This is a genomic window from Stenotrophomonas ginsengisoli (genome assembly GCF_001431485.1).
GTDB lineage: Bacteria > Pseudomonadota > Gammaproteobacteria > Xanthomonadales > Xanthomonadaceae > Stenotrophomonas > Stenotrophomonas ginsengisoli.
In genome coordinates this window covers 57,321-113,581 of record NZ_LDJM01000010.1, presented here as the reverse complement: position 1 = coordinate 113,581, position 56,261 = coordinate 57,321, and the positions used below count along the sequence as shown (strand labels likewise).

The following is a 56,261-nucleotide window of genomic DNA, read 5'->3' as shown; positions in this document are numbered from 1 at the left end:
CCGCGGTCTACTACTGGTGGCCCAAGTTCACCGGGCGCATGTACAACGAGTTCTGGGCCAAGTTCCACTTCTGGTGGTCGGTGGTGTTCGTCAACCTGCTGTTCTTCCCGCAGCACTTCCTCGGCCTGGCCGGCATGCCGCGGCGCATCCCGGACTACAACGTGGTGTTTGCCGACTGGAACCTGATCAGCTCGATCGGTGCATTCGGCATGTTCGCCACGCCCTTCATGATGGCCGCGATCCTGCTGCATTCCCTGCGCGCCGGCCCCAGGGCCGAAGCCCGTGCCTGGGAAGGGGCCAAGGGTCTGGAATGGACCGTGCCGTCACCGGCACCGGCGCATACCTTCACCACGCCGCCTGTGATCAAGCCCGGAGACCTGGCCCATGACGACATCAGCCACTGAGGGGCAGCGCGCGCTGCAGCGCCGGCGCGGTGTGCGCCGCACGGCGTGGACGGTGGCGCTGATCGCGCTGACGGTCTACGTGCTGTTCATCGCCTCGGGCGTGTTTGCCTGGCGGGGGCTGTGATGGACCCGGCCGGCCCGTCGCCCGCCACCGAAGCGCTGCCTGATCCGGCAGCGCCGGTGGCAGCACGTCCGGCGGCCACCGCCGGACTGGGGCGGATGGCAGCAGTGGCCATCGGCGTGTTCGTGCTGACCTTCTCGCTGGTGCCGGCCTACCGCATCGCCTGCGAGAAGATCTTCGGCATCCGCCTGGAGCGCGGCGCGGCGGCCGATACCAGCGGTGCGGCCGCCGGACAGCGCACGGTGCGCATCGAGTTCGATGGCGGGGTCAACTCGCGCCTGCCGTGGGTGTTCAGCCCCGAACAACTGACCATGGAGGTGGTGCCCGGCCAGCTGTACGAGGCCAGCTACGTGGCCATGAACACCAGCGAGCAGACCGTTGTCGGCAGTGCGGTGCCATCGGTGGCGCCGGCGCGGGCTTCGGGTTACTTCAGCAAGACCGAATGCTTCTGCTTCACCGCGCAGACCCTGGAGCCGGGACAGACCCGGCAGATGCCGGTGCGTTTCATCGTCGACCCGGACCTGCCGGCCGGCATCCACACCCTGACCCTGTCCTACACCTTCTTCCGCAATGATGCGCTGACCGACGAGCTTGCTGCCGGCACCGCTTCCAACACCGCACATGCTGCCCCTTGAGCACGCCTACAGGACTGCTGACCATGGCCCATTCCACCCCTGATGCTTCGGTGTATTACGTGCCGGCCAAGAGCCGCTGGCCGTTCTTCGGTTCCATTGCCATGTTTGTGATGATGATCGGCGTGGCCAGCTGGCTCAACGAGCTGTCCTGGGGCCAGCCGACCTTCTATGCCGGCATCGCGCTGATGATCCTGGTGCTGTTTCTGTGGTTTTCCGACGTGGTGCGTGAATCCGAAGCCGGGCACTACAACCGCCAGGTCGACGGCTCGTTCCGGATGGGCATGGTCTGGTTCATCTTCTCCGAAGTGATGTTCTTTGCCGCCTTCTTCGGCGCGCTGTTCTACACCCGCTCGTTGAGCCTGCCGTGGCTGTCGGGCAGCGGCGACGGGGTGATGACCAACGAACTGCTGTGGCAGGGCTATTCGGCCGGCTGGCCGAGCAACGGCCCGGCCGCGCTGGGCGGAGAGTTCGGCACCATCCCGGCCTGGGGCCTGCCGCTGTTCAACACGCTGCTGCTGCTCACCTCCGGCGTCACCCTGACCATCGCCCACCATGCGTTGAAGGCCGGCAAGCGCGGCAGCCTGCTGTTCTGGCTCGGCGCCACCATCGTGCTGGGCGCGGTGTTCCTGTTCTTCCAGGCCGAGGAATACGTGCATGCCTACCACGACCTCAACCTGACCCTGGGCTCGGGGATCTACGGTTCCACCTTCTTCATGCTCACCGGCTTCCACGGCGCCCATGTGCTGCTGGGCACGATCATGCTGATCGTGATGTGGCTGCGCGCGGCGCGCGGCCACTTCACCGCCGACAACCATTTCGGTTTCGAAGCGGCCGCCTGGTACTGGCACTTCGTCGATGTGGTGTGGCTGATGCTGTTCCTGTTCGTCTACGTGCTGTAAGCCGGGACGGCCGCCTCAGCGGCCCACCCCGTGCGGCTGGATCACCCCGGTGGCGATGCCCAGCACGACCAGGCCGACCAGGGCCACCGACAGACCCACACGCCAGCTCAGCGCACGCACGGTGCGCTTGGTCTGGCCTCGATCCACCAGCAGGTAATACAGGCCGGCACCAAGGTTGAAAACGATGACGGCCAGAAAGGCGATGACCAGCAGGGTCTTGAGCGAATCGTTCATGGCAGGCGCCGGCTTGGAAGGATGGCTGCCATCTGAGCGCGTTTTGCGCGCGCTGTCATGACGCGCCAGCACATGGGCGTATGGCTGGGTTGGCTGCTGGCCCTGGGCGTGGCCGCAACGATGGTCGGGTTGGGGTTGTGGCAGCTGGAGCGGCGTGCCTTCAAGCAGGACCTGCTCGATGCCCAGGCCCGGGCCATGCAGGCCCCGGCGCAATCGTTGGCCGCGGCCCTGGCTGCGGGCAATGCGGTGTCAGCAGTGGATGATTGCGGCGCCTGGTCCGGGCCGGTACTGGTGCTGGACAACCAGCAAATGGACGGGCGTGCCGGCCACCGCAGCTTCCAGCCCTGGCGCAGCACTGAAGGTGCCTGGGTGCTGGTGGAGCAGGGCTGGCGGCCCTGGGCCGGCGATCGCCAGCTGCCGGAGGCCGAGCCGGGCAGTGCCGCACAGTGCCTGCACGGCCTGCTGTTGCCGGCGCCGTCACCTGGGCTGCGCGCCGGTGAGGGCAGGCCGCAGCCACTGCCGGGCCGGGGTTGGCTGCTGACCCGGCTGGATACGCCCAGCCTGCAGCCGCTGCTGGGTGAGCCGGCAGCGCAGCTTGGCCAGCACATCCTGCGCCCGCAACAGCCGCTGTTGCCCGGCTACCGGCTGTCTGACCAGCTGCTGCCCAACACCCTGCCGCCGGACAAACACCTGGGCTATGCCGTGCAATGGTTTGCCATGGCCACCACGGTGCTGCTGCTTGCCGTGATACTGAGCGTGCGTCACCTGCGCGGCCGCAAGCGCCGCACCACCATGAGGGAGACAAGTTAGATGGCTGTTGCTGACACTTCCGCGCCCCGGTGTGGCCGGGGCCGTCTGGCCCTGATGCTGCTGTTCGGCATTTTCCTTGGTTCGGCGGCCATCGCCCTGCTGCTGCGTGCCAGTGGCTGGCAGCCGCAGGCCAACCGCCAGCACGGCCAGCTGTACAGCCCGGCCATCGATGCCCGCGCGTTGCCGCCGCAAGCCGCCGACGGCCAGCCGCTGGCCTGGCAGCCGGCACGGCGGATGTGGAGCGTGGTGGTGCCAACTGAACCGGATTGCGCCGCCACCTGCGTCGATTTGTCGCAGAATCTGAACAAGGTCTGGCAGCTGCTGGGCCATACGGCCGATAATGTGCAGTTCCTGTGGCTCGGTGACATGCCCGAGGGGCTGGCCGGTTCGGCTGCCCACGTGGCGATGGCACCGTCGCCGGAATTGCGCTCGGCCCTGCCGGGCCTGCCTGATGCGGCCGGTATCCCGGTCTATGTAATTGATCCCAATGGCTTTGTGGTCCTGCGCTATGCGCCTGGGTTCGACCCGGCCGGGTTGCGTGCCGATCTGGCCAAGCTGTTGAAACTGAAGTGAGCCTGCTGCAATGACTGCCCATGCGCGCCCGGCGCTGCACCGCAATTTCCATCGCCTGGCGTGGTTTGCGCTGATCATGACCGCCTCGACCATCCTGTTCGGGGCTTTCGTGCGGTTGTCCGATGCGGGCTTGAGCTGCCCGGACTGGCCCACCTGCTACGGCAAGGTGACCTGGCCGCAGACCCATGCCGAAGCGGCCACCCATGCCGCCATCGAGATCCGTCCGCTGGAGACCCACAAGGCCTGGCGCGAGCAGGTGCACCGCTTCCTGGCCGGTGCCCTGGGCCTGGAAGTGCTGACCCTGGCCCTGCTGGCCGCGCGCCGGCGTCGCCACGGCGCGGCGCAGATCCTGGGCGCCTGTGCCCTGGTCGGCATCGCCATCCCCATGTACATGATGGGTCATCACGGGGCGGCCAGTGTGCTGGCCTTCGGCGGCGAGGCGATCCTGCTGCTGGCGGCCTGGCGCTGGTCCAACACCGACCTGGCGCGCACCGCGGTGCTGACCCTGGCGGTGATCGTGTTCCAGGCCATCCTGGGCATGTGGACGGTGACCTGGCTGCTCAAGCCGATCGTGGTGATGGCCCACCTGCTGGGCGGCATGGCCTTGTTCAGCTGCCTGCTGTGGCTGGCCTGGAAGTCGATCCACGTGCCGATCACCCTGGTCCAGGCCGACACCGTCAAGCGCTGGCTGGGCGTGGGCGTGGCCCTGCTGATCGCGCAGATCGCCCTGGGCGGCTGGGTCAGCGCCAACTACGCCGCGCTGGCCTGTGGTGGCAGCTCGATGAGCGTGGACAACTTCCCCAAGTGCGTGGGCCAGTGGTGGCCGGCGCAGGACTACGCCGAAGGCTTCACCCTGTGGCGTGGCATCGGCGTGGACTACGAAGGCGGCATCCTGGACGGTGCCTCGCGCATCGCCATCCAGATGGCCCACCGCATCGTCGCCGTGCTGCTGGCGGTCTACCTGTGGGTGGTGTCCTGGCGCCTGATCCGGGTGCCGGGCCTGCGTGGCTGGGGCAGCGCGCTGGCGCTGCTGGTCGCCGTGCAGGTCTGCCTGGGTATTTTCAATGTGAAGCTGGCGGTGCCACTGGCGGTTGCCGTGGCCCATGTGGGTGGTGCGGTGGCACTGCTGTTCGTGCTGCTGTCGCTGCTGGCGCGTCTGCGCCGTCCGGAGTAAGTCGATGTCTGCGGGTATCAAGGATTATTGGGACCTGACCAAGCCGCGCGTGGTCGCGCTGATTGTGTTCACGGCCTTTGTCGGCATGTTCCTGGCCATCGACGGCCTGCCTTCGGGCGGGCAGTTGTTGACCGGGCTGATTGCCTTTGTCGGTATCTGGCTGTCGGCGGCGGCCGCAGCGGCGATCAACCAGCTGCTCGATGCGCGCATCGATGCACAGATGGCGCGCACCTCGTGGCGGCCGCTGGTGGTGGGCAAGGTCACCCCGCGTCAGGTGCTGGTGTTTGCCGCCATCCTCACCGCGATCTCGATGCTGATGCTGGTGCTGTGGGTCAATGTGATCACCGCCGTGCTCACCTTCGCCTCGCTGATCGGCTATGCGGTGATCTACACCGTGTACCTGAAGCGGGCCACCTCGCAGAACATCGTGATCGGTGGCCTGGCCGGGGCGACGCCGCCGCTGCTGGGCTGGGCGGCGATCACCAACATGGCCAGCAGCCAGGACTGGGTGCACGCCGGCCTGCTGGTGGCGATCATCTTCATCTGGACCCCGCCGCACTTCTGGGCCCTGGCCATCTTCCGCCGCGCCGATTACGCCAAGGCCGAGATCCCGATGCTGCCGGTCACCCACGGTGTACCGCACACGCGCAAGCAGATCCTGGTCTACACCGTGCTGCTGGCCATCGTCTCCACCCTGCCGGCGGTGGTGGGCATGAGCGGCCTGTTCTACCTGGGCAGCTCGCTGGTGCTCAACAGCGTGTTCCTCTGGTACGCATGGAAGATGCAGAACCCGCCGGACGAGCAGTTCAACATGAAGACCTTCGGCTACTCGATCCTGTACCTGATGGCCCTGTTTGCCTTCCTGCTGATCGACCACTGGCTCAAGCCACTGTTCGCCGTGGCCTGAGGCCAACCCACAACGCCGCCGCAAGGCGGCGTTGTCGTATCCGGGCCGGCGTAACCGCTGCCTTGAATCTGCCGGCCATGGCCAGCATGTTGTGCAGCACAGCCCGGAACAAGGATGCAGGCGATGGCCCGTAGCGCGATGTTGTTGCTGGTGTTGTGGATGCTGATGGTGCCGCCGCAGATGGCCGGTGCCGCCGCGCCGGGGCTGTTGCAAGGGCAGCAGGATCCGGCCATTGTCCAGGCCACGGCACAGATCATCGAACATGCCCGTGGGCATCGCCTGGTGGTGCTGGGGGAGCTGCATGGCACGGCCGAAATACCGGCCCTGGCAGCACGCCTGGCGGCCACCTACGCCGACGCCGGTCCGCTGACCCTGGCCCTGGAAGTGCCGCACACCGAGCAGGCCGCGCTGGACCGCTACCTGGCGTCCGATGGCGGCCAGGCTGCCTGGAATGCACTGGCGGGCACGCCTTTCTGGCAGGTCAGTGATGACCAGCATGATGGCCGCCGCAGCGTGCAGATGCGCCAGTTGGTCGAGGCGATGCGCGCGCTGCGCAAGCAGGGCGCCGCGGTGCAGGTGCTGGCCTATGACGTGGCCAAGGAACAAGCCGACGCGCATGACCACCACTGGCGGGATGCGCGCATGGCCGACAACCTGCGCGCCGCTGCCGCACAACAGCCCGGCGTGCTGCTGGTGCTCAGCGGCAACGTGCATGCCATGCGCGCACGTCCTTCGTGGGCACCGGCCGAGCTGCAGCTGGCGCCGATGACCAGCCTGCTGCTGGATCTGGAACCGTTTGCAGTGAACCTCACGGCAGCCAGTGGCCAGTTCTGGGGCTGCCTGCCAGACGGTTGCCAGGCACTGCCGGCACGCACGCAAATGACGCAGCCGCTGCTGCGCGTCACCGAGCCGGAGCGGGTGTATGACCTGGTCCTGCAGCTGCCACAGCTGAGCATCGCCACCCTGTACGAGATCCCCTGAGCTGCATGTCATTCGCGGCCCGTGCCGCTCTCACAAGGCTGCCCTGCTTTTGTGGGAGCGCCTCAAGGCGCGACGCGGTGGCGCGGACCTGCCGTCACGGCCGGGGCTGCTCCAACAAGGCTGCTCTGCTTTGTGGGAACGCCTCAAGGCGCGGTAAGGGGGAAGGTCAGCCGGCGCTGTTGTTCTTGCCCAGGCGCGCGGCGACCACGGCGCAGACCATCAGCTGTAGTTGGTGGTACAGCATCACCGGCAGCACGATGGCGCCCAGCGGGCCGCCGGCGAACAGGACCTTGGCGATCGGTACGCCGGTGGCCAGGCTCTTCTTGGTGCCGCAGAACAGGATGGCGATCTGGTCGGCACGGTCAAAGCCGCTGCGGCGGGCGATCAGCCAGACCAGCGGCATGGCGATGGCCAGCAGCAGTGCGCAGGCGGCCGCAGTGAGCAGCAGGGCCGGCAGCGGGGTCTGTGACCACAGGCCTTCGACCACGGCCGCACCGAAGGCGGCATAGACCACCAGCAGGATGGTGGCTTGATCGGTGTAGCGCAGCAGGGGCTTGAGGGCATCGACGCGGGCACCGATGAGCGGCCTCAGCAGGTGGCCGGCCACGAACGGGGCCAGCAGCAACAGCATGATCTTGGCCACCGCGCCCAGCGGGTCGGCCATCGCGCCGCTGCTGCCGGCCAGCACGGTCATCAGCCATGGGGTCAGGAACACCCCCAGCAGCGAGGACAGCGAGGCGCTGCACACGGCAGCGGCGACATTGCCGCCAGCCAGCGAGGTGAAGGCGATGGAGGACTGCACGGTGGAGGGCAGGGCGCACAGGAACAACAGGCCCAGGGCCAGCTCCGGGGTCAGCGCGAGCCGGGCCAGCGGGCCGGCGGCCAGCCCGAGCAGGGGATACAGCACAAAGGTACAGGCCAGAATTACCAGATGCAGGCGCCAGTGCAGCAGGCCGGCGACCACGGCCTGGCGCGGCAGGCGCGCCCCGTGCAGGAAAAACAGCACGGCGATGGCGACATCGGTGAGGCCATCCAGCGCGCCGGCCAAGGCGCCACGTGCCGGCAGCACGCTGGCCAGCAGTACCGTGGCCAGCAGGGCCAGGGTGAAGTTGTCCGGGCGCAGCCGGGCCAGTGCCCTCATGGCTGCGGCGTGCTGTCCGGGGTGATCTGCCGGCGGACCTGTTCGAGCAGGGCCGGCTGGCGCAGGCCGGCGGCCTGGCCGAGCTCCAGTGCACTGGGCGCTTCCCAACCCTGTTGCTGGGCGGCACGCAGGGCCAGTAGCGCGCCGGCGCGGTTGCTGGTGGCGCAATGCAGCAGCACCGGGCCGCTGTCGTTGCCCAGGATCTGGTGCAGGGCACGTGCGTTGTCCGCGCTCAGCCCACCACCTCCGGCCACCGGCAGGCGCACATAGCGCAGGCCCAGTGCCTCGGCTGCGGCCTGTTCGTCATAGCCACGCTCCTCGCCGGGTGTACGCAGGTCGATCACGGTGGTGATGCCGGCCGCGGCGGCCTGTTGCAGCTGCGCCGCACTGGGCTGGCCGTAGGTGTACAGGTCTGCCTGCGGCCGGTTGAAGGGCAGGGCGTCGTCGGCCTGGGCAAAGGGGCTGGCCAGCAGCACGATGGCACTGGCAACAAGGGCTCGAAGGTTCATCGCACGGCTCCTAGCGCAGGGTGGCGCGAACCTTGAGCAGCTCGCGCAGTTCGTATTTGTCGGTGTCATCCAGGCCCTGGGCGCGGGCCTTGGCCTGCAGTTCGTCCAGGCGCTGCAGCAGCAGCTGCTTTTCCAGCTGTGCCACCGCATCGTGCAGTTCCTGGCGCCAGCTGTCGCTGTCGCCGGGCAGGGATTGCATGGCCAGGGTGTTGAGCCACTGCTGTTCCTGGCGACCCTCGAAATGGGCGATCAGGGCGCCGGTGGAAATGTCCGGGCGCGCATCGATGATCTCCAGCATTTCCAGCAGCAATTCCACCCCGGGCAGGCGCAGGCCGGCAAAGTGGTGGCCTTCCAGGGCCTGTGCCAGCGAGGGTTGCTGCAGCAGTACGGCCACCGCACCACGCACCAGCGAGCGTTTCTGGGTGGCCTGGGTGCTGGGCCGGGCCGGGGTACGCGGCGGTGGCGGCACGAAGCCGCTGTTGCCGGCGGCCGCGGTGCCACCGACGCCGGTGAGCCGGCCCAGTTCGGCGCGCATCAGGTCGCCGAAGGCGCCATCGGGAATCTGCGCCAGCAGCGGCTTGGCCCGCTCGGCCAGGCGCGCGCGCCCGTCCAGGGTGGCCAGGTTGATCTCCCGGCCCAGTTCGTCAAACAGGAACTGCGACAGCGGGGTGGCCTGGGCCAGACGCGCGTTGAAGGCGTCCGCGCCTTCCTTGCGCACGATGGTGTCCGGGTCCTCGCCATCGGGCAGGAACAGGAAGAAGGCCTGGCGGCCGTCCTTCATGCGCGGGATCACCGATTCCAGCGCCTTCCAGGCGGCCTTGCGCCCGGCGTTGTCGCCGTCAAAGCAGAAGTACACGTCCGGGGCATTGCGGAACAGCAGCTCGGCATGGTCCGGGGTGGTGGCCGTACCCAGGGTGGCCACCGCCTGCGGCACGCCGTACTGGAACAGGCTGACCACGTCCATGTAGCCCTCCACCACCACCAGCCGCTCGATCTTCTGGTTGGCCTGGCGCACCTGCCACAGGCCGTACAGTTCACGGCCCTTGTGGAACAGGGTGGTTTCCGGCGAATTGAGGTACTTGGGGCCGTCGTCCTTGGCCATGACCCGGCCGCCGAAGGCGATCACCCGGCCACGGCGGTCGAAGATCGGGAACATCACCCGGTCGCGGAACTTGTCATAGACATGGCCGCGCTCGTTCCTGGAGAACAGGCCGGCGCGTTCGAGCAGCTTCATCCGCCGCTCGTCCTTGCCCAGCGCATCCTTCAGCGCGCTGTAGCCATCCGGCGCGTAGCCGATCTGGAACTGTGCACGCACGCTGGCATCCACGCCGCGCCCGTCCAGATAGGCGTTGGCCTTGTCGTTGCCTTCCAGCTGCTTGATGAAAAAGCGGTTGGCCGCTTCCACCGCCGCGTACAGGTCGCGGCTGTCGTCGGCCTGCTGGGCGCTGCGCGGGTTGGGGTCACGCGGCACTTCCATGCCGGCGCGCTTGGCCAGTTCGTCCACCGCATCGAGGAACTCGAGGCGGTCGTAATTCATCAAGAAGCTGATCGCGGTGCCGTGGGCCCCGCAACCAAAACAGTGGTAGAACTGCTTGGTCGGGGAGACATAGAAGCTGGGCGAGCGTTCATCGTGGAACGGGCAACGCGCCTCGTATTCCTTGCCTTTGCGCTTGAGCGGCACGCGCGATCCAACCACCTCGACGATGTCCGAGCGGGCGAGCAGTTCGTCGATGAAGGCGTCAGGAAGGCGGGCCATGGGCACTCGTCATCAGGCAGGCCGCCCAGTTTACTCCGGCAAGGCAGTCCCGGCCCGACGCGCACTGGCGCGTTCGTCGATCACCGCGGTGACCATGGCCCCGGCAAAGAACACCAGGCAGGCGTAGTAGATCCAGACCAGCAGCAAGACCAGGGCACCCATCGAGCCATAGGCGCTGCCGGGCGCGGCATTGGCCAGGTACAGGCCGATGGCATGGCGGCCGATGGTGAACAGGATCGCGGTGATCACCCCGCCCAGCCAGGCCTGCTTCCACGGCACCTGACGGTCGGGCACCCAGTGGTAGAGGCAGGCAAAGGCGGCCGCATACACGGCCAGGGTGGTCAGGCTGGCGATGGCCGGCAGCAGCGATGGCAGCTGGGCGAAGGCCACCTGCACCGCGGTGCTGGCCACCATCGCCACGATCAGCAAAAAGCCCAGGGCCAGCACCACCCCGGCCGAGAACATGCGCTGCTTGAACCAGCCCAGCACGCCGTCAAAGCGGGCCTGCTCGCTGTGGAAGATGCGGTTCAGTGCCCCCTGCAGCTGGGCAAACACCAAGGTGGCACCGAACAGCAGGCCGCCGGTGCTGACCACCCCGGCCAGCGAGCCGATATCCGGCTGGTTGTTGGCATTGGCCAGCACGGTGCGGGCGACTTCAGCCGCGGCGGGCCCGGCAAGCTCACCGATCTGCGCCACCAGGCTGGCCTGGGCCGGCGGGTAGAGCGAGGCGGTCACCCACAGCAACAGGACCAGCAGTGGGGCCAGCGAGAGCAGGGTGTAGAAGGACAGGGCGGCGGCCAGGTCGGGCACGCCAACCTGCAAAAAACGCTGGGTGACAGCGGCGGGCAGGCTGTCGCGCAGGCGCTGCAGCCAGGAAGCAAATGGGGGCATCACAGTCCATGGTCGGTCACAGGCGGCCTTGGCCGCTGGAGCCCCATTGCAGCAAGTCCGGCGGCCAGAAACAGTGAAGCCGGCCCGCAGGCCGGCTTGCACCCAGGCCATTGCCGGTGGCCGATCAGCCGTTCAGGGCGGCCTTGACCAGCTTGGACACCAGGCCCATGTCGGCCTGGCCGGCCAGCATCGGCTTGAGCACGCCCATCAGCTTGCCCATGTCGGCCGGGGCTGCGGCGCCGGTCTGGGCCTTGGCGGCCTCGATGGCGGCAACGATGGCCGCTTCGTCCATCTTGGCCGGCAGGTAGGTTTCGATGACGACCATCTCCGCCTTTTCCACATCGGCCAGGTCGGCGCGGTTGGCGGCCTCGTACTGGGTGATGGAGTCCTTGCGCTGCTTGACCATCTTGTCCAGCACGGCGATCACGGCGGCATCATCCAGCTCGATGCGCTCGTCCACTTCCTTCTGCTTGATGGCGGCGTTGATCAGGCGGATGACGGCCAGCTTGTCCTTCTGGCCGGACTTCATGGCGGCCTTCATGTCCTCGGTCAGCTGCTGCTTCATGCTCATGGTGCACCTCGTTGCATGCGGCCGGGGTGGGCGGGCCGCGGGTTCAGTGGGAAATTCGGGGAAACGCAAAAAGCCGGCAACGCTTGCGCGTGGCCGGCTTTTACTCCCGTCATGGCCTTGCCCGAAAGCTAAACCGTGGGGGAGCTGCGTGACTCAGTACAGACGCTGACGCTTGGTGACGTCGCGGGAAGAGCGACGCATCTGACGCTTTACAGCGGCAGCGGCCTTGCGCTTACGTTCCTGGGTCGGCTTTTCATAAAATTCGCGCTTGCGGGTCTCGGCCAGCACGCCGGCCTTTTCGCAGGTGCGCTTGAAGCGGCGAAGAGCAAACTCGAAGGGTTCGTTCTCGCGGACTTTGACGCTGGGCATGGGATCGGGATCTCCGGACTCAATTAGACCGGGCCAGACCCGGTGAGCCGCCCATTATAGGGGCCTGAGCCGAGCATGCAACCCCAACGGCGTTTGGTTTGTGCGCCAAGGCGGTTCACAATGGTGCCCATGAAAGTCCTTGGTATTGAATCGTCTTGCGACGAAACCGGTGTGGCGGTCTATGACACCGCCCTGAATGGCCCTGATGCGCTGCGTGCCCACGCGGTCTACAGCCAGATTGCGCTGCACGCCCAATACGGTGGCGTGGTGCCGGAACTGGCCAGCCGCGACCATGTGCGCAAAACCCTGCCGTTGATCCGGCAGACCCTGGCCGAGGCCGGTATCGGGGTGGATGAGATTGATGCGGTGGCCTATACCGCCGGCCCCGGCCTGGTCGGCGCGCTGATGGTGGGCGCCGGGGTGGCCCGTTCGATGGCCTGGGCGCTGGACGTGCCGGCCATTGGCGTGCACCACATGGAGGGCCACCTGCTGGCCCCGCTGATGGATGTCGACCCGCCCGAACCGCCGTTCGTGGCCCTGCTGGTCTCCGGCGGGCATACCCAGCTGGTGGCGGTGGACCGCATCGGCCAGTACCGCCTGCTCGGCGAGACCCTGGACGATGCTGCCGGCGAGGCCTTCGACAAGACCGCCAAGCTGATGGGCCTGCCGTACCCGGGTGGTCCGCAGCTGGCCAAACTGGCCGAGAACGGTACGCCGGGCGCATTCAAGTTCGCCCGTCCGATGACCGACCGTCCGGGCCTGGATTTCAGTTTCTCCGGCCTGAAGACCCAGGTGCTGCTGGCCTGGCGCGCCAGCGACCAGAGCGAGCAGACCATGGCCGACATCGCCCGTGGCTTCGAGGATGCGGTGGTGGAGACCCTGGCCATCAAGTGCGGCCGCGCGCTGGACGAGGCTGGCTGCGACACCCTGATCGTGGCCGGTGGCGTGGGCGCCAACAAGCGCCTGCGCGCGCGCCTGCAGGAAATGGCGCACAAGCGCGGCGGCCGGGTCTGCTTCCCGCCGCCGGCGCTGTGCACCGACAACGGCGCGATGATTGCCTTTGCCGGTGCGCTGCGCCTGCAGGCCGGCCAGCGCAATGACAACGATGCCATTGCGGTGACGCCGCGCTGGGACATGGCCACCCTGCCGGCAGTGTGACTGCCGGCCTTGCCGACGCGGCAGCGGGGCAACTCTCCCGCTTTGGCCGTGCCTGTTTTTTGATTGCCCAACGAGCGTATCGCCCATGGACAAGGTATTTATCGAAGGCTTGGAAATCGAGGCCCTGATCGGCATCTATGACTGGGAGCGGCGGATCCGCCAGACCCTGGTGTTCGATCTGGAAATGGGCTTTGACAACCGCAAGCCCGCGGCCAGCGACAACATCGAGCACACGCTCAACTACAAGGCGGTGAGCAAGCGCCTGATCGAGTTCGTGGCCGCCAGTGACTTCGGCCTGGTGGAAACCCTGGCCGAGCGTTGTGCGGCCATCGTGCTGGAGGAGTTCGGCGTGCAGTGGCTGCGCCTGAAACTGTCCAAGCCCGGTGCGGTTCGCGGTGCGCGTGCGGTCGGGGTGATCATCGAACGCAGCCGCGCGCTGGCGTGACCCTCTGGTATTTGAAGGTAAGGCAACAATGCAACAACCGGTCGTAATCCTGCCCTGGCTGAGCAGCCTGCAACGCAGCCTGGAACCGTGGCCGCTGGCCTGGCCAGCGGCGGTCCTGCTGGCCCTGATCGCCGTTTCCTGGCTGGCCAACTTCATCACCAAGCGCATCCTGCTCAAGGGCCTGGCGCAGATCATCGACCGCCTCTCCGGGCCGGAACATGACACTACCCTGCCGATGCGGGCGGTGGCCCGCCTGGCCAACGTGGTGCCGTCGGTGGTGATTGCCGGCGGTCTGGCCTTCGTGCCGGGCTTGTCGGTGGAGCTGGTGGCCCTGCTCAAAGGCGCCTGTCATGTGTGGACGGTGGCCACCATCGCGCTGGCGGTCAGCCATGCCTTTGATGCCTTCAATGCGTTCTACGAACGCCGCCCCGATGCGCGCAACAAACCGATCAAGGGCTACCTGCAGGTGGCCAAGATCGTGGTCTTCGTGCTGGCCGGCCTGTCCATCGTGGCGACCCTGGCCGGGGTCAAGCTGCTGCATGTGCTGACCGGCCTGGGCGCGGCCACCGCGGTGCTGATGCTGATCTTCCAGGACACCATCCTGTCGTTGGTGGCCAGCGTGCAGATCAGTGGCGATGGCCGCGTGCGCATCGGCGACTGGATCGAAATGCCCAGCCAGAACGCCGATGGCGATGTGATCGACATCGCCCTGCACACGGTTACCGTGCAGAACTGGGACAAGACCGTTACCACCATTCCGACCAAGAAGCTGGTCACCGATTCGTTCAAGAACTGGCGCGGCATGCAGGAATCGGGCGGACGCCGGATCAAGCGTTCGATCTATCTGGACCAGCACAGCGTGCGTTTCCTGGATGATGCCCTGCGCAGCCGCATCTACCAGTTCGCCCTGCTGGATGATTACCTGGCCGGCAAGCGCGAGGAGCTGGGGCAGTACAACGCGGCCATGGCCCAGCAGCATCCGGAGGTGGTCAATGCACGCCGCCTGACCAACCTGGGGACCTTCCGCGTGTATGTGGAGCGCTACCTGCGCAGCCACCCGCGGATCAAGCAGGACATGACGGTGATGGTGCGCCAGATGGCACCGACCGAACACGGCCTGCCGCTGGAGATCTGGTGTTTTGCCTCCACCGTCTGGGCCGAGTACGAGACGACCCAGTCCGACATCTTCGACCACCTGCTGGCGATCCTGCCGGAGTTCGGCCTGCGCGTGTTCCAGCAGTCCTCCGATGCCATGTTCATGGGCCTGCAGCAGGCGCAGGAACAGGCCAGTGCGGTGATTGCCGACTGAGCTTGCCTGCAAGCTGGCGCTGGCATGGAAAACAGGCCGGGCAATGCCCGGCCTGTTTTTTTTCGCGATGCGAGGGGGAGGGGTGAAGTGATCAGCTGCAGGGCAGCTGTTGCCTGCTCTCACTGCTCACTGCTCACTGCTCACTGCTCACTGCTCTTCCCTTACTGCTTGCCCTTCGGGCTGAGCTTGAGCAGGCGCCCGGCTTCGCCGTCCTGCAGCAGCCAGATGGCCCCGTCCGGGCCCTGTTCGACCTCGCGGATGCGCTCGCCCATGGCAAAACGCTCGGCCTCGCGCGCGGTCTCGCCGTCAAACACCACCCGCACCAGCGACTTGGACGACAGCCCCCCGATGAAGCCCGAGCCTTGCCACTGCGCGAAGGCCGCGCCGTTGTAGATGATGAAACCGGCCGGCGAGATCACCGAGCGCCAGGTCACGGTGGGGGCGAGGAATTCCGGGCGGGTGTCATGGTCGGGAATGCTGCGGCCGTCGTAGTGGTCGCCATTGGAGACCACCGGGTAGCCGTAATTGCCGCCCTTGACGATGCGGTTGAGTTCGTCGCCGCCCTTCGGGCCCATCTCGTGTTCCCACAGCTGGCCATTGCCGTCAAAGGCGATGCCCAGCACCGAGCGGTGGCCCAGCGACCAGACCTGGTTGGCCGGGGCGGGCTGGTCGGCAAACGGGTTGTCGGCCGGCACCGAGCCGTCATCGTTGAGACGGATGATCTTGCCCAGGTTGGTGGCCATGTCCTGGGCCGGGTCGAACTTCTGGCGTTCGGAGGAACTGATCCACAGCTTGCCGTCCGGGCCGAAGGCCAGGCGGTGGCCGTAATGGCCGCGGCCGGTGGTGTAGGGCACCTGGCGCCAGATCACTTCCAGGCCTTCCAGGGCCAGGCCGTTGCCGCCATCGACCAGGTGCGCGCGGGCCACGGCAGCGCCGCGGGTGTCGTCCTGGCCTTCCTCGGCATAGCTGAGGTAGACCAGACCGTTGTCGGCAAAGGCCGGGTGGATGATCACATCGCCCAGCCCGCCCTGGCCACCGAAGGCCACCGCCGGCACCCCGTCCACATCGCGGGCCTGGCCGCTGGCCACGTCCACCAGTTTGAGCACGCCGGCCTTCTCGGTGACCAGGGCGCGGCCATCAGGCAGGAAGGTCATCGCCCAGGGGGCGGCAAATCGGGCCACTTCGGTGGCCTGGAACGGCCAGTCGGCCTGCTGCACGGCAGCCTCGGCGGCCGGGTCCGGTGCCTGCGCACAGGCCGTCAGGGCGGCCAGCGGCGACAGCGCCAGGGCAATGGAAAGGGCGAGGCTACGGTGCATGGCGGTTCCCACAAGACAGTCGTGATGCTGTCTTTTACCGCATCGGTGATGGTTTGCCCAAGACACCATGTGCATGGGTAGACTGCCGCAACGGCGGGCGCAGGAGTGGCCCGGCCATCCAGATCAAAAGGAGAGGTGATGACAGTGGCAGTAAACAAACCTTCGGCGGCCTTCGTTGCCGCGTCGTGGTCGGCGATCCTGCTGGGCAGCTGTGCCTACCTGATCGGCCTGTTCAATGCGCAGATGCTGCTCAATGAAAAGGGTTATTACCTGACCCTGCTGCTGTTTGGCCTGTTCGCGGCGGTGTCGCTGCAGAAGAGCGTACGTGACCGCCAGGAAGACATTCCGGTCAGTGGCCTGTACTACGGCTTGTGCTGGTTTGCCCTGCTCAGCGCCCTGTCGCTGCTGGTGATCGGCCTGTTCAACGCCGCGCTGCTGCTCAGCGAGAAGGGGTTTTACGGCATGGCCTATGCGCTGGCCCTGTTCGGTGCGGTGGCGGTGCAGAAGAACACCCGCGACCTGATGCTGGCCGACAAGGGCAGCTTGCCGCCGCTGCCGCCGCGCGACTGACACCACGCGCTTTGGCCGGTAAAACAACACAGGCGCCAATGGCGCCTGTGTTGTGTTCATGCCGGGCCGGCCGGTGGGCTGTCGTTGCCGGCCTCGTGGCGGGCAATCACGGCGGTGGCGGTCATGTGGCCGGTGACATTGCCCACGGTGCAGAACACATCCGGGATGGTGTCCATGGCCAGCAGCACGCCCAGCGGTTCCACCGGCAGGCCCAGGGACTGGGTGACCGGCAGGTTGTTGGTCAGGAAGTTGGCCTGGCCGGGCAGGCCGGTGGAGCCCATGCTGATGGCCGCGGCCAGCAGCACCGCGACCGCATACTGGGAAAAGCCCAGCTCCACCCCATACAGCCAGGCAATGAAGCTGGCCACGGCGATGTACTGGGCCGGGCTGGTGACCCGGAACAGGGACACGGCCATCGGCAGCATCAGCGAGGTCAGGGCGGCCGGGTAGCCCAGGCGGTTGCGCGCGCTGTCGATCATCGACGGCAGCGAGGCCAGCGAGGACTGGGTGCTGCCGGCAATCAGCTGCACCGGCAGCAGGGCGCGGGCAAAGCGGCGCAGGTTCTCGCGTGCGGCCAGCGCGGCCACCACGTACAGCAGCAGGGTGACCAGGATGTAGACCGCGCACATCACCAGGATGTACCAGCCGAACACGCCCAGCACGCTGATGCCGACCTCGGCGCAGACCACCAGCACCAGCGAGAACACGCCCAGCGGTGCGGCCCACAGTACCCAGCGGATGATGGTGATCATGGTGTCGGCGATGATGCTGATCAGGCCGAGCAGGCGTTCGCGGCGCTCGGCATCCTGGCGGCTCAGGGCGAAGCCGAAGAACAGGGCAAACACCACCAGCGGCAGCATTGCGCTGGACGCGGCCGCGGCCAGGGCATTGCTGGGAATCACCGTGGCAATCCACTGGGTCGGGGTGGCGGCCACGGCGGCAGTGTGGTGACCGCCAAGGGCAGTGCGGAAGGCTTCCAGGGTCTGCGCATCGTTGGGGATCAGCCCGAGCAGGGCCGGGGTTGCCACCGCCGAGAAGCTGGCCGCGGCCACCAGCAGCACAGCGAAAACAATGATGGCGTTGCGCGCCGCGCGCCCGGAGGCGGCCGCGTTGCTGGCGTTGTTCACGCCCATGATCACCAGTGCGGTGACCAGCGGCACCACGGTCATCTGCAGCGCGTTGAGCCACAGCCGGCCCACCGGTTTGGCCCATTCGGCCACCTGCAGGGCCAGCGGCTGGTTCCAGGAGGACAGGCTCAGGCCGATCAATGCACCCAGCAGCAGGCCCAGCAAGACCTTCAACGGGGCAGACAGGCGGAAGCGGGAGGCGGTGCTGGATTCAGGCATGGTGGTTGGCACGGTGGTGATATCAGGAGGGCAGGGCCCGGGCTGGCAATCAGGCGTCGATCAGTTGGGCCACACGTTCCAGGTTGACCCCGAGCTGGCGTTGCCGCTCCGGGTTGGCGTGGCACAGCAGCACGAACACACTGTCCAGCAGCAATTGCAACGAGGAACGGTACAACAGTTGCGCCATGTAAGGGGCATCGGCATTGGCGCAGGCAGCCAGGGCGGTATCGGCACTGGCACGCAACGGATTGGCCGTGTGCCGGGTGATGGTGATGACCTTGCCGCCCAGGGCCTGGAACTGGCGGCTGATGTGCACCAGCGGCTGCATCTTGCCGTACTCGGACAGCACGATCAGCACATCGTCGGCGCGCACCGTGGACAGGTCGGCCAGCATCAGGATCGCATCGGCATGGTGGATGGCCAGGATGCCCTGCAGGGACAGGCGCATGGCCAGGTCGCGTGCGTAGACGCCGTCATCGCCCAGGCCGTGCACGTACACGCGCGGTGCCTGGTCGATCAGGGCCACGGCCTGTTGCAGCAGTGGCAGCGGGTTGGTCAGCTGGGTCTGCAGCTGGGCCGCCTGGCGCAGGCTGCTCAGCTCGCGCAGGGCCAGTTCGGCCGCATCCTCCGGCGCGCTGACCGGCGCGCTGTCCGGGCTGTCAGGAAGCTCCTCGCCATGGCGGGCCACGGCCACACCGATGGAAAACTTCAGGTCCGGATAGCCGCGATAGCCGAACTTCTGCGCGAACTTGACCACCGAGGACTGGCTGATGCCCAGCGCATGGGCCACTTGCTGGGAGGAGTAATCGCGCAGCAGGTGGGCGTTGTCGCACAGAAAATCGGCGATGCGCCGTTCGATGGCGCTCATGCGTTCGCGCTCGGCGGCAATGCGCGTCAGTGGTGGCATGGTGCAACTCCTTTCGCACAAGCAAAAACGGCGGCCATGCGGCCGCCGTTGACAGGGGATCAGGCGATCATTTCCAGCGCCTGCACTTCGGTGATGCCCAGGCCGGGCGCGTCGGTGATGGAGATCTCCGACTCGTTGAAGTTGACCCCGCCGGTGACCGGGTTGAAGGCGCACAGCGACGGGCCGTCCAGGTCGATCTTGGTGATCACATCGCTCTTGGCCACGGCCAGGTGCACCGCAGCGGCCACCGAGATCGAGGACTCGAGCATGCAGCCGATCATGCACGGCACCCCGTGCAGGGCGGCAATGTCGGCCACACGGATGGCATTGGACAGGCCGCCGGTCTTCATCAGCTTGATGTTGATGATGTCCGCGGCGCGCTGCTGGATCAGGTCGATGGCCTGCAGCGGGCTGAAGGCGCTTTCATCGGCCATCACCGGGGTGTTGACGCGGTCGGTGACGTACTTCAGGCCGACGATGTCATCGGCCTTGACCGGCTGCTCCAGCAGTTCCAGCTCGACCCCGGCATTTTCCAGTGCGTTCATCGCATACACCGCCTGCTTGGCGGTCCAGCCCTGGTTGGCATCCAGGCGCAGCAGGGCGCGGCCATCAACCGCGGCATGGATGGCCTTGACCCGTTCGATGTCCAGGCCGATGTCCTTGCCGACCTTGATCTTCAGCGATTCAAAGCCGCGCTCCAGGGCAGAGAGCGAATCGGCCACCATCTTGTCGATGTGGTCCACCGAGATGGTGATGTCGGAGGTGATCACCGGCTCGCCGCCGCCCAGCATCTGGTACAGCGGGGCGTTGTGCAGCTGCGCCCACAGGTCGTACAGGGCAATTTCCACTGCCGCCTTGGCGCTGGTGTTGTGGATCATCGACGACTGCACCAGGGCGCAGTTGCGGTTCAGATCGGCAACTTCGCGGCCGATCAGGCGCGGCGCGATGCAGGTGCGGATGGCATCGATGATCGAGCCATGGATGTCGCCGGTGATGACCGCGGTGGCCGGTGCCTCGCCCCAGCCGATGTGGCCGGTATCGGTATGCACCTGCACGACCACGTCCTGCACGGTGTCCACGGTGCGCAGGGCGGTCTTGAACGGGGTCTTCAGGGGCACGCGCAGCATGCCCAGGCGGATGTCGGTGATCTTCATTTGTCGTTGGTCTTGCGGATGCGTTGGATGTTGGTCATGCGGTCGACATAGGTGGCGGTATCGCTGGCCATCATCGGCTCCAGCGGGGTCACCGAGACGCCATTGAGCTGGGCGGCCACGCGCTTGCCATCCAGGCCGAGGAAGCTGCCGCCATTGGTGTCGTGAATCATCCAGGTCAGGCCGTCGACCTTGCCGATGGCCATCATCACGTGGCCCGGGATGTAGACCAGGTCGCCTGGCTGCATGCCGTCCACGGCGGCCTGGCGCTGGGCCGCGCTGCTGCCGGCATCAAAGGCAATGCGGTCCAGGGCCGGGCTGATGCCCTGGCTGGAGGTGTTGCGCGGCAGCACGATGCCGAAGCTGCGGTAGATCTCCGAGACGAAGCCCGAGCAGTCGCGGGTGTTGTAGCTGTGGCCCCAGCCGTAGCGCTCGCCGAGGAATTTGAAGGCCTGGGTGAGCAGGTTGCGGCCGGTCAGCGGCAGGTAGTCGGCGGCCGTGTCGGCCGAGCGCGGCAGCAGGGCCGGCACCAGGGCCAGCGAGCCGTCATCGTTGCGTACCGGCAGCTGGATCACCCAGTGGGCGTGCCCCTGCTGGCCGTTGACGTTGTTGGCGGCCGGCCAGTCAGCCAACACCGGCACCTTGATGCCCATGTCCAGCTGCAGGTTCGATACCCGCGGCTCTTCCGGGGTGTGCACGGTGTGCGCGGTGGCGCCGGTGATGATGCGGAAATCCTTGCCCTGGCCGTAGTTGAAAACGGTGGCGGCATCGCCGATGCCCACGTGCTTCTTCTCCACCCAGGCCTGATAGCGTTCGCTGGCCACGAAGTACCAGTTGCCGTCGGCGCTTTCATGCAGCACCACCACGGCATCGCCGGGGAACAGCGCCGATTCTTGCCAGCGGTCAATGTCGGTATCACCGGCGCTGTTGAACACGCGCAGGGTGGTCGGGAAGGCGCGCAGGTCGGCGCGGTGGGTGACCAGGCCGTAACGGGCTGCTGCCTGTCCTGCGATGTTGCCCAGGCCGCGGTTGTCGACCTGGGCGCTGATCACCGCTGCATCGATGGCCTGGTGGTCCTGGCCGAAGTACTGGCGGGTCGGCACGCTGGCCGATTTTTCGATCTGCTCGCGCACCCAGTCACCACGCAGGGTGGCCGGAATCTGCCGCAGGTCATGGATCGAACTGTCCAGGCTGCGCATGCGTGCGTTCTGGGCGTTGATCGCGGCGCGGTCCAGGATCAGCGCATCGGCCTGCTCCAGACGGTTGATCCAGTAGCTGGCGGCAAGGTAGTCCTCGCGCAGGCCGACCACCGCGGCATGGTCTTCGGCGGCCAGCGCACGGGGCGCACTGAGTGCCGGCAGGCTGCTGCCCAGCAGCAGGGCGGTGGCCAGCAACAGGGGCAGGCGACGGGACAGGAGGCGGGCGGACATCAAGAATCCTCGGCGGGACGACGGGCTGATCATGAATAGTTATTCCTTTCAGCGCGAAGTGCAAGAATAAATTATTGACCGAATGACGGTTGCGTGATAAATAGCCCGTGCTGGTCATTATGAACGCTTCATGACGAACCGGCAGCCGTGTCCCGCAGGTCATGCCATGGCCAAGGACCGCTTCGGTGGTCCGTCCGTGGGCCGCAGGACAGGCGCGCGGCGCATGCAGGAGTTGAGCAGAGAGTTATCGCAGTACCCCGGCAAAGAGCGCGGCGCAGCACCCTCGCTCGTTCCCGCCGATTGCTGCCGGTGCCCTGGGCACTGGCAGCCGGCCAGATCATCAATCGTGACAAATCACTGCAGGAGAGAGCAGGGAATGAACCGCAATACTTTCAAGCGCGCCGCGCTGTGCGTGGCACTGGGTGCCTGCCTGGGCTCGATGGCCCCGATGGCGTTTGCGCAGAGCGCCACCGGTGCCGTTGCCGGCCGTGCCGCCGCCGGTGACCAGATCACCATCACCAATACCGCCACCGGCCTGACCCGCAGCGTGACCGTGGGCGCCGATGGCAGCTACCGCCTGACCCAGCTGCCGGTGGGCAACTACACCGTCAAGCGTGGTGGCGATGAAGTCAGCGTGGCCGTGCCGCTCGGTGGCACCGCCACGGTCAACCTGGCCGCAGGCAGCAATGACGCCACCAGCACCCTGGATGCCGTCCAGGTCAGCGGTGCCCGCGTGATCAACCGCGTGGACGTCTACTCCACCGAATCCTCCTTCAACGTCAACCGCGAAGAACTGGCGCGCATGCCGGTGGCCCAGGACATGTCCTCGGTGGCCCTGCTCGCTCCGGGCGTGGTCGGCGGCAACTCCAGCTTCGGCGGCATCTCCTTCGGCGGTTCGTCGGTGGCCGAGAATTCGGTGTTCATCAACGGCCTGAACGTCACCGATTTCTACAAGCGCCAGAGCTTCTCGGCCGCACCGTTCGCCTTCTTCAAGGAGTTCCAGGTCAAGACCGGCGGTTACTCCTCCGAGTTCGGCCGCTCCACCGGCGGCGTGATCAATGCGGTCAGCCGCTCGGGCAGCAACGAGCTGGAAGGCGGCATCGAAGTCACCTTCGCACCGGAAGCCGGGCGTGCCAGTGCCGAGGATCATTACTACGCTGATGGCCGCGTCAACGTGCGCTCCAGCCAGAACCGCAGCAGCGACCTGAAGACCAACGTCTGGGCCTCCGGTCCGCTGGTCCAGGACAAGCTGTTCCTGTTTGCCATGTACGAGCAGCGCGACAACCACGGTGGCTACACCAACAACGCCGGCGAGCGCTGGACCGGGCGTGAATCGGACAACGGTTTCTGGGGCGCCAAGCTGGACTGGAACATCAACAACAACCACCTGTTGGAATTGATGGCCTTCTCCGACGAGGGCGACACCGACTACGAGACCTATACCTATGACTTTGCCACCGGCAAGCGCGGCAACGAGGTGCTCAGCACCTCCACCGCGTCCAGCGGCGGCACCAGCGGTTCGTTGACCTACACCGCACACCTGACCGATACCTTCAGCGCCAAGGCGATGTACGGCATCAACCGCTCCAGCAGCTACAACAGCTCGCCGGCCGATTCGCTGTGCGATTACTACACCTACAACAACGCCAGCTGGGGCAACACCTACCGCGCGATGGGCAGCCCGACCCTGGGTTGCCACCCGGGCGGCACCGTCGTCTCGCATGAAGACGAGCGCGTGGCCAAGCGTCTGGACTTTGAGTGGGTGCTGGGCGACCACCAGCTGCGCTTCGGTTGGGATCACGAGCTGATGACCACCGACCGCACCACCTTCTATCCGGGTGCCAGCCGCAAGTACCACACCATCTACGGCACCAAGCCCGGCGACCTGCTGGACAACGGCGCAGTGGTCCCGGCCGGCGTCACCGAGATGGTCTACGTGCGCGAGCGCGCCGACGGCGGCAAGTTCGACATCAAGGCCAGCGCCTGGTACCTGGAAGACAACTGGAACGTGACCCCGGGCCTGATGCTCAACCTGGGCGTGCGCATGGACACGTTCGAGAACATGACCGCGGCCGGCACCACCTTCACCAAGCAGGACAACCTGTTCTCGCCGCGTCTGGGCTTCTCCTGGGACATGAAGGGCGACGGCAGCACCAAGCTGTTCGGTAACCTCGGCCGTTACTACATGCCGATCCCGAGCATCCTGAGCTACAACTTTGCCGGCGGCCTGAAGGACGAGCGCAGCTACTACGCGCTGGATGGCTTCACCACCCAGACCAACCCGGTCACCGGCACCACCTACCTGGCGCCGGTGCTGGGTCAGCAGCTGGGCCCAGTGGACACCTCGGCCAACATCTCCGTTGCTGACCTGCGCCAGAGCATCGACCGTGACTTGGATGCGGTGTACCAGGATGAGGCCATCCTCGGCTTCCAGGCCATGATCAACGACGCCTGGTCCTGGGGTGTCACCGGTACCTACCGCGAAATGGAAAACGCACTGGATGACATGCTCATCAACGCCCTGTGCGGCGTGCGCCATTCCAACCTGTGGCCGGTGGCCAACCCGGGTGACAAGCTGACCCTGTGGGGCACCACCGACATGGGCTGCGCCCAGGACGGCTGGGTGACCATCGACACCTCCAAGGAGGGCTACATCACCAACGGCAGCAACCGCATCATCGGTTACTCCAAGCCCAAGCGTACCTACAAATCGGTGGAGTTCCAGATCGACCGCGCCTGGGATGACAAGTGGGCCTTCAATGCCTCCTACATCTGGTCCAAGAGCGACGGCAACCACGAAGGTCCGGTCAACTCGGATACCAACTACGGTGACACCGGCATGGTCCAGCACTGGGATCACCCGGCCAACAACGAGCGCTATGGCGCCCTGTTCAACGACCGCCGCCACCAGATCAAGCTGCGCGCCAGCTACAAGTTCAACGAGATGTGGAGCATTGGCGGCACCCTGAGCGCCATGTCCGGTGGCCCGATCACCGCCTTCGGTGTGACCTGGCCGGACGAAGACCGTGCCGTGGCCAGCTATACCAACACCGGCAGCGGCGGCGGTACCGGCTGGCTGTGCGTGGCCAACTGTGCCGGCCCGTGGCAGGACCGCGAGTACAAGTACTCCGAACGTGGTGCCTTCGGCGACCTGCCGTGGACCTACAACCTGGGTGCTACCGTCACCTGGACCCTGCCGGTCGAGCACATCGACCTGAAGGCCCGCCTGTCGGTCTACAACCTGCTCAACGACCAGGAAGTGACCAATATCGCTGCCCGTTACGAAGGTCAGCCGGGCGTGATGCGTGACACCTTCGGCACCGCCACCAACTGGCAGTCGCCGCGTTACACCCAGCTGGTCGTGACCTGGAACTTCTAAGCACACCGGTGTAAACCACAACGGCCCGCACTGCGGGCCGTTGTCATTTCAGGGCAAGGAGCAAGGCAATGCAGGGCAAACCATCATGGGCACTGGCGCTGGGCGCCGCACTGGCATGGCTGCCGCTGGCAGCACAGGCCACCCCGGCAACGGACGATGAGGTGGAGCGCCTGGTCGACCAGGCCTTCGCGCGCTACGCACTGCCGGGCATGGCGGTGGGGGTGATCCAGGATGGCCAGGTGGTGCACATCGCCACCCGCGGCAAGCTGGCCATCGATGGTGACAGAGCAGTGGATGCCGATTCGCTGTTCAAGATCGCCTCCAACACCAAGGCGATGACCGGGGCGGTACTGGCGCGGCTGGTGCAGGCCGGCAAGCTGGCCTGGGACGACCCGGTGATCAAGCACCTGCCGCAGTTTGCGATGCACGATGCCTGGGTGACCGGGCACATGCAGGTGCGCGACCTGCTGATCCACAACTCCGGCCTTGGCCTGGGGGCGGGCGACCTGATGCTGTGGCCCGAGCCCAATGACTTTGACCGCGCCGACATCATTGCCGGCCTGGCCCATCTCAAACCGGTGAGCAGCTTCCGTGCCGGTTATGCCTACGACAACCTGCTTTACGTGGTGGCCGGCGAAGTGGCGGCCGCGGCCGCCGGCAAGCCGTTCAACCAGTTGCTGCGCGAGGAAATCTTCGTGCCGCTGGGGATGACCCGTTGCCAGGCCGGGGACTGGTCACCGGCCACCGTGGGCAATGTGGCCCAGCCGCATTACCGCAGTGGCGGCACGCATGTGGTTGGCCGCCGCGATGGCGACTGGGAAGCCGATTTCCCCTCCATGGCCGCCGGCGGTGTGCGCTGCTCGCTCAATGACATGCTGCGCTGGAGCCAGGTGCTGCTGGATCCGTCCGTAGTGCCGGGCTGGCTGGATGCCACCCAGCGCCGCGCGCTGTGGACCGCACACATGCCGATGCCGATCAGCCAGCGCCTGCGTGACTGGGACAACAGCCACTTCTACGCCTATGGCTATGGCTGGCGCCTGTCGGACATGGACGGGCAGTGGAAGGTGGCCCACACCGGCACCCTGTCCGGCATGTATTCCTCGCTGGCCCTGTTGCCGGACAGCCGCAACGGCGTGGTGATCCTGATCAACGGTGCCGGCGAAGCCGCGCGCACCACCCTGATGCAGGCCCTGCTCAAGCGCTGGACCCAGCCCGGGGCCGGGCTGGATGTGGCCCACTATGCCGATCAGCTCGATGCCGAGGCCGGCCAGGCCCGCGCAGCGGGGCGGAGTCGCCCGGATACGGCCGCGGCCAAGGCGGTGTCCGGCCGCTACCTGCCTGCTGCGCAGGGCCTGTACCGCGATCCCTGGTTTGGCCAGGTGCGCCTGTGCCCGCAGCAGGGGCAGCTGCAGTGGCAGTCGGAAAAATCCCCGCGCATGCAGGCGCAGGTCAAGCAGCTCGATGGCCGCCTGCTGCTGGATTGGCAACAGCTGGGTGAGGACGCCGATGCCTGGCTGCAGCTGCAGCCCGACGCCGTTGGTGTGTGGCAGATGCAGCTGTCCGCGATCGACCCGGATATCGATTTCAGCTACGACTACCCGGACCTGGCCTTCACCCGTATCGCCGATTGTCCCTGAGCCTGGGCAGCTGCAGGTTGCCCTGGCAACGCCGCGCCCGTGATGGGCGCGGCGTTTTTGTTGTCGTGCAGGTCTTGTGTGCATGCGTTGACGGTTTTGTGAACTGCGTGTTAAACATCTGTTCATCTTCTGGGGTGTGATGCCCCCGCAACGGCCACGCCAGGCCGGGCGCCGGGCGGGCAGGAGGAAGCAGTTGGCAGTTGGCAGTTCGTAGTGCGTGGTTCGCAGTCCAAGACAGTCGAGGTCGCTGCAGCGTTGCCGGGTCATGCGCCTGTCGTCGTGCGGCGGTCTTGTGTGCCGATCAGGAGAGAACGATGACGTTGAACAAGCTGGGCATGGCCATTGCAATGGCCTGCATGATCACCCCGGTAGTGGCCCACGCACAGCAGGGCGGCGAGCCGCAGACGCTGGACAAGGTGCGGGTCACCGGCAGCGCGATCAAGCGCACCGATGTGGAAACCGCGCTGCCGATCACGGTGATCCAGAAAGCCCAGATCGAGGCCCAGGGCATCAATTCGGCCGAGCAGCTGATGATGTACCTCAACATCGCCGGCAATGGTTCGGACAACCTGGCCGCCAACGGCGGCATCGTCTCCGAAGAACAGCGCGGCAACAACGGTGTGTCCGGTGCCAACCTGCGCGGCCAGGGCGCCGATGCGACCCTGGTCCTGCTCAATGGCCGGCGCGTGGCCAGCCACGGCCTGAAGGGCCGGGCGGTGGATCTGAATGCCATTCCGTTTGCGGCCATCGACCGGGTCGAGGTGCTGCGCGATGGCGCCTCGGCGATGTACGGCACCGATGCCATCGGCGGCGTGATCAACTTCATCACCAGGCGCGATTACCAGGGCGCACAGGTCTCGCTCAACACCGATACCACCGAAGCCGGTGGCGGCAACATGTACAGCGCCAACCTGCTGGCCGGCGGTGGTGACCTGGCCAATGACGGCTGGAACGTGTTCGGCTCGCTCAGCGTCAAGTCCAACGAGATCCTGCGCGGTACCGACCGCGATTTCTCCAACACCTTCCAGCCCGAGCGTGGCCTGTCGCCGGACAGCCGCGGCACGCCGTTTGCGACCGTGTTCAACCAGGCCGGCGGCCTGATCGGCAGTGGCCTGACCGACCCGCTGGACGGGTCACGGCAGACCGCGATCAACATCCTGGACATCCCCGGCGGCGCCGGCTGCGAGAGCGGCGGGGCCATGATGGGCCCGTATGACCACCGCCTGTGGGGCTCGGCGTCCTCGCGCTATGCCTGCGCCTATGACTACCCTTCGGCGGCGATCATCCAGCAGCCGCAGAAGAATGTGGACTTCATCGGCCGCGGCACCTTTGCCTTCGGTAACGGCCACCAGGCGTTTGTCGAGCTGACCGCCTCCAGGGTTGAAGTGCGCAAGGCCTTCGAGCCGAACCAGATTTCCTCCTCCACCTCGACCTCGGCCACTGCCTTCAGCATTGACAGCTGGTACCCGGCCAGCGGGGCCAATTACGACCGCGTGTACGACGCCCTGGCCGGCTATTTCGGCACCGCGGGCCTGAACTACGGTGCGCCGATTGCCTACCGTTGGCGTTGTGTGGCCTGCGGCCCGCGCAGCATCGAGACTCAAACCACCTCCTGGCGTTTCCTGGCCGGGCTGGAAGGGCAGATCGGCAGCTGGGATTACACCGCCGGTGTGTCGCGGGCTTCCAGTGATTCCTCTTCCACCCTGGTCAGTGGCTACCACTACATGGACCAGCTCAAGGCCGTGCTCGGCTCTGGCCTGATCGACCCGTTCCTGCTGCCTGGCGAGTCGCAGAGCGCTGCCGGCATGGCCGCGCTGGAGGCCGCTTCGGCGGCCGGGGTGAAGCTGTATGGCGGTGAGTCGATCCTGACCCAGATCGATGCCACCTTCTCCGGCGAGCTGGGCTTCAGCCTGCCCGGTGGTGCGGTGATGATGGCCACCGGCATTGACCTGCGCCGCGAGGAATACAAGTTCCAGGGCGATTCGCGCGAGACCGCACGGGCCATCTTCAATGCCCCGTTCGACGATGCCAATGCACTGGACAAGGTGCACCGTGACGTCAAGGCGGTGTTTGCCGAGTTCTACCTGCCGCTGCACGACACCCTGGATGTGACCCTGGCCGGTCGCTATGACCATTACTCCGGTTTCGGTGCCACCACCAACCCGAAGGTCTCCTTCAAGTGGCAGCCGATCGATTCGCTGGCCTTCCGCGGTGCCTACAGCACCGGCTTCAAGGTGCCCAGCTTCAACCAGCTGTTCAACGGCATGTCCGAGCAGCAGTACGCCGGCCTGGACCTGGCCGACCCGGCTTCCTGCCCGGGCGGACGGGCCAACGAGACGGTGCCCGGCTGCGAGATGATCCGCCCGGTGGAAATCTTCGGCGGCAAGGCCGACCTCAAGCCGGAGGAATCCGAACAGCGCAGCCTGGGCTTTGTGTGGTCGCCGAGCGACCGTTTCCACCTGTCGCTGGACTGGTGGGAGATCGAGCGCCTGGAAACCATCCGCGCCGCCGCGCGTGATGTGCTGATCGACAACTACGACCAGTTCACCGCCAACTGGATCCGCGATGCGTCCGGCCAGGTGGTGGCCATCGACCGCCGTTACATCAACTCCGGTGGCACCCTGACCAGCGGCATCGAACTGGACAGCAGCCTGCGTGGCGAACTGGCCGGTGGCACCTGGCAGCTGGGCTTCAACGGCAGCTACATCGACACCTTCAAGACCAAGGGCCTGGCCAGCCTGCCGTGGAGCGATGACCTGGTCGGCGACTACGTGCGCTACTACAACCTGCCGATCAAGTGGAAGCACACCCTGGGCTTTACCTGGAGCCGTGGTGACTGGGCCCACACCCTGACCCAGGTCTACCGCCACAGCTACAAGGACGAGCAGCCGATCAGCGTGGCCAACGGCACCTATGTGCCCAGCGCCTGGAACCCGGAAGTGGACAGCTACACCGTCTACAACTACTCGGTCAGCTGGACCGGCATCGACCAGCTCAAGGTCACCGCCGGCATCCGCAACCTGCTCGATACCGATCCGCCGTTCACCGCCCACCAGAACGACTATGCAGCCGGTGCGGCCTGGGAAACCCGTATTGCCGATCCGCGTGGCCGCTCCTGGCTGCTGGCCCTGCAGTATGATTTCTGAGCCGCTATTGCTTGTGGTCATCTGACCAACGCCCCCGCTTGCGGGGGCGTTTTTTGTCTGCCGCCGGAGAACGCCATGCGCCTTGCCCTTGCTTCATTGCTGTTGCTGTCCGCCACTGCGCTGCCGTGCCTGGCACAGGCAGACGATGTGACGCAGCCGCCCGATGCCAGTGCACAGCAGGCCGGGCTGGTGGATGTGGCCAGCCTGGCGCCGGATATCGACATCGACATGCGCTACCTGGGCAGCAACAACTTCACCGGCGCGCCGGTGCCGGGTTACCACGCCAACATCTGTTACCTGCGTGCCCCGGCTGCCGCTGCGTTGGCGCGGGTGCAGCAGCACCTGCTCGGCCAGGGTTACCGCCTGCAGGTGTACGACTGCTACCGGCCGGTGCAGGCGGTGCAGTCCTTCGTGGCCTGGGCACAGGCCCCGGCCGATGCGGCCGCCAAGGCCGCCTACTTCCCCAACATCGACAAGCCGGACCTGCTCAACGGCTACATCTCGGCCACCTCCGGCCACAGCCGTGGGCATACGGTGGATCTGGGCCTGCTCGATTGCCGTGGCGGCGCCTGCCATGCCTTGGACATGGGTACGCCGTTTGATTTCTTCGATCCGCGCGCCAACCTGGGTCACCCGCATATCACCCCGGCCCAGCAGGACAACCGGGAGTTGCTGCAGCAGGCCATGCAGGCCGAAGGCTTCGAGCCGTATGCGATGGAATGGTGGCATTTCAGCCATCCGCTGCAGCGCGAACAGGCCCAGGCACTGGATGTGCCGGTGCATTGAGCCGGCTGGTGCATTGAAAAATCGCTGTGCCGGCTGACATGTTCATTTGCCAGCAGGCAAAGCCGGCCTCGCACATCACGCGCAGAAGTGTGCGGATGGCCACGAAATGCGCCGGATTGAATCAACCGCTAACCGGCCTTTCATTTGTCCCTAACAGCGGGCTAGAACAGCGGCGGGCGGCATGGGTTAAATCGCCGTTGCGCGCGGCAAAGCCGGGGGGAATCGGTTCATCGCCGCACAGGCAGGGTAGGTTCCGCAGCCAGGGCACTCCCCTGTCCTGGCGCAACCAACCCCGAGAACCAGGAGCTGAACCCATGTCCCGATTCAACGCCCTTCCGCTGTGCGCCCTGCTTGTTGCCGCCGCTGCCGCCCCGGCAATGGCCCAGGAAACCAACGCCGCCGGCTCCGGCCAGAGCTGGGCCAGCCTGGATACCAATGGCGACGGCAACCTGAGCAAGGAAGAGGCCGCCGCCCACAGCACCCTGGCATCGGTGTTCGACAAGGTTGACAGTGATGCCGATGGCCAGCTGACCGCGCAGGAATACAGCAACTACCTGGCCAGCACTGCGGCCCCGGAAGCGGCCACCAGTGCCGATGTGGCCGAGCCGGTGAGCGAGCCGGAAGAAGAGCCGGTCAACTGATCCACACCTGTCACGCAGTGTGACCATCCCGCGGGGGCAGCCATGACGGCTGCCCCCGTCTGTGTGGGCAGGAGGGCGGGGCGGCGCTGCTATCCTTGGGCCATGAATACCCCCACCCCGCAAGCACGTTCCTCTGTCCTGGTCGGCTTTGATGCCGATGACACCCTGTGGAAGAGCGAAGACTATTACCGCGCCGCCGAGAAGACCTTCCAGTCCATCGTCGGCGAGTACATCGACATGACCAATCCACAGACGGCCGGCCACCTGCTGGCGGTGGAGCGGCGCAACCTGGGCATCTACGGTTACGGTGCCAAGGGCATGACCCTGTCGATGCTGGAAGCGGCCATCGAGATGACTGCCGGGCGCATCAGCACCGCCGATATCTCGCGCATCCTGCAACTGGGCCATGACACCCTGCGTCATCCGGTGGACCTGCTGGACGGTGTGCGCGAGGCGGTGGCCGCCATTGCTACCGAGCATCCGGTGGTGCTGATCACCAAGGGCGACCTGTTCCACCAGGAATCCAAGATCAAGCGCGCCGGCCTGCAGGACATCCTGCCGCGCATCGAGATCGTCTCGGAAAAGGACCCGGCCACCTACGCCCGCGTGCTGGCCGAATTCGCCGTGCCGATGGAGCGCTTCGTAATGATCGGCAATTCGTTGCGCTCCGACGCCGAGCCGGTGCTGGCCCTGGGCGGCTGGGCCGTGCACATGCCTTACGCGATGACCTGGGCCCACGAGCAGGAACACGGGGTGGACGCGGACCATCCGCGCCTGCGTCATGTCAGTTGCGCCGCGCAATGGCCGCAGACGGTTGCCAGCATCAGCGCCTTGATCGAAGAAGGTGCGCACGCATGAGCGCGCGCTGTGCCATCGCCTTGTCGCTGTTGTTGTGGCCGGTGTTGGCACTGGCCGAGCAAACCGCCGAGTTGACCGCGGCCTACCGCGCGCAGAGCGGGCGGGCTGATATCGATGCCGGCCTGAGCGACATCAACTACTACGTCGAGCGTCATCCGGATGCCTTTGTCGACGAGTTGCACCATGCCAGCGGGGTGGGGCGGGCGCAGTTGCGGCAGTGGCTGGCCCAGCCGCAGCGGCAGGCAGCCGATGTGTATTTCGCCTGCCAGCTCGGCGCGCTGCTCCAGCTGCCCTGCCTGCAGCTGCTGCAGGCCCGCGATGCGGCCGGCGAGGGTGACTGGGAGGCGGCGCTGGCCGCACAGGAGCTGCGCCTGGGAACCGCGCAGTGGCGGCAGTTGCGCCAGCGTTTCCAGCACAGTTACCGGGTCTGGGCACGGCCGCTGCCGGCCGCCTTGGGCAAGGCTTGATCCAGATCAAGCCGATGTTGCTGTGCGGATCGCAAAACGCCCGGCTAATGGTGACAATGGCCGGCATATTCCACCGCCACATGCTCGCCCGATGACCGCTGAAAACCTGGTTTCACCCGATCACATCCGCAGCCTGTTTGCCCAGGCGATGTCCCACATGTACCGCACCGAGGTGCCGCTGTATGGCGACCTGGTCGAGCTGGTGTCGGCGATCAATGCCAAGGTGCTGGCCGGCGATGCCGAGCTGGCGGCCTCGCTCAAGCGCAATGACGACTACGAGCGCATCGACCTGGAGCGCCATGGCGCGATCCGTGTCGGCACCGCGGCCGAGCTGGCGATGCTGCGCCGGGTGTTTGCGGTGATGGGCATGTACCCGGTGGGTTACTACGACCTGGCTGTGGCCGGGGTGCCGGTGCACTCCACCGCGTTCCGTCCGTTGGAGGCGGCCAGCCTGTCGCGCAACCCGTTCCGCGTGTTCTGCTCGCTGCTGCGCCTGGAGCTGATCGAGGACGCCGCGCTGCGCGAGCAGTCCGCCGCCATCCTGGCCAAGCGCAACATCTTCACCGATGCCGCCGTGACCCTGGTGGCCAAGGCCGAAGCGCAGGGCGGGCTGGACCAGGCCGATGCGCAGGCCTTTGTCGCCGAAGCGCTGGAAACCTTCCGCTGGCACAGCGATGCCACCGTGTCGCTGGCCACCTACCAGCAGCTGCACGATGCCCACCGCCTGATTGCCGACGTGGTCAGCTTCCGTGGCCCGCACATCAACCACCTCACCCCGCGCACTCTGGATATCGATGCCGCGCAGGAGGGCATGATCGCCGCCGGCATCGATGCCAAGGCGGTGATCGAAGGCCCGCCGCGTCGTGCCTGCCCGATCCTGCTGCGCCAGACCAGCTTCAAGGCGCTCAACGAGCCGGTGCATTTTGTCGGCGATGCCGGCGCGGCCGGTTCGCACACTGCGCGTTTTGGCGAAATCGAGCAGCGTGGCCTGGCCCTGACCCCGAAGGGACGCGCGCTGTATGACCAGCTGCTGGAACAGGCCCGTGCGGCCGAAGGCAGCACCGGCGATGACTACTACACCCGTCTGCAGACGGCCTTTGCCGGCTTCCCGGATGACTGGGCCAGCCTGCGCCGTGAAGGCCTGGGCTACTTCCGCTACCGCCTCACCGAGGCCGGTGCGGCACTGCCGGCCGCCGCGCGCCAGTTGCCGGCCGAGGTGTTGATCGAACGTGGCCTGGCCAGTGCCGACCCGATCGTCTACGAGGATTTCCTGCCCGTCAGCGCCGCCGGCATCTTCCAGTCCAACCTGGGCGGGGCCGAGCAGCGTGCCTATGCCGAGCAGGCCAACCAGGCCGCCTTCGAGGCCGCCCTGGGCGCGCCGGTGGGCGATGCCTTCGCCCTGTACGCCGGCATCGAGCAGGCCTCGCTGGACGCGCTCACCGCCTGATCGGTAAACGCAAGCGGGCGGCGGCCTTTCGCTGCCGCCCATGCCCGGGCTACTGTCGGCACATTCCACAAGGAGCTGTGCCGATGACCGCCGTATCCCGCGCCGTACTCGCCTCCGCCGTCCTGCTGGCCCTGGCCGGTTGTGCCAAGCACGTGGTGCAGGAAGCACCGCAGCCACGCGCCAGCGACATTGTCGCCCCGCCCAGTCCTCCCAGCCCGCCGGCACCGATGGCGCCCGCCATGCCGATGTCGGCCTACAGCGGCAATACCCTGCACCGGATGCAGGTCAGTGGCAGTCGGGTGGCACCGGCTCCGGTGGTCGAGGTCAACCGCGAGAACTACCAGCGCCCGGACGACAACCCGGTCAAGGCCACCGCCAGTGACCCGGTGTCCACCTTCTCGGTGGATGTGGATACCGGCAGCTACAGCAATGTGCGCAAGCTGCTGGAGCAGGGCAGCCGGCCGCCGGCCGATGCCGTGCGCGCCGAGGAGTTCATCAACAGCTTCCGCTACGGCCACCCGGCTCCGACAACCCGCGATGTGCCGTTCGCCTTCCATACCGAGCTGGCCCCGGCCCCGTGGGACAGCCGCCGCCAGCTGCTGATGATCGGCATCAAGGGCTATGAGCTGCCGCGTGATGCCCTGCCGCCGATGAACCTGGTGTTCCTGATCGACACCTCCGGCTCGATGTACTCGGCCGACAAGCTGCCGCTGCTGAAAAAAGCCTTCGCCCAGCTGGTGCCGCAGCTGCGCGCCCAGGACAAGGTGGCCATCGTCAGCTATGCCGGCAGTGCCGGCGAAGTGCTGCCGCCCACCGCCGGTGACCAGCACGCGCGCATCCTCGCCGCACTGGAGCAGCTGGAAGCCGGCGGCAGCACCAATGGCGGTGCCGGTATCGAGCTGGCCTATGCGCTGGCCCGGCAGTCGTTCATCCGTGGCGGTGCCAACCGGGTGCTGCTGGCCACCGATGGTGATTTCAATGTCGGCACGGTCAACCAGGGCGCACTGGAAACCCTGGTGGCAGACCGCCGCGCCAGCGGCATCGCCCTGAGCACGCTGGGCTTTGGCCGTGGCAACTACAACGATGCGATGGCCGAGAAGCTGGCCAACATCGGCAACGGCAACCATGCCTATATCGATTCGCTCAGCCAGGCTCGCAAGGTGCTGGTCGAGCAGATGGGCGGCACCCTGTACACCATCGCCAACGATGTGAAGATCCAGGTCGAATTCAACCCGGCACGGATCAGTGAGTACCGCCTGATCGGCTATGAAAACCGGGTGCTGGCCAACGAGGACTTTGCCAATGACAAGGTCGATGCCGGTGACATCGGCCCCGGCCACGAGGTCACCGCGCTGTACGAACTGACCCCGGTGGGCAGCGGCGCCGAACAGTTGCCGGCACGTCGCTATGCCACCGCGGCCAGTGCCACCCCGGCCGCGGTGGCCGGTGAAGTGGCCGAGCTGCGCCTGCGCTACAAGCTGCCCGGCCAGAACGACAGCAAGCTGTTGACCCGCCCGGTGCTGGCCGCCGATGCACGGCGCACGCCGAGCCAGTCGTTGCAGTGGGCGGCGGCGGTAGCCGGCTTTGCCGACCAGCTGCGTGGCGGTGAGCGCATGCCGGCCTGGAACTGGGACAAGGTCATCCAGGCGGCCCAGGCCGCACGTGGAACCGATGCCAACGGCGAACGCGCGCAGGCCGTGCAGCTGATGCGCCTGGCCCAAGGCCTGGTGGACAAGCCCCAGCCCGAGCTCGACAACTGATCCACCCGGGCAGTGCGCCTGCGTCTGTTGAATACAGCCAGGCGCCTTGCCATGGATCAGTGCAGATGTCAGTTCCTGTGTCTGGACAGGATGGCTTGCCTGGATCACGCCATCAGGCCGGTTGGTTCCGTGGCGATAAGGGCAGGAGGGGCGCGGCGATTGGCACGGACGGGCAGTGTGTGCTGCTTCCCGGCAATGAGGGGACGACGCTGACCCTGTCACCGCACCGGCTCAGTTGTTGGCAACGCTGCACCAATAGGTGCCAGACAGGCGCTGAGCCTGGTGAAAATACGACCCGGGCAGGTGTAAACGCCTGCGCCTGTTTCCTGATCCGGTTGTGCGGCCGGCAGCGCTCAATCAGCGGCCACCATCACCCGATACGCGCTGTGGCTTGCCAGCTGCGTTGATGCATTGCCCGGTATTGTCTGCGCGCATCGCCGCCGCTAGTGTGTGCATCGCTCCCGCTGTGCAGTGCGCGCGGAGCAGAAGGGGCCCGTGTCTGTACGGGTGATTTGTGCGGTATGGGGTTGGTGATGTCGGAAGATGATCTGGGTTTGACGGCCGAACAGCAGGCCAGAAAGAAACAGCTGGAGTTGTATTCCACCCTGATCGGCGTGGCGGTGGCGGTAGTTGTCTCTGGTGTGGGCTGGCTGCTGATCCGTGAGGCCTATCCGTACCTGCGCTATTTCTATTTCATGGGTGTGGGGCTGGGCAGTTTTTTCCTGGCCTATGTGGCCAGCCATTGGCTGATGGCCGCCAGTGCGCGTTGTGACCAGTGCAGCGCCCTGTACAGCGTGAGCATGACCGACAAGCAGGAACGCTACCTGTCCTCCACGCCGCGTCATCGTGAGGTGGAAGCCGGGCGCTCGATCTCCGGGCCCAACGAAGGCAAGCGCCTGATCCGCAAGATCAGCTGGACCGAAACCCGTTACGAGGTGAGCAAGACCTATGTCTGCACGTCGTGCGGCGATACCCGCGTGCAGCGTTCCACCCGCACCAGCAAGGAAAACGAGCACAGCGATGATGTATATCGCCGTTGATGGTTTCCCGCGTGCTTGATGCGTCAAACCCGGCGTTTGCCGGGTTTATTGTGGCTATGCGCGAAGTGGCCTTGCCAGCATGACGCTTGCATGCAAGGCATCCGCTCGCAGCGCCCACGCCAATGTCGGGTTGCAGGCGCAATAAATGATCCGGTCTTGCCTATCCTGCACCGGTTATCAATGGCAACAGGATGTGGCTGTGATCAAGTGCGTGATGGTGTGCCTGGCAATGCTGCCGGCCGTGGCAAGTGCCTGGGAAACCCCGCTGCAGGCGGTGGAGCAGTTCGTGGCCTGGGAGCTGGGCGGTGGGCGCCTGCACAGCGATGCCGAAGGCATGCAGCAGCACCTGCACCTGGAGCCGGATTACGAGGGCATCGGTGCCGATACCGTGCTGCTGAGCAGTGGCCACCGCCTGGGTAAACCGCGTTGCCATGGCAGCAACTGCACTGTGGTGGTCAACTACCAGCTGCCGGCGCTGACCGGCGAGGAAGAGCTGCCACTGGGCAACGGCCCGCGCGCACGCAACGAGCGGGTCAGCTACCGCATCCTGGCCGTGGACGGGGACTGGCGCATCGATTCGGGCTCGTTGACCGATACGCCGATCATCAATGCGCAAACCCTGGCCGCGCATACGGCAATGCTGGCCGCTGACGATGAGCCGGCTGACCAGACGCAGGGCCCGGCCAACGACCTGTAAGCCTGCTGCCTGATGCCCGGTTGCGGCGCGCTGGTGCTGGCGCCGCAACAATGGCATCCGCTGGAGCGGCCGGCTCAGCGGGGAGCGGATTTTGCCGGCACCAGCCCTTGTGCCTGCAGTGCGGGTTGTTCGTAGCGCGCGTCCTCGGCCGGGTAGCGCAGGCCGGGCAGGTCCTGCGCCTTGGCCAGTGCCCAGACAATGCTTTCCCCGGCCGGCAGGATGTCCGGCTGTTGCCGGTAAAGCACATCGTCGAAGGCCTGCAGGGGCGATATGAAGCGCCAGCCGTGGCCCTGGAAGGCGCTCACCAGTTGCGGCAGGGCATCGGCATTGAGCCGGTTGGTGTGCAGCAGCAGGACATGGTCCGGGCTGCGGCCGAGCAGCTGCCGGGCCAGCTGCTCGTAGTAGGCGGCGCGGTCGAGCAGGTGCTGGATGTAGGCCTGTTGGATCTGCCCGGCCTTGCCGCTGTCGCCGTTTTCCAGCCACGACAGATACAGTAGGTTGTAGTACCAGTCGCTGGCATCGATGGACACCGGCGCTGCGCGGTAATCATTTTCCTCAAGCCAGCTGCGCATGCCGTCGCGTTTGTCTGCGGTGTTGCCTTCTTTCAGATAAGGAAAGCGCAGCATCCGCTGCCAGCCCGGCAGGTGGCCGTAATGGCGCTGGGCCTGCTCCACCTGTTCAATGAAGGTGGCCAGGCTCGTGCTGCTGGCGGCCAGACTGCGGTGCTCGCTGGTGTGGTTGCCCACGGCGTGGCCGGCAGCAGACCACTGCGCGATCAAGGCCGTACCGCTGCCTGTTCCCGTGCGTGCCAGTGACGGGAACACCATCGCATGGATCTGCAATTGCTCCAGGTGTGCCAGCAGCTGGGCATTCCAGCCGGCCGCTGCGGGCTGGGTATCCGGATCCAGGCCATCATCAAAGGTCAGGCTCAGGGTCTGCGCCCGGGCCGGGATGACCACGAGCAGGGCCAGCAGCATCAGTAGACGGGTCATGGGCAACATCTGGGCACGGGCTGGCGATGGCCGGGCAGTATACGAGGCGGTGGTTGGCCAACAGCACCGGCCGGTGGTTGTGGGCAGGGCGGCCGGGCACGCTGCAGGCGGTGCAGGCTGTCACTGTCGGGGCAGCAGGGCCGGGCGATGCGCATGGCGGGCCGGCGCATTGCCGCAGCCAGGTACATGCAGCGCACAAAACCGGCAGTTGCCTGCGTGAAAACCGTCGTCCAGCGCACAAAACGGTGGTTTGGCGTTTTACCTGGTTGATGGCATTGCCTAGATTGATCGGCTTGATGAATGCCAGAGCGTTGCCATGACCATGTGCTGCACGACAGGCCGTATGGCGGCTGCCCTGATGGTGTCCGCTGCACTGACCCTTGGCGGCTGCACCAGTATGGGCAAGGAAGCTGCCGGCAACCTGCCCGAGAAAAGGAACCCTGCAATGAACGATGCGTTGTATTCCGCGGTGGCCGCGCTGGCCGCCATTGACCTGGACCAGCTCGATGCGCTGCAGGCGCAGCTGGGCACCACGTTGCAGGCACAGGAAAGTGGACAGGGCTGGCAGCTGCGCAAGGCCACAGCCGGCCAGTTGGGCCCGGTGGCGCTGGCCGAGGTGGAGCTGCGCTCACCGCCGGCGGGGCAGGCCGGTTCGCCGGTGCTGTTGCTGCGCCTGGCCCAGCCGCAGCCGATGCAGCCGCTGCAATGGCCTGATGCGGTTCCCTCCGCGCCGCGCCCGGATGCACCGGATGCACCGGCATGGTGGGAGCTGCGTCTGTCCAGCAGCCGCGTCCTGCTGGGGCTGGATCACAGTGGCGCGCAGATCGTCTCGATCAGCGTGAGGCAGCAGCGATGACCGGGGCCGTGGGCGGCGCGCCCGCCGCAGCACCGTCACCGCTGCAGGACCCGGCCTTCACCGCGCTGTTGCCGCATTCGGCCACGCTGCGCGGTGACCTGGCCCAGATCCAGGCCGATGGCCTGGCCGTGGAGTGGGGGCGTGCCGGCGGTGGCACCTTCTATGACCGCGCCAATGCGCGGATCGTGCTGGATGAAAAATCCCAGGGCGACGGGGCGTGGATTGCACGGTCGATTTCCCACGAAATGGGCCACCATCGTTTCACCGAGGCGCCCGATTACAGCTCGCGCCAGGCCTATGTGGATTACCAGCTGCGCAACGAGGGGGCCGCGACCCTGGCCAATGCCACCGTGCGCCACGAAATCGTCCAGAGCGGTGGCCCGGACATCAATGTCAGCGGTGCGGGCAAGGCCGATTACATCCGCATTGCCGGCGAGCACCTGGCCGGCAACCTCAGCCGTGACCAGGCCATCGGCCAGATCGCGGCCGTGTTCGGCACCGAGAAGCCTTCGGTGTCCACCGGCAGCTATGTCGATTACTACGGTGGCCATTACGACACCGCCCTGGTGCCGTGGCTGCGCGCCACCGGCAGGCTGCCCGAGCCGGCCGACGCGGCGCTCACACAGGCGGCACACCCGGGTGACCAGCGCATGGCCGAGCACCTGCGCGGGCAGTTGCCGGCCGGCACCAGTGCCGAGCACCTGCTGGACCTGTCGGTACGCGCGCGCGAACTGGGCCTGCATCCGGGCAACAGCCAGGTGCTGCAGCAGGGTGAGCAGGCCTGGGTGGCTTCCACCCAGACCCCGGGCATGCGGGTGATGGCCGACCTGCAGGCCGCCGCGCCGGCGCTGGAACACTCACTGCAACGCAGCCAGGCCATCGAGCAGGGCCAGCAGCAGGCCCACGGCGAGCGCAGCCAGGCGATGGCGCAGTAAGCGGGGGCGCAGCCAGCGTGGAACGTCAGTGCCGGGCCGCAGGGCCCGGCGTGTGATTGGCCAGTGCCGGGCAATCGCATACCGAAGTGGCACGCGTGCAGGGCATGGCGGGTGATTGCCCAATGGCGCGAGGGTGATCCAGTGGGCTCAGCCTGTTGCCGCAAAGCCCGGGTGATAGGCCACCGTGCCTTGGGCCATGGCGCTGCCAAAGCACCGGGCCTGGAAGTAGTGCGCAGGCACGCCCGGCAGCTGCAGGCCGGGCACTTTGGTAAAGCCGAAGCGCTGGTAATACCCCGGTTCGCCCAGCACCACGCAACCGGCCGCACCCTTGGCCTGCAGTTGGGCCAGCGCCTGATTGATCAGGCCTGTGCCGATGCCTCTGCCCTGGTATACCGGCAACACCGACACCGGGCCCAGCCCGTACCAGCCATGGCTGCCGTCACTGATGCTCACCGGTGAGATCGCCACATGGCCCACCACCTGGCCTTCCACGTCGGCCAGCAGCGAGACGGTCAGTGCCCCGGCGGCGCGCAACGCATCCACAATCGCGCTTTCGCTGCCACTGCTGTGCGGCGCGTTGGCAAAGGCAGCCTGGGTAAGGCCGGCAATGGCGGCGATATCGCCGGCGTGTTCGCTGCGCAGCGTGGTCATCGGCAGGCTCCCGGTCACGGTTCAGGCCTGGATCGTAGCGCACGCCACTCAATCGCCGAGCAGGCGCTCGAAGGCGCGCTCGGCCAGGACCGGGGCGACCACCGTTTCCATCAGCCCTGGCACCGGCGGCGGTGCCCCTGCCGACAACTGCAGGCGGTGCAGGGCCTGGTGCACCTTGAGCAAATCATCGTGGATGGCCAGCACCATCAGCGGCAGGCCGAATATCGCAGTGGCAATGACGATGCCCAGCACACCACCCAGCAGATAACCCAGCCATCCCGGCAGGGCGATATCGGGTGTAACGGCCAGTGCACCACCGGCCACCGTGGCTGCGATGATCGTCAACGGTGCGCCAATATAGATGGCCAGTTTGAACAACAGCGTCAGCAATCGGTACATGGTGCCACTCCCCCTGTGGTTGGATGTGTTGCCTGCGACGGATATCTGCTCAATTACTTCAGTTGGGTGGGAATTTTTTCTGGCGCCTGTTGTCGCCTGGGCTTTTGGTATTTTGCAGGCGGGTAGTCAGGGCGTGCCAGGTGGCCCGGCACGGCAGGTGCTGCCATAGGCGGTGTCATAACTGGCATCAACGCAGTTGACCAAGCCATCGACCACGTCGATGTTGGGTGGCCAGCGTATGCTGTGGCGGCGGCCATCGCTCATCTCTATTTCGACGCGGCCTTCCTTGATCTCGTATTCCGGCGGCGGGTTCACCTGGCGCAGGTTTTCGCGGGCACGCAGCAGGGCAGGCTTGTCCCTGGTCAGAAAGGCGATGCTGGCATCGACATACGCATTCCAGGCCGTGGTGCCGGGCGATGCGGGCTTGTAGGACTGCTTGAACAAGGCAACGGCGGCTTCTCTGTCTTCTAAGCTGGCGCGAATCTGCCCCTCGTGCCAGAACAGGATGCTGGCCGTGCTCTGGTGCCTGATCCGCCAGTCGCGGATCAGGTCTGCCGCCGCTTCCTGGCAATGCGGTTCGCTCGCCACTGCGCGCCAGCCCCCCTGCATATCCTGGTCGAATGCATCCTCGTCCAAGGCCAGAAAACGCTCGCGCTCCGGCACAGATACGCAATCGCCCGCCATCGCGCTGGGCATGAACAGGCACGCTGCAGTGAAAACAACCGCCGGGTACATCAAGGAAAAACGCATGCGCCACCTCCTGTGTGCTGGATGTTTTTGCTTGTCATCGGTAGCCAATTCCTAATGGCCTACGTATTCATGGGCTTGCTAAGTGAACCTGATCCCGTTGGTCTTATGGCCCGGGGGGATGTTCAGGGGGTGATGGTGCCTCTCGCGAGGGCATCGAACAGCAGGCCGAAAGCTTCCTCGCTGGCGTGGTAGTAGCGGGAAAGCTGCGGCGGGTGTTTTGAATAAAACACCACGCGCTGCCCTTCTTCCGCAACTTCATAAGCAGAGCAGTGTCCTCCGGTTCCCCTGATCCAGCGTGTCTGCTCGAACTGGTCGCCCACCTTGGCGCTGCCTTTCCAGACTTTCACCACCTCCCAGACCACATGCTGACGGTAGTCACGTGGCCACAGCCCGCTACCGTCCGGAAGTGGTTCGCGTGTTGTGGATATCGGCTGGGCCAACAGCAGGGTGTCGCTATTGTTGAATTTATTTTCCGGCCCTTCCATATCCAGGATTGAGCACGCTTGGGCTGCGGATACGCAAGACAGCAGGGCCAGCCCTGAAGCTAGTAAACACGAAGTGGTCATACGACGCATGGCTGTCCCTGTTGAGCTAACGATAAATCACATAATTCGTGTGAATGTGCACTCTGGCCCGGGTTTTCGGCGATAAATCCCATAGCTCGTGTGAACGTGCACTCTTTCCCGGGTCTTCGCAAGCCACCTGGCACGCCCTTAACTAAATGCGGGCACGATTTTCTGCATTAAGGTAAACCTTTTGCAGAAAACTACCGGTACGCCGATCAATTGCCGTCGTAACGAGTGTCAGCGGACATGCCTGAACCACCTGCCCAGGCAAATCTTTCAATTGAGGCAATCCATAAAAAGCATTCTTTTCGTCAGAAAAATCTATAAACCACTTACTGGCACCGAGATTATTTCTTAAAACCTCCCCTACGTATCTGGCCGCACCATCAACAACGCGCGACTCGGTCGCGACAAGCGCCTCCGCAAGACTGGCATACCTCCTAAGAAGCCAGGCCTCCAGTATCGATAGAGATGATGATGAGTAATCCAGTTCGCAACCAATATCGGGCAATAAAGTGTTTAAAAAACCATCTAGGGCCTGATCCATATCCATGAGTCAAAACTCGAATTTATCTTGATCTTCATTATATTCCATAATTATTACTACCCTGCCTTAAAGGAAATTCCTGCCTTTCTTGGCTGCTCCAGCAGCGGCTTCGATGCACTATTTCGAAAGATCCACTAAATATCCCAATCATGCTTCACCAAGACTGCATCTCGTTGCTGTGGATGGATACGCTACCGCCAAGAGGAAGATAAGTAGTCCGAAGCGGAAGTAATGGTTCATGAGCGCCCTAACACTTTGAATTAAGCCGCGCCGCGAAGCGGCGGGCACTTCCTTCGAAAAAGTGGACACCTGATGGTTAGGTGTGCGCACGCTAAAACTGCATGGGTGTTTTATACCCCAGTGCCGAGTGTAGCCGCTGGTTATTGTAGAAATCCACGTAGCTACGCAACGCTGATCTCAGCTCGTGATCGCTATCAAACTTGTACCGACGGTAGAAGTCAGACTTCATGGTCTTGTTCCAGGATTCCATGTGCGCGTTGTCCGTCATCCGTCGAGGGCGATTGGCCGACTGTGCCAGACCTGCACGCTGGGAAAATGCACTTTGACCCGAGTTCTTCCTGACCAGAGCAGTGCCCTGCGACTCGCCTGATCCAGCGTGTCTGCTCGAACTGGTCGCCCACCTTGGTGCTGCCTTTCCAGACTTTCACCACCTCCCAGACCACATGCTGACGGTAGTCACGTGGCCACAGCCCGCTACCGTCCGGCAGTGGTTCGCGTGTTGTGGATATCGGCTGGGCCAACAGCAGGGTGTCGCTATTGTTGAATTTGTTTTCCGGTCCTTCCATGTCCAGGATCGAGCACGCCCTGGCTGCCGATACACAAGACAGAAGGGCCAGCCCGACAGATAGCAAACACGAGGTAGTCTTATGGCGCATGGCAGTCCCTATCGAGCTAACGATAAATTCCAGAACCCGTGTGAATGTGCACTCTGACCCTGAGGTTTCCCCACGTTTTTGCCATTTATATCAACAACTTGTGATCATCACAGCAGAAACGGACGCGCGCATGACGCAGCCTTGGAGGTGACTAAACCAAAAAAGGACTGACGATCATGCGCGCCAGCCAAGTATTGCAGAAGTGTCTGCGCAACTCACTACCCGGCATGCACGCCCTGCGCCGGCGGGCGCTGCTGCAAGCCGTTGAGGCATTGATCCAGGGCCGCCGATTGACCTTGAGTGACATTGCGCGATCCTGGCCTGGCGCCCTGCGCATGCGGGCTCCGCTCAAGGCCTTTGACCGCCTGCTCGGCAACCGGCACCTGCATGGTGAACGCCATGGCATCGAGCAGGACATGGCCCGCTGGCTGCTGCGTGGGCCACAACCGGTCATCCTGATCGACTGGTCGGATTTGAAGCCCGACAAGAGCTGGTGCCTGCTGCGTGCGGCCATACCCGTCGGTGGCCGTACATTGACCCTGCTGGACATGGTCTTTCCCGGCCGCGAGCAAGGTTCACCGGGCGCTGAGAAACGCTTTTTACAGCAGCTGCACAAGCTTGTGCCGGCGCAGGCAACGCCGATCCTGGTCACCGATGCCGGCTTCCGTAGCCCTTGGTTCCGGGCTGTTTCAGCGCTGGGTTGGCATTGGGTGGGGCGGTTGCGTGGCACCACCTTCATCAAGCCACAGACTGTTCCCGATCACCCACTGCAATGGGCCGACAGCAGGCACCTGCATGCGATGGCCACGGCAACGCCGCACGAGTTGCCATCGATGCTGATCAACCGCAGTGCCCCACTTGCCTGCCGGTTGGTGGTCTATGCCAAAGCACGAAAAGGCAGGGAAAAAGCCAACCGGCGTACGCCTAGCAAAGTGTCTCATTCCTCGTCGAGCCTGAAAGCCGCCGCCCGCGAGCGTGAGCCGTGGTTGATCGTGGCCTCGCCGGAACTGAGCAATGCCAGCCCCCGGCAATTGGTGAAACTCTATGCCCGCCGGATGCAGATCGAACTGGCGTTTCGTGACCTGAAATCACACCGCTATGGCCAAGCATTGGAAGACAGCCTGACCCGCCAAGGTGGTCGGCTGCAGATCCTGCTGCTGGTCAGCACCCTGGCCAGCTTCGTCAGCTGGCTTGCCGGCATGGCCTGCGAAGCAACGGATATCGCCCACTGGTTGTGGCCGGTCAAAAGCACCCGAAAGCTGTATTCCACCCTGCGTATCGGCCGCGAAGCATTGGCCAGAGGCTGGCCACTGGGACCAGCATCGCGCTGCCTTGAACATCTCAGATCACCGCCACAGGCCGTCTTGGAGCAGATGTCTCTACGCCCGTGAAAACGTGGGGAAACCCAAGACTCTGACCCGGGTTTTTTGACCCGGGTTTTTTGGCGGAGTTTGGCGGCAATCTGCTGCGGTGACCAGCGCCTGTAGACAAGGTGGTCGTGGACGTATTGATAAAGCCTGCTTCCGGCCACCAACCGCTTCATCGGTCTGCAACGGCTGCGGCGCCGGCGTTAGTTCAGAGCCGCCTGGCTGGCGTTGTACGCAGTGTGATCGCAGCGCCGGAGCTCTCGTGAAACAGTGGCTGCCGAACGCCCAAGGCGCAGTCCGATTGCTCGCAAACTGCTGCCGTTCTGGCGCTCGATCATGATTACGACCCGTTCTTCAGGGTTCAGGTGTTGATAGGTTCTGGACATGGCAACGGCCCGATATGGGGGCGTTGCACTTGGAAGTTGAGTCTAAGGTGTATGAGCAGGCGCGTGCCCGGCATCCTGCACGCTGGAGCAGATCGACACGGAACTGGACGCCGGTGGCAGCAGTGACGCTCAACCCGGAGAAAGAAGCCCTGGTTGCCGTGGCGACTGCCGCATCGATAAAGACGAAAGCCGCGTAACCGAGGCGATAACTACTTTGACATTTACCGCAATGGCCGGTGTGACCACCGGCGTCTTCTTCTTGCGTGGCATACATGCTCCTTGGCAGCATCATGATATGCCTCTCACACAAAATTCCTGACATCCTCGCGTTACAAGCTGCCGGGCGAAAACGAAAGCAAGCTGCTGACCCGCCCGGTGCTGGCCGCCGATGCACGGCGCACGCCCAACCAGTCACTGCAGTGTGCGGCGGCGATTGCCGGCTTTGCCGACCACCTGCGTGGCGGTGAGCGCATCCCGGCCTGGAACTGGGACAAGGTGATCCAGGCCGCGCAGGGCGCACGCGGGGCCGATGCCAATGGCGAGCGTGCCCAGGCGGTGCTGCTGGTGCGCCTGGCCCAGGGCCGGGTGGGCAAGCATCAGCCGATGCACCACAACTGATCCCCCCTGGGAGTGCGCCTGCTGGATGCAGCCCGGCGCACTCCCATGGATCGGCCCATGCGGGGTAGAACCCGTAGAGATGTGTGTAATGGGATGGCTAGTCCCCCCTCCCAGCAGGCCAAGTGCTCCACCTCGAAGCGTTCGTGAGCGTCACAAGCACACACTGGTAGTATGCTGCGCCTCCACCCAACCCTTGCCATCGCCGCCATGCTGCTGGACATTCTCGACGCCGAAGAACTCTTCCACGTGGCCCTGGGCGCCATGCAGCAAGGCCGCGACGTTGAAGCACTGGCGTGCCTCAAACAACTGCTGAAGCTGCAACCGGGCCATCCCGAAGCGTTGCACCTGCTGGGGGCGCAGTACGCCCAGCTGCGAATGTTCGGCCGCGCCGAAGCCACATGGACCTCCCTGCTGGAGGGCCACCCAGGGCACGCCGCCGCACGCTTCCAGCTCGGCCGCCTTATCATGCTGAAGGGCGATGCCAATGCCGTGGCCACCGTGTTGCAGCCGCTAGCCGCAACCACGGAGGACTTGGGCTACTACGCTGCGGCCGTCATCGCCGCCACCCAAGGCAACGCCGGCCAGACCGAGCAGGGGCTTGTACAGGGTTTGGCTTGCACGCAGTCCAATCCCGCCGTCACCGACGACATGCGTCAGTGGTTGCAGCGCCTGCGTGACCAGGTCGGTGCCACGTCGGCCCCGGCTGCATCGCCCGTGCAGGAGCCGGTATCGATGTTGCTCAGCCGTTACGGTCAGCATTGACCGTCATGAGTATAGGACCAGTAGGCTCGGCCACTGCGCTGGTTTCGCTGCTCAAGGCGGAACTGACCGAAGGCAGCCGCCGGCGAACGTCCAGCAACGCGGGTGCGGAGACCAGCGGCTGCAGCGGAGAGGCCTCACAGGTCACATCTTCCCTGCGCACGCAACTGGTACAGGTCGCCGGTCAGGTCGACCTCACTGACCCGGTCGCCTTAAAATCCGCCCGCCGCCGTCTCATCCGCACCGTGCTGGTGTCCCAGTTTGGGGCCGACCTTCGAGAGCACAGCCAGTGGGAGGCCATGCTGGACAGCGTCGAAGCCACCCTGGAGCAGGATTCACAGCATGTTTCACAGTTCCACGCGCTGATTCAGCAGCTGCAGCAGCCGGACTGATCAAAAAATCGTGAATTGCCCCTAAACTTTTTTCTGCCGCCCTGGAGTGTTTCTAGAGATGGCCCGGATTTCCTCCGGGCTGCACTTTGGAACCGCAAGGAATTCGGGCATGGTCGCAGTGTTCACGGGAAATGGTCTGGGCTTGTTCAATGCAAGCTTGGCCGGTGCTGGCGCAGGGTCGGCGCGTAACGGTCAGGGTGCCGACCGTCAGTACGTGAACGTGGCCAACGGCAACCTGGTGTTCCAGTCCCAAGACGAGCATCTGCTGGTCCGCGGCATGAGCATCGGTAACGTGCGTACCTACAACAGCCAGGGCACCCTCGCCCAGGCGGGTGCGGACGGTTGGGTTACCGGTTTCGAGCGCCGCGTGGAACTGCTGCAGGGCACCTTCAATCAGGCCGGCAGCATCATGCGCCGCCACACCGGTGACGGTGGCTACCAGGACTTCGTCTACCTCGCCCCCAATACCTACCGCGCCACCAGTGGCGACGGAGCCCACGACACCCTCACCTGGTCCGCCGGCAGCGCCAGCTGGACCTATGTGGAAGGCAGCACCCGGGTCACCGAAACCTACGCCGCGCATGACGATGCCCAGCAGCGCGGCCGCCTGCTGACGCTCACTGACGGCCGAGCCAACGCCGCCACTTGGCTCATCGACTACGACACCCAGGGTCGCATTACCGCCGTGCGCGACGCCGATTCGCTGGCGGCGCTGCGCTACACCTACGACGCCGCCGGCCGCCTGCAGCAGGTGGAAGTGCACGGCCAAGCCGAGGGCCAGATTTCCGGCCGGGTCAGCTACAGATACGACAGCCTGGGTCGCCTCGTCTCGTCGCTGGTCGACCTGACCCCGGGCAATGCAGCCGACCGCGCCGAGTGGAACGAAGCCGGAGGCAACGACGGCCTGCTGTACCGCACGTCCTACGCCTACGACGGCGACAGCCTGCGCATCAGCATGGTGCGCCAGAGCGACGGCACGCTGATGAGCTTCGGTTACGACGCGCAGGGTCGCGTGGTCACCGCTACCGTGGGCGACACCAACGCCAACGACGCCGACGGTGTCGGCCAGACCGTCACCTACCGCTACGACAGCGCCAGCCGTCGCACCGATGTCAGCGACGCGACAGGTGCCACCTGGAGCTATGCCTTCGACAGCGAAGGCCAGCTCACCCGCGTGGAGCTGCCGGCGCGCGACGGCCTGCGTGACGTCACCCAGTACAGCTACGACGCCGACGGCAACATCATGCAGGTCACTACCCTGCGCGGGGCTGAGATCCTGCGCCAGACCGACTTCAGCTACGACAGCCAAGGCAATGTGCTGTGGCAGTGGGAACGTGCTGGCAGCGACGGCAGTGCACGCGCGGTGCAGCGCACTTACACCGCACACAACCAGGTCGCCAGCGAAACCGTGTTCACCGGCCTTGATGCCGACGGTGCCGGCACCGCCTCCGCACCCACGGGCGGCCAGACCACCGTATATGTGTATGACGCCCAGGATCGCCTGCGGTTCGTGGTGAGCCCCACCGGCGACGTGCGTGAACTGGCCTACCACGCCGATGGCAATGGCGTGGGCCAGATTGCCACCGAGCGCAGCTACGCTGCCACGCGATTCGATGGCCAGATCACCCTGGCGGCCCTGAGTAGCTGGGCCACCGCGCAGGCAGGCAGTGCCGGCAGCCGCGTCGATTACCGTTACGACGCCTGGGGTCGCGCCAGCGGCCGTACCGAATACGCCGATCTGGATGCGGCGGGCAACGGCATCCAGAACGCCGCCGCTGTCACCCGCCACAACACCTACGACGCCCAGGGGCGTCTGCTGGGCACGCAGGTCGAACGCGGTGCACCCGGTGCCATCGTGCAGGAAACCGTTACCTACACCTACGATGGCTTGGGCCGCCTGCTTTCCGAAGTGAGCCGCAGCGGCTCCACGGTGCTGTCCAACAGCGTTTGGAACTACCTTGATTCCGGCATGAACGTGCGCGTCACCACAGGCGTGGACGGCGGCACCAAGCGGGTCAGTACTGAACTGCGCGACGCCTACGGCCGTACGCTGAGCGTCACAACCACCAGCGTGGACGGCACGCTCAGCCGCACCAGCCGCAACTACTACGACAGCTTCGGCCGCCTGCGCGCCAGTGAAGACGCCAGCGGTGGCCGCAGCTACTACTTCTATGACAACCGCGGCCTGCTGCAGGCCGAAGTCGGCCCCACCGGCTCGGTGGTGTCGTATGCACGCGATGCTTTCGGCAACATCACCGTCACCACCCGGCACGCGGTGGCGCTGGACACCCGCACCTGGGTACAGAACGGGGCGGTGAACCTCACCGAGTGGTCCCAGTACGCACCCGCAGCACACCCAAATGACCGCGTGCTGCGCGACGAATACGACATGGCCGGCCTGCGCGTGCGCAGCCTGGACGCAGACGGCAACCAGGTGCTGTATCGCTATAACGGTGCAGGGCAGCTGGTGGAAAGCGTGCGCATGGACGCTGCCGGCACTGCCGCAACCGCCCGGACCACCCGCTACTTCTTCGATGCCAACGGCCGCCAGGTCGCCACGCTGGATGCGGGCGGCTACCTCACCGAAATGGTGTACGACGCCACCGGCCGCCTGATCCGCAGCGTGGCCTATGCCAACCCCGCCAGCACCACGCTGCGCGCTGCCGGCACCTTGGCCGAGCTGCGCCCGGCCACCGATGCCCGCGACCAGACCACCCGCAATTTCTACGACGGCTTGAACCGCCTGGTGGCCGTGCTGGACAGCGAGGGCTACCTCAGCGAAGTGGTCTACGACAGCACCAACAACGTGCGCGCCACGCGCGGTTACGCGCGCCGGCTGGACAACCTCACCGGCACCGAAACGCTGCAGACCCTGCTGGCCGGCGTGGCCAATGGCGGCATGCGCGAGACCCGCATTGCGTACGATGCGCTGGGCCGTGCCATCAGTGAAGTGAATGCGGAAGGCACGGTAACCCGCTACGCGTACGACAGCCTGGGCAATCTGGTGTCCACCACCGTGGCCGCCGGCACTACCGAAGTGCGTGAAGGCCACCTGCGCTATGACGCGCTCGGCAACCTGATCGGCGAGCTCTCCGGCAACGGCGCTACGCACCTGCTGCCGGGCATGACCGAGGCCCAGCTGGATGCCGTGTACGCGCAGTACGGCGTGCGCCACGTCTACGACGCGGTGGGTCGCCGCATCGAGAGCATCGATGCCCAGGGCAATCGCACCTGGTACTTCCACGACGCGGCCGGCCGCATCACCCACACCGTGCGCGGCGTAGGCGACGCCAACGGCATTGCCAACGGAGCCGGCGAGGTTTCCGAAACCCGCTATGACGTCTTCGGTCAGGTGATCGATACCATCACCTACACGGGCCGCCTGACCCTGGCCACGCCGGGAAACCGCGCCAGCGTCCTTGCCGCAATAAACACCCTGCAGTACGTAGCCGGCACCGATGTGCGCGTGCAGATGGCCTACGACAACCGCGGCCTGCTCACCACCAGCGTGGATGCCCTCGGCAATCGCCGCACCTTCGCCTACAACGCCTTCGGCGAGCAGACCTTCGACCGCATTGAAATGGGCGGCGGCCTGGAACGCGTGACCGAAAGCCGCTACGACGCGCGCGGTCTGCGAACCACGCTGATCGCAGGGCAGGGCGCGCTGCAGACCAGCCAGAGCTGGACCTACGATGCGTTCGGTCGCGCCATCAGCAGCACCGACGCCCGTGGTCAGGTGCGCCAGTGGTCGTACGACCGCAACGGCCGCCAGGTTGCCAGCTGGCAGACAGTCAATGGCGTGGAACAGCGCCAGACCCAGACCTACGATGCCTTCGACCGCGTGCTGACCAGCACCGACGCCGAAGGAGCCGTGACCACCTATATCTATGACGATGCCGCCCGCACCGTCAGCGTGCGTTCGCCGGAAGGCATTACCCTGCGCACCGAGCACAACGCCCACGGTGAAACCGTGAGCGTCACCGACGCACGTGGTGCCGTCACCCGCTACGATTACGACGCCAGCGGCCAGCAAACCGCCGTGGTGGGTGCCGACGGCAGCCGCCAGACCCAGGACTTCGATACGCGCGGCCTGCTGACCAGCAGCACCGATGCCAACGGTCGCCGCGTGGCCTATACCTACGATGCTGCAGGCCGCCTGCTGCAGCGCACGGTAGACCCGCAGGGCCTGAACCTCACCACCACCTACCGCTACGACGCCGCCGGCCGCCAGCTCAGCATGGTCGACAGCCGTGGCGTGGAAACCCGCAGCCGATACGATGCCAACGGCCAGCTGGTTGAGACCCTGGTTGACCCCAACGGGCTGGCGCTGAAGACCAGCTACACCTGGAACGCCGCGGGCCAGCAGCTCAGCGTCACCGTCGGCGTGGGCACCGCCCAGCAGGTGACGACCCTTTACACCTACGACGCACTGGGCCGCCGCAGCAGCCAGACCGTCGACCCGGGGACCGGTCGCCTCAACCTGACCACCCAGTACCGCTTTGACGCCAACGGCAACGTAGTGGCCAGCATCGACGCAGCCGGGCGCATGACCCGTTTCGCGTACGACGCTGACAACCGCCTGCAGTTCACGGTGGACGCCGCCGGCGGCGTCACCCGCAACTGGTATGACCGCAATGGCCGCGTGGTGGCCCAGCGCAGCTATGCAACCGCCATCAGCCTGGCCGACCTGCCCGAAGCCACCACGGCCGCCCAGGTGCAGGCGCGCCTGACGGCCAACGACGCGCGCGACCTGCAGCAGTACTCCGTGTACGACCAGGACGGCCAGTTGCGCCTGAGCATCAACGGGGCAGGTGCAGTCACCGGCAACGACCGCGATGCCGCCGGCCGCAGCGTTCGCCAGATCCGCTACGCCAACCCGGTCAATCTGGGCGCGCTGGGCGCCGGCCTGCTCACTGCTGCCACCACCCCGGCCGAGGTGCTGGCCGCGCTGAGCGTGGATCCCGCCCGCGATGCCACCAGCTGGCAGGTGCTGGACGACATGGGGCGCGTGCGCTACGAGATCGCCGCCGATGGAAGCGTGCTTGAGCGCCGCTACGATGCCTCCGGCGTGCAGGTGGGCACGGTGTCCTACGCCGATCGCATCGAGCTGAGCGCGCAGCGCCGCCAGGATCTGGCCAAGGGCACTGTCAGCGTGGCGACCGTGGCCGGGCTGCTTGCCAACAATAGCCAGAACCAGCTGCAGTATGTCGTGTTGGATGCCGCTGGCCGCGTGCGCTTTGAAGTACGCCGCGACGCCGACGGCCTTGGCCGCGTTATCGAGTATGGCTATGAAGGCACGGCGCGTGTCTCCACCACTGTCTACGGCCGTGGCGTTACCTTCGATGCGCTGCAGACTGTGGCTTCGCTCAACGCCTTGCTGGTACCGCTGCGCAACGCGGGCGAAGCCCGCACCGAGCGTGTGGTGCTCGATGCCGCTGGTCGCCAGCGCTTCAGTGTGGACGCCAGCGGTACGGTGAAGGAAATCCGCTATGATGCGCTTGGCCAGGCCGTGGCCAGCGTTACTTACCTGATCAAACCGGACGTCAACAGCGCCCAGACCCTGGCTACCTTGACCGCCTGGGCCGCCGCCCAGCCGGTCGACCAGCGCCGCCTGGACAGCCAGCAGTACGATGCCGCCGGTCGCCTTGCCGTGCATACCAATGCGCTCGGCCAGATCGAGCGTTACAGCTACGACGGTGCCGGCCAGCTGATCAGCTACACCGACGCCGCCAACCAGGTGTGGACCTACACCTACAACGCCGTCGGCAAGCGCACCAGCGAAACTTCGCCGGCCGTGGCCGTGGCGACCGTGGGCAGCAACGGCCAGTTCACCGTGGCTACCCGCGCCATTGTGACGCGCACCGAGTTTGACGCACTGGGCAACGTGATCCGCCGCAGCGAAGATGCCGACGGCGGCACCCCGCGCATTACCGAGTACCAGTACGACAACCGCGGCAACCAGATCCGCACCACCTTCCCTGATGCGTGGGTGATTGACGAGGCCAGCGGCCAGCTGGTGGCCAGTGGCCAACGCCCCACCATTGATGTCAGCTACGACACCCTCAACCGCGCCGTGGTGCAGAAAGACGTGCGCGGCAATTACACCTACAAGGTGTACGACGTGCTGGGCCAGCTGGCCTACGACGTGGACGCCGACGGCTACGTCAGCAGCTACAGCTATGATGCCTACGGCAACCAGACCGGCCTGCGTCGCTTCGCCAACGCCCTGCAGACCGGTGCGATTGCCGGCTGGAGCGCCGGCACCGCACTGACCGCACTGCAGGTTCGCGACGGCGGCGGCCTGGTAGCGAGTGCCAACGATCGTCAGCTGCTCAGCCGCTACAACGTGCTGGGTCAGAAGGTGGAGACGCTCAGCTCGCAGCGCGAGTACTACGGCCCGGATGGCATCGCCCGGCAAGGTACGCCGACCGTGCGCTATCAGTACGACGGCTACGGAAACCTGCAGCGCTTGTCCGAGCTGCTGAGCGGCACGGCCGACCAGGCCGATGCACAGTGGGCGCATACCTGGCACTACTACGACGTGCTGGGCCGCAAGGTGATGACAGTGGACGCCGAAGGCTACGCCACCAGCACCGAGTACACGATTACTGGTGAGGTGGCCACGCAGACCGAACATGCCCGGGCGCTGTCCACCGCAGGCCTGGGCGCGCAGCAGCCGCCGGCTCCGCTGAGTGGCGATGCCGTGACCGGTTTCGACCGCCGCACCGCGTACACCTACGACGCGCTCGGGCGCAAGATAACGGAAACCGCCAGTCGCCAGTTCCAGCGCGCCGACGGCAGCGCCGGCCAGCGCGATGTGCAGACCCGCACCGGCTACGACGTGCTCGGGCGGGTGGTCACCACCAGCGACGAAAACGGCACCATCACCACCGGCTATGACGCCCTGGGCCGGGTGACCTCGGTGCGTGAACCCGAGCGCGCCACCCTGCGCGCACCGGCCGAGGCACACCTGCAGGCCGATGCCAATCTGGATCTGAACCACCAGCCGCTGTATGAACTGACCTCGCCCTACACCACCACGGTATACGACGCGTTTGGCAACGCCGTGCAGATGCGACGCTACGCCAACGGCTGGGTCAACGGTCAGTCCGCCCCGGTGGCCGACGACGCGCGCGACCAGCTGCAGACCCTGCAGTACGACCGTCAGGGCCGTCTGGTGCGTTCGGTAGATGCGCTGGGCAATGTGCAGATCAGTCACTACGACGCCGCCGACCACGTCATCCGCACCCGGACCACGCTGGCCGGCTCCACTGCCGACCGCAACGCCATCGTGATCGGGGAGTTCGCCTACGACCGCAGCGGCCGTCAGCTCAGCAGCTCCACCACCCGCGTGGTGGGGGGCGTGAACACGGTGGAGGCTGCCGAAACCGTTGCTTACAACGGCTTTGGCGAAATCATCGGCAAGAGCCACTATGGTTTGGTCGGCACACTGCAGTACGGCTATGACGCTGGCGGCAACATGACCTCGTCCAACGAGGGTGGGGCCGACGTGCGCTTGGGCTACAACCTGGCCGGCTACCAAGTTCGCCAGAGCCGCAGCAGCTGGAACGGCACCGCCAGCGTCAACGCCATTACCACCATCCACACCGACCGCCTGGGTCGCGCTCTGCGTACCGACCTGCCCAGCTTCAACACCAATGAAGCAGCAGTCTCTTCGCTGGTGCGTCAGTTTGACCGCTGGGGCAACGTCACCCAGATCATCGACGCGCGCGGCTACCAGACCAACTACCAGTACAACAGCTTCAACCAGATCACCCGCGATGAGCGCCCGCTGGTGGAAGTGGTCGCCGAAACCGGTGCACGCAGCTGGGTGCGTCCGGTCAACGAGTGGTTCTACGACGTGTTCGGCCGCCTGGTGGCCACCCGCGACGCCAACGGCAACATGCGCACCAGCGAGTACAACAACGCGGGCCAGTTGGTGAAGTCACGCGATGGCGTGGGTGCGACCACGCTGCTGGCCTACGACGCGCTGGGTAACCAGCGCCTGCAGCAGAACGCGCTGGGCTACATCACCAGCAAGGACTACGACCGCCTGGGGCGGGTGACCGCCATTGGCGACTTCCTGCTCAATGACGCCGGCACCGCGCGCTACCGCACCACCCTGCAGCAGTACCGCCTGAATGAGAATGGCGACCGCGTGGCGGTGACCGACGCATTGGGCTACACCGCCCTGTATGACTACGACAGCCGCCACCTGGTGGTGCGCAGCCAGACCGCCATGGGCGTCATCCAGAGCTACGGCTACGACGTGCTCGGCCGCAAGACGCTGGAAAGCAATGCGCTGGCACAGGCGTGGGGCACCGACCGCGACGGCCAGCAGGTGCGCCGCAACGAGCTGACCTGGCAGTACGACGTGTTCGGTCGCACCAGCGACCACAACGACCTGTCCACCCGCGATTACAACTACGAATACAGCCCCGGTGGGCAGCTCAGCTACGAGCATGGCAATGGTGGCGGGGTGGTCGACACCGCACGCAGCTACAACTACTACGCCAACGGCCAGCTCAAGCGCATCGAAGACAGCGCTGGCAATTACAGCTACTACGAGTACGACGCGGCCGGCAACAAGACCCTGGAGGAAACCTTCACCCGTGACGGTGCCGGCGTGGTGGTTCACACCTTCACCCGCAGCTGGTACGACAGCCACAACCGCGTGCAGCG

General features: G+C 65.7%; 52 protein-coding genes and 1 pseudogene (2 of these 53 cut by a window edge). 32 read left to right on the top strand and 21 right to left on the bottom strand.

Annotated elements, in window-relative coordinates; genetic code table 11:
• The 4 genes in view from ctaD to ABB30_RS03980 are tightly spaced (at most 23 nt apart) and all read left to right on the top strand, a layout consistent with a single transcriptional unit that may run on beyond the window.
• On the top strand, positions 1–404 hold the end of the coding sequence (ctaD, locus tag ABB30_RS03990; protein WP_057637020.1) for a cytochrome c oxidase subunit I. 1,207 nt of this gene lie to the left of the window's left edge; only the last 404 of its 1,611 coding nucleotides appear in the window; its start codon lies off the left edge, out of view; its stop codon occupies positions 402–404.
• Positions 385–528 carry a hypothetical protein gene (locus ABB30_RS16605; RefSeq protein ID WP_169788479.1) on the top strand — a complete coding sequence of 48 codons (144 nt, stop codon included), beginning with the start codon at positions 385–387 and terminating at the stop codon, positions 526–528. The genes ctaD and ABB30_RS16605 overlap by 20 nt, the downstream gene beginning before the upstream one ends.
• Positions 528–1,160 (top strand): cytochrome c oxidase assembly protein, encoded by a 633-nt coding sequence (locus ABB30_RS03985; RefSeq protein ID WP_083489675.1) that lies wholly within the window; start codon positions 528–530, stop codon positions 1,158–1,160. Before ABB30_RS16605 ends, ABB30_RS03985 begins: the two co-directional genes overlap by 1 nt.
• 23 nt (positions 1,161–1,183) lie before the next feature.
• On the top strand, positions 1,184–2,059 hold the full coding sequence (locus ABB30_RS03980) for a cytochrome c oxidase subunit 3 (RefSeq protein ID WP_057637019.1): 876 nt from the start codon (positions 1,184–1,186) through the stop codon (positions 2,057–2,059).
• Between the two features lie 15 nt (positions 2,060–2,074).
• On the opposite strand, the gene ABB30_RS03975 is transcribed toward ABB30_RS03980, so the two are convergent.
• Positions 2,075–2,293 carry a twin transmembrane helix small protein gene (locus ABB30_RS03975; RefSeq protein ID WP_057637018.1) on the bottom strand — a complete coding sequence of 73 codons (219 nt, stop codon included), beginning with the start codon at positions 2,291–2,293 and terminating at the stop codon, positions 2,075–2,077.
• A gap of 57 nt (positions 2,294–2,350) precedes the next feature.
• Here ABB30_RS03975 and ABB30_RS03970 point away from each other — a divergent pair, with 57 nt between their 5' ends.
• The 5 genes from ABB30_RS03970 to ABB30_RS03950 all read left to right on the top strand — a co-directional run bounded on the left by ABB30_RS03970 (position 2,351) and on the right by ABB30_RS03950 (position 6,738).
• Complete coding sequence (locus ABB30_RS03970; RefSeq protein ID WP_057637017.1) at positions 2,351–3,103, top strand: SURF1 family protein; 753 nt, start codon at positions 2,351–2,353, stop codon at positions 3,101–3,103.
• Positions 3,104–3,676, top strand: a complete 573-nt coding sequence (locus ABB30_RS03965) for a hypothetical protein (protein ID WP_057637016.1) — start codon at positions 3,104–3,106, stop codon at positions 3,674–3,676.
• 10 nt (positions 3,677–3,686) lie between these two features.
• Complete coding sequence (locus tag ABB30_RS03960) at positions 3,687–4,850, top strand: COX15/CtaA family protein (protein ID WP_057637015.1); 1,164 nt, start codon at positions 3,687–3,689, stop codon at positions 4,848–4,850.
• Between the two features lie 4 nt (positions 4,851–4,854).
• Entirely contained in the window at positions 4,855–5,757 is a 903-nt protein-coding gene (gene cyoE, locus ABB30_RS03955; RefSeq protein ID WP_057637014.1) for a heme o synthase, read from the top strand.
• A 123-nt stretch (positions 5,758–5,880) separates the two neighbouring features.
• Positions 5,881–6,738, top strand: a complete 858-nt coding sequence (locus ABB30_RS03950) for a calcium-binding protein (protein WP_245626412.1) — start codon at positions 5,881–5,883, stop codon at positions 6,736–6,738.
• A 166-nt stretch (positions 6,739–6,904) separates the two neighbouring features.
• On the opposite strand, the gene ABB30_RS03945 is transcribed toward ABB30_RS03950, so the two are convergent.
• From ABB30_RS03945 to rpsU, 6 genes are all read right to left on the bottom strand, one after another.
• Positions 6,905–7,879 (bottom strand): bile acid:sodium symporter family protein, encoded by a 975-nt coding sequence (locus ABB30_RS03945; RefSeq protein WP_057637013.1) that lies wholly within the window; start codon positions 7,877–7,879, stop codon positions 6,905–6,907.
• Positions 7,876–8,388 (bottom strand): protein tyrosine phosphatase family protein, encoded by a 513-nt coding sequence (locus tag ABB30_RS03940; protein WP_057637012.1) that lies wholly within the window; start codon positions 8,386–8,388, stop codon positions 7,876–7,878. The genes ABB30_RS03945 and ABB30_RS03940 overlap by 4 nt, the downstream gene beginning before the upstream one ends.
• A gap of 10 nt (positions 8,389–8,398) precedes the next feature.
• The gene (dnaG, locus tag ABB30_RS03935; RefSeq protein ID WP_057637011.1) at positions 8,399–10,144 is read right to left on the bottom strand and encodes a DNA primase; all 1,746 of its coding nucleotides are present in this window, start codon (positions 10,142–10,144) and stop codon (positions 8,399–8,401) included.
• A 30-nt stretch (positions 10,145–10,174) separates the two neighbouring features.
• The gene (locus ABB30_RS03930) at positions 10,175–11,035 is read right to left on the bottom strand and encodes a YihY/virulence factor BrkB family protein (RefSeq protein WP_057637010.1); all 861 of its coding nucleotides are present in this window, start codon (positions 11,033–11,035) and stop codon (positions 10,175–10,177) included.
• A 124-nt stretch (positions 11,036–11,159) separates the two neighbouring features.
• The gene (locus ABB30_RS03925; protein ID WP_057637009.1) at positions 11,160–11,606 is read right to left on the bottom strand and encodes a GatB/YqeY domain-containing protein; all 447 of its coding nucleotides are present in this window, start codon (positions 11,604–11,606) and stop codon (positions 11,160–11,162) included.
• Between the two features lie 153 nt (positions 11,607–11,759).
• Positions 11,760–11,975 carry a 30S ribosomal protein S21 gene (gene rpsU / locus ABB30_RS03920; RefSeq protein ID WP_057637008.1) on the bottom strand — a complete coding sequence of 72 codons (216 nt, stop codon included), beginning with the start codon at positions 11,973–11,975 and terminating at the stop codon, positions 11,760–11,762.
• A gap of 129 nt (positions 11,976–12,104) precedes the next feature.
• Here rpsU and tsaD point away from each other — a divergent pair, with 129 nt between their 5' ends.
• From tsaD to ABB30_RS03905, 3 genes are all read left to right on the top strand, one after another.
• Entirely contained in the window at positions 12,105–13,133 is a 1,029-nt protein-coding gene (gene tsaD, locus ABB30_RS03915; protein ID WP_057637007.1) for a tRNA (adenosine(37)-N6)-threonylcarbamoyltransferase complex transferase subunit TsaD, read from the top strand.
• 85 nt (positions 13,134–13,218) lie between these two features.
• Positions 13,219–13,578 carry a dihydroneopterin aldolase gene (folB, locus tag ABB30_RS03910; protein ID WP_057637006.1) on the top strand — a complete coding sequence of 120 codons (360 nt, stop codon included), beginning with the start codon at positions 13,219–13,221 and terminating at the stop codon, positions 13,576–13,578.
• A 28-nt stretch (positions 13,579–13,606) separates the two neighbouring features.
• A complete protein-coding gene (locus tag ABB30_RS03905; protein WP_057637005.1) occupies positions 13,607–14,887 on the top strand; it encodes a mechanosensitive ion channel family protein in 1,281 nt (426 codons plus the stop codon).
• Positions 14,888–15,048: 161 nt separating this feature from the next.
• On the opposite strand, the gene ABB30_RS03900 is transcribed toward ABB30_RS03905, so the two are convergent.
• A complete protein-coding gene (locus ABB30_RS03900; protein ID WP_057637004.1) occupies positions 15,049–16,203 on the bottom strand; it encodes a PQQ-dependent sugar dehydrogenase in 1,155 nt (384 codons plus the stop codon).
• Positions 16,204–16,341: 138 nt separating this feature from the next.
• Here ABB30_RS03900 and yiaA point away from each other — a divergent pair, with 138 nt between their 5' ends.
• Entirely contained in the window at positions 16,342–16,773 is a 432-nt protein-coding gene (yiaA, locus tag ABB30_RS03895) for an inner membrane protein YiaA (protein ID WP_057637003.1), read from the top strand.
• A 56-nt stretch (positions 16,774–16,829) separates the two neighbouring features.
• Here yiaA and ABB30_RS03890 read toward each other — a convergent pair whose 3' ends face one another.
• The 4 genes from ABB30_RS03890 to ABB30_RS03875 are packed head-to-tail and all read right to left on the bottom strand — an operon-like array spanning position 16,830 to position 21,607.
• Positions 16,830–18,119: a dicarboxylate/amino acid:cation symporter gene (locus ABB30_RS03890; RefSeq protein ID WP_245626411.1), complete on the bottom strand. Its 1,290-nt coding sequence runs from the start codon at positions 18,117–18,119 to the stop codon at positions 16,830–16,832.
• A gap of 49 nt (positions 18,120–18,168) precedes the next feature.
• Positions 18,169–19,026, bottom strand: a complete 858-nt coding sequence (locus ABB30_RS03885) for a MurR/RpiR family transcriptional regulator (RefSeq protein WP_057637002.1) — start codon at positions 19,024–19,026, stop codon at positions 18,169–18,171.
• A 59-nt stretch (positions 19,027–19,085) separates the two neighbouring features.
• Positions 19,086–20,180 carry a dipeptide epimerase gene (locus ABB30_RS03880; RefSeq protein WP_057637001.1) on the bottom strand — a complete coding sequence of 365 codons (1,095 nt, stop codon included), beginning with the start codon at positions 20,178–20,180 and terminating at the stop codon, positions 19,086–19,088.
• Positions 20,177–21,607: a C40 family peptidase gene (locus tag ABB30_RS03875; RefSeq protein ID WP_057637000.1), complete on the bottom strand. Its 1,431-nt coding sequence runs from the start codon at positions 21,605–21,607 to the stop codon at positions 20,177–20,179. Before ABB30_RS03875 ends, ABB30_RS03880 begins: the two co-directional genes overlap by 4 nt.
• Positions 21,608–21,983: 376 nt before the next feature.
• Here ABB30_RS03875 and ABB30_RS03870 point away from each other — a divergent pair, with 376 nt between their 5' ends.
• The 11 genes from ABB30_RS03870 (at position 21,984) to ABB30_RS03820 (ending at position 37,465) form a co-directional block, all read left to right on the top strand.
• Positions 21,984–24,986 (top strand): TonB-dependent receptor, encoded by a 3,003-nt coding sequence (locus ABB30_RS03870; RefSeq protein WP_057636999.1) that lies wholly within the window; start codon positions 21,984–21,986, stop codon positions 24,984–24,986.
• Positions 24,987–25,054: 68 nt separating this feature from the next.
• A complete protein-coding gene (locus ABB30_RS03865) occupies positions 25,055–26,623 on the top strand; it encodes a serine hydrolase domain-containing protein (protein WP_057636998.1) in 1,569 nt (522 codons plus the stop codon).
• A gap of 314 nt (positions 26,624–26,937) precedes the next feature.
• Positions 26,938–29,769, top strand: coding sequence for a TonB-dependent receptor plug domain-containing protein (locus ABB30_RS03860; protein ID WP_057636997.1), 2,832 nt, complete (start codon positions 26,938–26,940; stop codon positions 29,767–29,769).
• A 75-nt stretch (positions 29,770–29,844) separates the two neighbouring features.
• Positions 29,845–30,555 (top strand): M15 family metallopeptidase, encoded by a 711-nt coding sequence (locus ABB30_RS03855; RefSeq protein ID WP_083489674.1) that lies wholly within the window; start codon positions 29,845–29,847, stop codon positions 30,553–30,555.
• A gap of 314 nt (positions 30,556–30,869) precedes the next feature.
• Positions 30,870–31,196 (top strand): EF-hand domain-containing protein, encoded by a 327-nt coding sequence (locus ABB30_RS03850; protein WP_083489673.1) that lies wholly within the window; start codon positions 30,870–30,872, stop codon positions 31,194–31,196.
• A gap of 102 nt (positions 31,197–31,298) precedes the next feature.
• On the top strand, positions 31,299–32,054 hold the full coding sequence (locus tag ABB30_RS03845) for an HAD family hydrolase (RefSeq protein ID WP_057636995.1): 756 nt from the start codon (positions 31,299–31,301) through the stop codon (positions 32,052–32,054).
• Positions 32,051–32,521, top strand: coding sequence for a hypothetical protein (locus ABB30_RS03840; protein WP_057636994.1), 471 nt, complete (start codon positions 32,051–32,053; stop codon positions 32,519–32,521). The genes ABB30_RS03845 and ABB30_RS03840 overlap by 4 nt, the downstream gene beginning before the upstream one ends.
• Positions 32,522–32,612: 91 nt before the next feature.
• Positions 32,613–33,968, top strand: coding sequence for a 2-oxoadipate dioxygenase/decarboxylase HglS (hglS, locus tag ABB30_RS03835; protein WP_057636993.1), 1,356 nt, complete (start codon positions 32,613–32,615; stop codon positions 33,966–33,968).
• An 83-nt stretch (positions 33,969–34,051) separates the two neighbouring features.
• On the top strand, positions 34,052–35,728 hold the full coding sequence (locus ABB30_RS03830) for a vWA domain-containing protein (RefSeq protein WP_083489672.1): 1,677 nt from the start codon (positions 34,052–34,054) through the stop codon (positions 35,726–35,728).
• A 533-nt stretch (positions 35,729–36,261) separates the two neighbouring features.
• Positions 36,262–36,768 carry a hypothetical protein gene (locus ABB30_RS03825; protein ID WP_152980554.1) on the top strand — a complete coding sequence of 169 codons (507 nt, stop codon included), beginning with the start codon at positions 36,262–36,264 and terminating at the stop codon, positions 36,766–36,768.
• A gap of 199 nt (positions 36,769–36,967) precedes the next feature.
• Positions 36,968–37,465, top strand: coding sequence for a hypothetical protein (locus ABB30_RS03820; protein WP_152980553.1), 498 nt, complete (start codon positions 36,968–36,970; stop codon positions 37,463–37,465).
• A 74-nt stretch (positions 37,466–37,539) separates the two neighbouring features.
• On the opposite strand, the gene ABB30_RS03815 is transcribed toward ABB30_RS03820, so the two are convergent.
• Positions 37,540–38,457 (bottom strand): polysaccharide deacetylase family protein, encoded by a 918-nt coding sequence (locus tag ABB30_RS03815; RefSeq protein WP_057636990.1) that lies wholly within the window; start codon positions 38,455–38,457, stop codon positions 37,540–37,542.
• 53 nt (positions 38,458–38,510) lie between these two features.
• On the opposite strand from ABB30_RS03815, the gene ABB30_RS16115 reads away from it, so the two are divergent.
• The 3 genes from ABB30_RS16115 (at position 38,511) to ABB30_RS03805 (ending at position 40,248) form a co-directional block, all read left to right on the top strand.
• Positions 38,511–38,777, top strand: a complete 267-nt coding sequence (locus ABB30_RS16115) for a hypothetical protein (RefSeq protein ID WP_152980552.1) — start codon at positions 38,511–38,513, stop codon at positions 38,775–38,777.
• A 125-nt stretch (positions 38,778–38,902) separates the two neighbouring features.
• Positions 38,903–39,313 carry a hypothetical protein gene (locus ABB30_RS03810; RefSeq protein ID WP_152980551.1) on the top strand — a complete coding sequence of 137 codons (411 nt, stop codon included), beginning with the start codon at positions 38,903–38,905 and terminating at the stop codon, positions 39,311–39,313.
• Positions 39,310–40,248: a hypothetical protein gene (locus ABB30_RS03805; RefSeq protein ID WP_152980550.1), complete on the top strand. Its 939-nt coding sequence runs from the start codon at positions 39,310–39,312 to the stop codon at positions 40,246–40,248. The genes ABB30_RS03810 and ABB30_RS03805 overlap by 4 nt, the downstream gene beginning before the upstream one ends.
• Positions 40,249–40,395: 147 nt before the next feature.
• Here ABB30_RS03805 and ABB30_RS03800 read toward each other — a convergent pair whose 3' ends face one another.
• The 7 genes from ABB30_RS03800 to ABB30_RS16585 all read right to left on the bottom strand — a co-directional run bounded on the left by ABB30_RS03800 (position 40,396) and on the right by ABB30_RS16585 (position 43,967).
• On the bottom strand, positions 40,396–40,899 hold the full coding sequence (locus ABB30_RS03800; RefSeq protein WP_057636987.1) for a GNAT family N-acetyltransferase: 504 nt from the start codon (positions 40,897–40,899) through the stop codon (positions 40,396–40,398).
• 48 nt (positions 40,900–40,947) lie between these two features.
• The gene (locus tag ABB30_RS03795; protein ID WP_152980549.1) at positions 40,948–41,298 is read right to left on the bottom strand and encodes a hypothetical protein; all 351 of its coding nucleotides are present in this window, start codon (positions 41,296–41,298) and stop codon (positions 40,948–40,950) included.
• 126 nt (positions 41,299–41,424) lie between these two features.
• The gene (locus ABB30_RS03790) at positions 41,425–42,048 is read right to left on the bottom strand and encodes a hypothetical protein (protein WP_152980548.1); all 624 of its coding nucleotides are present in this window, start codon (positions 42,046–42,048) and stop codon (positions 41,425–41,427) included.
• Between the two features lie 122 nt (positions 42,049–42,170).
• A complete protein-coding gene (locus tag ABB30_RS03785; RefSeq protein WP_152980547.1) occupies positions 42,171–42,623 on the bottom strand; it encodes a hypothetical protein in 453 nt (150 codons plus the stop codon).
• Positions 42,624–42,765: 142 nt separating this feature from the next.
• On the bottom strand, positions 42,766–43,167 hold the full coding sequence (locus tag ABB30_RS16110; RefSeq protein ID WP_152980546.1) for a hypothetical protein: 402 nt from the start codon (positions 43,165–43,167) through the stop codon (positions 42,766–42,768).
• A 325-nt stretch (positions 43,168–43,492) separates the two neighbouring features.
• Complete coding sequence (locus ABB30_RS16930; protein WP_425477370.1) at positions 43,493–43,651, bottom strand: integrase core domain-containing protein; 159 nt, start codon at positions 43,649–43,651, stop codon at positions 43,493–43,495.
• Complete coding sequence (locus ABB30_RS16585; RefSeq protein ID WP_162531801.1) at positions 43,620–43,967, bottom strand: hypothetical protein; 348 nt, start codon at positions 43,965–43,967, stop codon at positions 43,620–43,622. The genes ABB30_RS16930 and ABB30_RS16585 overlap by 32 nt, the downstream gene beginning before the upstream one ends.
• Before the next feature lie 266 nt (positions 43,968–44,233).
• Here ABB30_RS16585 and ABB30_RS03775 point away from each other — a divergent pair, with 266 nt between their 5' ends.
• Positions 44,234–45,448, top strand: a complete 1,215-nt coding sequence (locus ABB30_RS03775; protein ID WP_057636984.1) for an IS4 family transposase — start codon at positions 44,234–44,236, stop codon at positions 45,446–45,448.
• 26 nt (positions 45,449–45,474) lie between these two features.
• Here ABB30_RS03775 and ABB30_RS16925 read toward each other — a convergent pair.
• A pseudogene (locus ABB30_RS16925) lies at positions 45,475–45,810 on the bottom strand (helix-turn-helix domain-containing protein); the annotation flags it as partial.
• A gap of 315 nt (positions 45,811–46,125) precedes the next feature.
• On the opposite strand from ABB30_RS16925, the gene ABB30_RS03770 reads away from it, so the two are divergent.
• The 4 genes from ABB30_RS03770 to ABB30_RS03755 form a co-directional block, all read left to right on the top strand.
• The gene (locus ABB30_RS03770; RefSeq protein WP_083489669.1) at positions 46,126–46,428 is read left to right on the top strand and encodes a YfbK domain-containing protein; all 303 of its coding nucleotides are present in this window, start codon (positions 46,126–46,128) and stop codon (positions 46,426–46,428) included.
• 171 nt (positions 46,429–46,599) lie between these two features.
• A complete protein-coding gene (locus ABB30_RS03765; RefSeq protein ID WP_057636982.1) occupies positions 46,600–47,190 on the top strand; it encodes a tetratricopeptide repeat protein in 591 nt (196 codons plus the stop codon).
• 5 nt (positions 47,191–47,195) lie between these two features.
• Entirely contained in the window at positions 47,196–47,579 is a 384-nt protein-coding gene (locus ABB30_RS03760; protein ID WP_152980544.1) for a hypothetical protein, read from the top strand.
• A gap of 109 nt (positions 47,580–47,688) precedes the next feature.
• Positions 47,689–56,261 carry the 5' portion of a putative Ig domain-containing protein gene (locus ABB30_RS03755; RefSeq protein ID WP_057636980.1) on the top strand. It continues 7,627 nt past the right edge of the window, so the window shows 8,573 of its 16,200 coding nt (coding positions 1–8,573); its start codon is at positions 47,689–47,691; its stop codon lies off the right edge, out of view.

What these genes read in the sequence shown, in the direction of transcription:
- ABB30_RS16605 (WP_169788479.1), top strand. Translation starts at nt 385, where the DNA reads ATGACGACATCAGCCACTGAGGGGCAGCGCGCGCTGCAGCGCCGGCGC.
- ABB30_RS03985 (WP_083489675.1), top strand. Translation starts at nt 528, where the DNA reads ATGGACCCGGCCGGCCCGTCGCCCGCCACCGAAGCGCTGCCTGATCCG.
- ABB30_RS03980 (WP_057637019.1), top strand. Translation starts at nt 1,184, where the DNA reads ATGGCCCATTCCACCCCTGATGCTTCGGTGTATTACGTGCCGGCCAAG.
- ABB30_RS03975 (WP_057637018.1), bottom strand. Translation starts at nt 2,293, where the DNA reads ATGAACGATTCGCTCAAGACCCTGCTGGTCATCGCCTTTCTGGCCGTC.
- ABB30_RS03970 (WP_057637017.1), top strand. Translation starts at nt 2,351, where the DNA reads ATGACGCGCCAGCACATGGGCGTATGGCTGGGTTGGCTGCTGGCCCTG.
- ABB30_RS03965 (WP_057637016.1), top strand. Translation starts at nt 3,104, where the DNA reads ATGGCTGTTGCTGACACTTCCGCGCCCCGGTGTGGCCGGGGCCGTCTG.
- ABB30_RS03960 (WP_057637015.1), top strand. Translation starts at nt 3,687, where the DNA reads ATGACTGCCCATGCGCGCCCGGCGCTGCACCGCAATTTCCATCGCCTG.
- cyoE (WP_057637014.1), top strand. Translation starts at nt 4,855, where the DNA reads ATGTCTGCGGGTATCAAGGATTATTGGGACCTGACCAAGCCGCGCGTG.
- ABB30_RS03950 (WP_245626412.1), top strand. Translation starts at nt 5,881, where the DNA reads ATGGCCCGTAGCGCGATGTTGTTGCTGGTGTTGTGGATGCTGATGGTG.
- ABB30_RS03945 (WP_057637013.1), bottom strand. Translation starts at nt 7,879, where the DNA reads ATGAGGGCACTGGCCCGGCTGCGCCCGGACAACTTCACCCTGGCCCTG.
- ABB30_RS03940 (WP_057637012.1), bottom strand. Translation starts at nt 8,388, where the DNA reads ATGAACCTTCGAGCCCTTGTTGCCAGTGCCATCGTGCTGCTGGCCAGC.
- dnaG (WP_057637011.1), bottom strand. Translation starts at nt 10,144, where the DNA reads ATGGCCCGCCTTCCTGACGCCTTCATCGACGAACTGCTCGCCCGCTCG.
- ABB30_RS03930 (WP_057637010.1), bottom strand. Translation starts at nt 11,035, where the DNA reads ATGCCCCCATTTGCTTCCTGGCTGCAGCGCCTGCGCGACAGCCTGCCC.
- ABB30_RS03925 (WP_057637009.1), bottom strand. Translation starts at nt 11,606, where the DNA reads ATGAGCATGAAGCAGCAGCTGACCGAGGACATGAAGGCCGCCATGAAG.
- rpsU (WP_057637008.1), bottom strand. Translation starts at nt 11,975, where the DNA reads ATGCCCAGCGTCAAAGTCCGCGAGAACGAACCCTTCGAGTTTGCTCTT.
- tsaD (WP_057637007.1), top strand. Translation starts at nt 12,105, where the DNA reads ATGAAAGTCCTTGGTATTGAATCGTCTTGCGACGAAACCGGTGTGGCG.
- folB (WP_057637006.1), top strand. Translation starts at nt 13,219, where the DNA reads ATGGACAAGGTATTTATCGAAGGCTTGGAAATCGAGGCCCTGATCGGC.
- ABB30_RS03905 (WP_057637005.1), top strand. Translation starts at nt 13,607, where the DNA reads ATGCAACAACCGGTCGTAATCCTGCCCTGGCTGAGCAGCCTGCAACGC.
- ABB30_RS03900 (WP_057637004.1), bottom strand. Translation starts at nt 16,203, where the DNA reads ATGCACCGTAGCCTCGCCCTTTCCATTGCCCTGGCGCTGTCGCCGCTG.
- yiaA (WP_057637003.1), top strand. Translation starts at nt 16,342, where the DNA reads ATGACAGTGGCAGTAAACAAACCTTCGGCGGCCTTCGTTGCCGCGTCG.
- ABB30_RS03890 (WP_245626411.1), bottom strand. Translation starts at nt 18,119, where the DNA reads ATGCCTGAATCCAGCACCGCCTCCCGCTTCCGCCTGTCTGCCCCGTTG.
- ABB30_RS03885 (WP_057637002.1), bottom strand. Translation starts at nt 19,026, where the DNA reads ATGCCACCACTGACGCGCATTGCCGCCGAGCGCGAACGCATGAGCGCC.
- ABB30_RS03880 (WP_057637001.1), bottom strand. Translation starts at nt 20,180, where the DNA reads ATGAAGATCACCGACATCCGCCTGGGCATGCTGCGCGTGCCCCTGAAG.
- ABB30_RS03875 (WP_057637000.1), bottom strand. Translation starts at nt 21,607, where the DNA reads ATGTCCGCCCGCCTCCTGTCCCGTCGCCTGCCCCTGTTGCTGGCCACC.
- ABB30_RS03870 (WP_057636999.1), top strand. Translation starts at nt 21,984, where the DNA reads ATGAACCGCAATACTTTCAAGCGCGCCGCGCTGTGCGTGGCACTGGGT.
- ABB30_RS03865 (WP_057636998.1), top strand. Translation starts at nt 25,055, where the DNA reads ATGCAGGGCAAACCATCATGGGCACTGGCGCTGGGCGCCGCACTGGCA.
- ABB30_RS03860 (WP_057636997.1), top strand. Translation starts at nt 26,938, where the DNA reads ATGACGTTGAACAAGCTGGGCATGGCCATTGCAATGGCCTGCATGATC.
- ABB30_RS03855 (WP_083489674.1), top strand. Translation starts at nt 29,845, where the DNA reads ATGCGCCTTGCCCTTGCTTCATTGCTGTTGCTGTCCGCCACTGCGCTG.
- ABB30_RS03850 (WP_083489673.1), top strand. Translation starts at nt 30,870, where the DNA reads ATGTCCCGATTCAACGCCCTTCCGCTGTGCGCCCTGCTTGTTGCCGCC.
- ABB30_RS03845 (WP_057636995.1), top strand. Translation starts at nt 31,299, where the DNA reads ATGAATACCCCCACCCCGCAAGCACGTTCCTCTGTCCTGGTCGGCTTT.
- ABB30_RS03840 (WP_057636994.1), top strand. Translation starts at nt 32,051, where the DNA reads ATGAGCGCGCGCTGTGCCATCGCCTTGTCGCTGTTGTTGTGGCCGGTG.
- hglS (WP_057636993.1), top strand. Translation starts at nt 32,613, where the DNA reads ATGACCGCTGAAAACCTGGTTTCACCCGATCACATCCGCAGCCTGTTT.
- ABB30_RS03830 (WP_083489672.1), top strand. Translation starts at nt 34,052, where the DNA reads ATGACCGCCGTATCCCGCGCCGTACTCGCCTCCGCCGTCCTGCTGGCC.
- ABB30_RS03825 (WP_152980554.1), top strand. Translation starts at nt 36,262, where the DNA reads ATGTCGGAAGATGATCTGGGTTTGACGGCCGAACAGCAGGCCAGAAAG.
- ABB30_RS03815 (WP_057636990.1), bottom strand. Translation starts at nt 38,457, where the DNA reads ATGACCCGTCTACTGATGCTGCTGGCCCTGCTCGTGGTCATCCCGGCC.
- ABB30_RS03810 (WP_152980551.1), top strand. Translation starts at nt 38,903, where the DNA reads ATGAACGATGCGTTGTATTCCGCGGTGGCCGCGCTGGCCGCCATTGAC.
- ABB30_RS03805 (WP_152980550.1), top strand. Translation starts at nt 39,310, where the DNA reads ATGACCGGGGCCGTGGGCGGCGCGCCCGCCGCAGCACCGTCACCGCTG.
- ABB30_RS03800 (WP_057636987.1), bottom strand. Translation starts at nt 40,899, where the DNA reads ATGACCACGCTGCGCAGCGAACACGCCGGCGATATCGCCGCCATTGCC.
- ABB30_RS03795 (WP_152980549.1), bottom strand. Translation starts at nt 41,298, where the DNA reads ATGTACCGATTGCTGACGCTGTTGTTCAAACTGGCCATCTATATTGGC.
- ABB30_RS03790 (WP_152980548.1), bottom strand. Translation starts at nt 42,048, where the DNA reads ATGCGTTTTTCCTTGATGTACCCGGCGGTTGTTTTCACTGCAGCGTGC.
- ABB30_RS03785 (WP_152980547.1), bottom strand. Translation starts at nt 42,623, where the DNA reads ATGCGTCGTATGACCACTTCGTGTTTACTAGCTTCAGGGCTGGCCCTG.
- ABB30_RS16110 (WP_152980546.1), bottom strand. Translation starts at nt 43,167, where the DNA reads ATGGATATGGATCAGGCCCTAGATGGTTTTTTAAACACTTTATTGCCC.
- ABB30_RS16930 (WP_425477370.1), bottom strand. Translation starts at nt 43,651, where the DNA reads ATGGAATCCTGGAACAAGACCATGAAGTCTGACTTCTACCGTCGGTAC.
- ABB30_RS16585 (WP_162531801.1), bottom strand. Translation starts at nt 43,967, where the DNA reads ATGGAAGGACCGGAAAACAAATTCAACAATAGCGACACCCTGCTGTTG.
- ABB30_RS03775 (WP_057636984.1), top strand. Translation starts at nt 44,234, where the DNA reads ATGCGCGCCAGCCAAGTATTGCAGAAGTGTCTGCGCAACTCACTACCC.
- ABB30_RS03765 (WP_057636982.1), top strand. Translation starts at nt 46,600, where the DNA reads ATGCTGCGCCTCCACCCAACCCTTGCCATCGCCGCCATGCTGCTGGAC.
- ABB30_RS03760 (WP_152980544.1), top strand. Translation starts at nt 47,196, where the DNA reads ATGAGTATAGGACCAGTAGGCTCGGCCACTGCGCTGGTTTCGCTGCTC.